Origin of the sequence: Stenotrophomonas sp. 22385 (assembly GCF_052045085.1) — a bacterium.
Classification (GTDB): domain Bacteria; phylum Pseudomonadota; class Gammaproteobacteria; order Xanthomonadales; family Xanthomonadaceae; genus Stenotrophomonas.
Map to the genome: position 1 here is coordinate 1 of NZ_JBQEOG010000010.1, position 57,671 is coordinate 57,671.

General features: G+C 66.9%; 51 protein-coding genes and 1 tRNA gene (1 of these 52 running past the window's edge). 10 read left to right on the top strand and 42 right to left on the bottom strand.

The window, feature by feature from the left end:
• Window positions 1-176: 176 nt before the first annotated feature.
• Entirely contained in the window at window positions 177-557 is a 381-nt protein-coding gene (locus ACTJI4_RS16515; RefSeq protein ID WP_392920187.1) for a DUF4870 domain-containing protein, read from the bottom strand.
• A 75-nt stretch (window positions 558-632) separates the two neighbouring features.
• Window positions 633-2,000 (bottom strand): metalloprotease PmbA, encoded by a 1,368-nt coding sequence (gene pmbA, locus ACTJI4_RS16520; protein ID WP_392920190.1) that lies wholly within the window; start codon window positions 1,998-2,000, stop codon window positions 633-635.
• Between the two features lie 68 nt (window positions 2,001-2,068).
• Here pmbA and yjgA point away from each other — a divergent pair, with 68 nt between their 5' ends.
• Window positions 2,069-2,662, top strand: a complete 594-nt coding sequence (gene yjgA, locus ACTJI4_RS16525; protein WP_392920193.1) for a ribosome biogenesis factor YjgA — start codon at window positions 2,069-2,071, stop codon at window positions 2,660-2,662.
• Window positions 2,663-2,693: 31 nt separating this feature from the next.
• Here the strand turns inward: yjgA and tldD are convergent, their stop codons facing one another.
• The 4 genes from tldD to ACTJI4_RS16545 form a co-directional block, all read right to left on the bottom strand.
• Window positions 2,694-4,139, bottom strand: a complete 1,446-nt coding sequence (tldD, locus tag ACTJI4_RS16530; protein WP_392920963.1) for a metalloprotease TldD — start codon at window positions 4,137-4,139, stop codon at window positions 2,694-2,696.
• Window positions 4,140-4,209: 70 nt separating this feature from the next.
• The gene (locus ACTJI4_RS16535; RefSeq protein ID WP_440869974.1) at window positions 4,210-8,049 is read right to left on the bottom strand and encodes a YhdP family protein; all 3,840 of its coding nucleotides are present in this window, start codon (window positions 8,047-8,049) and stop codon (window positions 4,210-4,212) included.
• 45 nt (window positions 8,050-8,094) lie between these two features.
• Complete coding sequence (gene rng, locus ACTJI4_RS16540; RefSeq protein ID WP_068853541.1) at window positions 8,095-9,582, bottom strand: ribonuclease G; 1,488 nt, start codon at window positions 9,580-9,582, stop codon at window positions 8,095-8,097.
• A complete protein-coding gene (locus ACTJI4_RS16545; RefSeq protein WP_440869975.1) occupies window positions 9,575-10,156 on the bottom strand; it encodes a Maf-like protein in 582 nt (193 codons plus the stop codon). The genes rng and ACTJI4_RS16545 overlap by 8 nt, the downstream gene beginning before the upstream one ends.
• A gap of 130 nt (window positions 10,157-10,286) precedes the next feature.
• On the opposite strand from ACTJI4_RS16545, the gene ACTJI4_RS16550 reads away from it, so the two are divergent.
• The 3 genes from ACTJI4_RS16550 (at window position 10,287) to ACTJI4_RS16560 (ending at window position 14,849) form a co-directional block, all read left to right on the top strand.
• On the top strand, window positions 10,287-11,021 hold the full coding sequence (locus ACTJI4_RS16550; RefSeq protein WP_440869976.1) for an SIMPL domain-containing protein: 735 nt from the start codon (window positions 10,287-10,289) through the stop codon (window positions 11,019-11,021).
• 176 nt (window positions 11,022-11,197) lie between these two features.
• Window positions 11,198-11,854, top strand: coding sequence for an energy transducer TonB (locus tag ACTJI4_RS16555; protein ID WP_440869977.1), 657 nt, complete (start codon window positions 11,198-11,200; stop codon window positions 11,852-11,854).
• A 181-nt stretch (window positions 11,855-12,035) separates the two neighbouring features.
• Window positions 12,036-14,849: a TonB-dependent receptor gene (locus tag ACTJI4_RS16560; protein ID WP_392920210.1), complete on the top strand. Its 2,814-nt coding sequence runs from the start codon at window positions 12,036-12,038 to the stop codon at window positions 14,847-14,849.
• A gap of 126 nt (window positions 14,850-14,975) precedes the next feature.
• Here the strand turns inward: ACTJI4_RS16560 and ACTJI4_RS16565 are convergent.
• The 8 genes from ACTJI4_RS16565 to ACTJI4_RS16600 all read right to left on the bottom strand — a co-directional run bounded on the left by ACTJI4_RS16565 (window position 14,976) and on the right by ACTJI4_RS16600 (window position 22,095).
• Window positions 14,976-15,052 (bottom strand) — tRNA-Asn (locus tag ACTJI4_RS16565).
• Between the two features lie 57 nt (window positions 15,053-15,109).
• Window positions 15,110-15,580 carry a 23S rRNA (pseudouridine(1915)-N(3))-methyltransferase RlmH gene (gene rlmH / locus ACTJI4_RS16570; RefSeq protein ID WP_068853546.1) on the bottom strand — a complete coding sequence of 157 codons (471 nt, stop codon included), beginning with the start codon at window positions 15,578-15,580 and terminating at the stop codon, window positions 15,110-15,112.
• A 65-nt stretch (window positions 15,581-15,645) separates the two neighbouring features.
• Entirely contained in the window at window positions 15,646-16,080 is a 435-nt protein-coding gene (rsfS, locus tag ACTJI4_RS16575) for a ribosome silencing factor (RefSeq protein WP_440869978.1), read from the bottom strand.
• A 58-nt stretch (window positions 16,081-16,138) separates the two neighbouring features.
• Window positions 16,139-16,804, bottom strand: coding sequence for a nicotinate-nucleotide adenylyltransferase (gene nadD, locus ACTJI4_RS16580; protein ID WP_392920966.1), 666 nt, complete (start codon window positions 16,802-16,804; stop codon window positions 16,139-16,141).
• 5 nt (window positions 16,805-16,809) lie between these two features.
• Entirely contained in the window at window positions 16,810-17,847 is a 1,038-nt protein-coding gene (gene holA / locus ACTJI4_RS16585) for a DNA polymerase III subunit delta (protein ID WP_392920217.1), read from the bottom strand.
• A gap of 27 nt (window positions 17,848-17,874) precedes the next feature.
• Entirely contained in the window at window positions 17,875-18,495 is a 621-nt protein-coding gene (locus tag ACTJI4_RS16590; RefSeq protein ID WP_392920220.1) for an LPS-assembly lipoprotein LptE, read from the bottom strand.
• A 143-nt stretch (window positions 18,496-18,638) separates the two neighbouring features.
• Window positions 18,639-21,293, bottom strand: coding sequence for a leucine--tRNA ligase (gene leuS / locus ACTJI4_RS16595; RefSeq protein ID WP_440869979.1), 2,655 nt, complete (start codon window positions 21,291-21,293; stop codon window positions 18,639-18,641).
• A 190-nt stretch (window positions 21,294-21,483) separates the two neighbouring features.
• Complete coding sequence (locus ACTJI4_RS16600) at window positions 21,484-22,095, bottom strand: DUF998 domain-containing protein (protein WP_392920226.1); 612 nt, start codon at window positions 22,093-22,095, stop codon at window positions 21,484-21,486.
• Between the two features lie 88 nt (window positions 22,096-22,183).
• On the opposite strand from ACTJI4_RS16600, the gene trxA reads away from it, so the two are divergent.
• The 3 genes from trxA to ACTJI4_RS16615 all read left to right on the top strand — a co-directional run bounded on the left by trxA (window position 22,184) and on the right by ACTJI4_RS16615 (window position 26,479).
• Window positions 22,184-23,041, top strand: coding sequence for a thioredoxin (trxA, locus tag ACTJI4_RS16605; protein ID WP_440869980.1), 858 nt, complete (start codon window positions 22,184-22,186; stop codon window positions 23,039-23,041).
• A gap of 136 nt (window positions 23,042-23,177) precedes the next feature.
• Window positions 23,178-24,842 (top strand): FecR domain-containing protein, encoded by a 1,665-nt coding sequence (locus tag ACTJI4_RS16610; protein WP_440869981.1) that lies wholly within the window; start codon window positions 23,178-23,180, stop codon window positions 24,840-24,842.
• Window positions 24,839-26,479 (top strand): CHASE2 domain-containing protein, encoded by a 1,641-nt coding sequence (locus tag ACTJI4_RS16615; RefSeq protein WP_392920235.1) that lies wholly within the window; start codon window positions 24,839-24,841, stop codon window positions 26,477-26,479. Before ACTJI4_RS16610 ends, ACTJI4_RS16615 begins: the two co-directional genes overlap by 4 nt.
• 55 nt (window positions 26,480-26,534) lie before the next feature.
• Here the strand turns inward: ACTJI4_RS16615 and ACTJI4_RS16620 are convergent, their stop codons facing one another.
• Entirely contained in the window at window positions 26,535-27,551 is a 1,017-nt protein-coding gene (locus ACTJI4_RS16620; protein WP_440869982.1) for an ankyrin repeat domain-containing protein, read from the bottom strand.
• Window positions 27,552-28,061: 510 nt separating this feature from the next.
• On the opposite strand from ACTJI4_RS16620, the gene ACTJI4_RS16625 reads away from it, so the two are divergent.
• From ACTJI4_RS16625 to ACTJI4_RS16635, 3 genes are all read left to right on the top strand, one after another.
• The gene (locus ACTJI4_RS16625) at window positions 28,062-28,517 is read left to right on the top strand and encodes a DUF4442 domain-containing protein (RefSeq protein WP_440869983.1); all 456 of its coding nucleotides are present in this window, start codon (window positions 28,062-28,064) and stop codon (window positions 28,515-28,517) included.
• Window positions 28,518-28,674: 157 nt separating this feature from the next.
• A complete protein-coding gene (locus ACTJI4_RS16630) occupies window positions 28,675-29,352 on the top strand; it encodes a DUF502 domain-containing protein (protein WP_068853557.1) in 678 nt (225 codons plus the stop codon).
• 141 nt (window positions 29,353-29,493) lie between these two features.
• Window positions 29,494-31,407: a DUF885 domain-containing protein gene (locus ACTJI4_RS16635; RefSeq protein ID WP_440869984.1), complete on the top strand. Its 1,914-nt coding sequence runs from the start codon at window positions 29,494-29,496 to the stop codon at window positions 31,405-31,407.
• A gap of 43 nt (window positions 31,408-31,450) precedes the next feature.
• Here the strand turns inward: ACTJI4_RS16635 and ACTJI4_RS16640 are convergent, their stop codons facing one another.
• From ACTJI4_RS16640 to sctC, 27 genes are all read right to left on the bottom strand, one after another.
• The gene (locus ACTJI4_RS16640) at window positions 31,451-31,735 is read right to left on the bottom strand and encodes a hypothetical protein (RefSeq protein WP_392920248.1); all 285 of its coding nucleotides are present in this window, start codon (window positions 31,733-31,735) and stop codon (window positions 31,451-31,453) included.
• A complete protein-coding gene (locus ACTJI4_RS16645; RefSeq protein WP_392920251.1) occupies window positions 31,735-32,421 on the bottom strand; it encodes a hypothetical protein in 687 nt (228 codons plus the stop codon). The genes ACTJI4_RS16640 and ACTJI4_RS16645 overlap by 1 nt, the downstream gene beginning before the upstream one ends.
• Window positions 32,405-32,944 (bottom strand): hypothetical protein, encoded by a 540-nt coding sequence (locus ACTJI4_RS16650; RefSeq protein WP_440869985.1) that lies wholly within the window; start codon window positions 32,942-32,944, stop codon window positions 32,405-32,407. Before ACTJI4_RS16650 ends, ACTJI4_RS16645 begins: the two co-directional genes overlap by 17 nt.
• Window positions 32,945-32,948: 4 nt before the next feature.
• The gene (gene sctJ, locus ACTJI4_RS16655) at window positions 32,949-33,782 is read right to left on the bottom strand and encodes a type III secretion system inner membrane ring lipoprotein SctJ (RefSeq protein ID WP_440869986.1); all 834 of its coding nucleotides are present in this window, start codon (window positions 33,780-33,782) and stop codon (window positions 32,949-32,951) included.
• Window positions 33,779-34,066 carry a type III secretion system inner rod subunit SctI gene (gene sctI, locus ACTJI4_RS16660; RefSeq protein WP_440869987.1) on the bottom strand — a complete coding sequence of 96 codons (288 nt, stop codon included), beginning with the start codon at window positions 34,064-34,066 and terminating at the stop codon, window positions 33,779-33,781. Before sctI ends, sctJ begins: the two co-directional genes overlap by 4 nt.
• A gap of 70 nt (window positions 34,067-34,136) precedes the next feature.
• Window positions 34,137-34,463 (bottom strand): EscF/YscF/HrpA family type III secretion system needle major subunit, encoded by a 327-nt coding sequence (locus tag ACTJI4_RS16665; RefSeq protein WP_392920263.1) that lies wholly within the window; start codon window positions 34,461-34,463, stop codon window positions 34,137-34,139.
• A 22-nt stretch (window positions 34,464-34,485) separates the two neighbouring features.
• Window positions 34,486-35,646: a PrgH/EprH family type III secretion apparatus protein gene (locus ACTJI4_RS16670; RefSeq protein ID WP_440869988.1), complete on the bottom strand. Its 1,161-nt coding sequence runs from the start codon at window positions 35,644-35,646 to the stop codon at window positions 34,486-34,488.
• A 217-nt stretch (window positions 35,647-35,863) separates the two neighbouring features.
• Window positions 35,864-36,463: a lytic transglycosylase domain-containing protein gene (locus tag ACTJI4_RS16675; RefSeq protein ID WP_440869989.1), complete on the bottom strand. Its 600-nt coding sequence runs from the start codon at window positions 36,461-36,463 to the stop codon at window positions 35,864-35,866.
• Complete coding sequence (locus ACTJI4_RS16680; protein WP_392920273.1) at window positions 36,460-36,708, bottom strand: acyl carrier protein; 249 nt, start codon at window positions 36,706-36,708, stop codon at window positions 36,460-36,462. The genes ACTJI4_RS16675 and ACTJI4_RS16680 overlap by 4 nt, the downstream gene beginning before the upstream one ends.
• Entirely contained in the window at window positions 36,705-39,851 is a 3,147-nt protein-coding gene (locus ACTJI4_RS16685; RefSeq protein WP_440869990.1) for a hypothetical protein, read from the bottom strand. The genes ACTJI4_RS16680 and ACTJI4_RS16685 overlap by 4 nt, the downstream gene beginning before the upstream one ends.
• A gap of 159 nt (window positions 39,852-40,010) precedes the next feature.
• Complete coding sequence (locus ACTJI4_RS16690) at window positions 40,011-41,042, bottom strand: IpaD/SipD/SspD family type III secretion system needle tip protein (protein ID WP_440869991.1); 1,032 nt, start codon at window positions 41,040-41,042, stop codon at window positions 40,011-40,013.
• Window positions 41,043-41,152: 110 nt separating this feature from the next.
• Window positions 41,153-42,262 (bottom strand): IpaD/SipD/SspD family type III secretion system needle tip protein, encoded by a 1,110-nt coding sequence (locus tag ACTJI4_RS16695; RefSeq protein ID WP_440869992.1) that lies wholly within the window; start codon window positions 42,260-42,262, stop codon window positions 41,153-41,155.
• Between the two features lie 7 nt (window positions 42,263-42,269).
• Window positions 42,270-43,553, bottom strand: coding sequence for a hypothetical protein (locus ACTJI4_RS16700; RefSeq protein ID WP_440869993.1), 1,284 nt, complete (start codon window positions 43,551-43,553; stop codon window positions 42,270-42,272).
• A 38-nt stretch (window positions 43,554-43,591) separates the two neighbouring features.
• Window positions 43,592-45,388, bottom strand: coding sequence for a type III secretion system translocon subunit SctE (sctE, locus tag ACTJI4_RS16705; protein WP_440869994.1), 1,797 nt, complete (start codon window positions 45,386-45,388; stop codon window positions 43,592-43,594).
• Window positions 45,385-45,918 (bottom strand): SycD/LcrH family type III secretion system chaperone, encoded by a 534-nt coding sequence (locus ACTJI4_RS16710; RefSeq protein WP_392920293.1) that lies wholly within the window; start codon window positions 45,916-45,918, stop codon window positions 45,385-45,387. Before ACTJI4_RS16710 ends, sctE begins: the two co-directional genes overlap by 4 nt.
• A gap of 84 nt (window positions 45,919-46,002) precedes the next feature.
• On the bottom strand, window positions 46,003-47,115 hold the full coding sequence (locus ACTJI4_RS16715) for an EscU/YscU/HrcU family type III secretion system export apparatus switch protein (protein ID WP_440869995.1): 1,113 nt from the start codon (window positions 47,113-47,115) through the stop codon (window positions 46,003-46,005).
• Entirely contained in the window at window positions 47,112-47,903 is a 792-nt protein-coding gene (gene sctT / locus ACTJI4_RS16720; RefSeq protein WP_392920300.1) for a type III secretion system export apparatus subunit SctT, read from the bottom strand. The genes ACTJI4_RS16715 and sctT overlap by 4 nt, the downstream gene beginning before the upstream one ends.
• A gap of 4 nt (window positions 47,904-47,907) precedes the next feature.
• A complete protein-coding gene (gene sctS / locus ACTJI4_RS16725) occupies window positions 47,908-48,147 on the bottom strand; it encodes a type III secretion system export apparatus subunit SctS (RefSeq protein ID WP_440869996.1) in 240 nt (79 codons plus the stop codon).
• Window positions 48,148-48,167: 20 nt separating this feature from the next.
• A complete protein-coding gene (locus ACTJI4_RS16730; RefSeq protein WP_392920308.1) occupies window positions 48,168-48,833 on the bottom strand; it encodes an EscR/YscR/HrcR family type III secretion system export apparatus protein in 666 nt (221 codons plus the stop codon).
• The gene (sctQ, locus tag ACTJI4_RS16735) at window positions 48,830-49,792 is read right to left on the bottom strand and encodes a type III secretion system cytoplasmic ring protein SctQ (protein ID WP_440869997.1); all 963 of its coding nucleotides are present in this window, start codon (window positions 49,790-49,792) and stop codon (window positions 48,830-48,832) included. The genes ACTJI4_RS16730 and sctQ overlap by 4 nt, the downstream gene beginning before the upstream one ends.
• Complete coding sequence (locus tag ACTJI4_RS16740; RefSeq protein ID WP_440869998.1) at window positions 49,789-51,036, bottom strand: SpaN/EivJ family type III secretion system needle length determinant; 1,248 nt, start codon at window positions 51,034-51,036, stop codon at window positions 49,789-49,791. The genes sctQ and ACTJI4_RS16740 overlap by 4 nt, the downstream gene beginning before the upstream one ends.
• On the bottom strand, window positions 51,027-51,473 hold the full coding sequence (locus ACTJI4_RS16745) for a hypothetical protein (protein WP_440869999.1): 447 nt from the start codon (window positions 51,471-51,473) through the stop codon (window positions 51,027-51,029). Before ACTJI4_RS16745 ends, ACTJI4_RS16740 begins: the two co-directional genes overlap by 10 nt.
• A complete protein-coding gene (locus ACTJI4_RS16750; RefSeq protein ID WP_440870000.1) occupies window positions 51,457-52,749 on the bottom strand; it encodes a FliI/YscN family ATPase in 1,293 nt (430 codons plus the stop codon). The genes ACTJI4_RS16745 and ACTJI4_RS16750 overlap by 17 nt, the downstream gene beginning before the upstream one ends.
• 2 nt (window positions 52,750-52,751) lie before the next feature.
• A complete protein-coding gene (locus ACTJI4_RS16755) occupies window positions 52,752-53,147 on the bottom strand; it encodes a hypothetical protein (protein WP_392920327.1) in 396 nt (131 codons plus the stop codon).
• Window positions 53,144-55,210 (bottom strand): EscV/YscV/HrcV family type III secretion system export apparatus protein, encoded by a 2,067-nt coding sequence (locus tag ACTJI4_RS16760; protein ID WP_440870001.1) that lies wholly within the window; start codon window positions 55,208-55,210, stop codon window positions 53,144-53,146. Before ACTJI4_RS16760 ends, ACTJI4_RS16755 begins: the two co-directional genes overlap by 4 nt.
• Window positions 55,207-56,334, bottom strand: a complete 1,128-nt coding sequence (gene sctW / locus ACTJI4_RS16765) for a type III secretion system gatekeeper subunit SctW (protein ID WP_440870002.1) — start codon at window positions 56,332-56,334, stop codon at window positions 55,207-55,209. Before sctW ends, ACTJI4_RS16760 begins: the two co-directional genes overlap by 4 nt.
• A protein-coding gene (gene sctC, locus ACTJI4_RS16770) for a type III secretion system outer membrane ring subunit SctC (RefSeq protein ID WP_440870003.1) crosses the window boundary here: on the bottom strand, window positions 56,315-57,671 show its 3' portion. The gene runs 332 nt beyond the window's last position; the window shows 1,357 of its 1,689 coding nt (coding positions 333-1,689); its start codon lies off the right edge, out of view; the stop codon is at window positions 56,315-56,317. The genes sctW and sctC overlap by 20 nt, the downstream gene beginning before the upstream one ends.

Genomic DNA, 57,671 nt, shown 5'->3' on the forward strand with positions numbered 1-57,671 from the left:
CGCCATGGATGGCGCGAACGAGCCCCCATGGATGGGTTCACGGCGTGTCCCGCAAACCCACACCCGCCTGCCCAGCACATGTACGTTCGCAGGCGACGGCTTTTGCCTTTGCTTTTGCTCCAAACAAAAAACGCCCGGCAATGCCGGGCGTTTCTGCATTCCCACGAACGCAGGAATTACTTGATCAGGCGCAGGGCGAACGGATAACGGTAGGCCTCACCGTTGTTTGCCTTCACCGCCGCAATGATGCAGAACACGATGTTGAGGATGCCCACCAGCGGCGCCAGCAGACCGCCGATGATCACGATCATCAGGATGAAGCAGATGATCATCGCCAGGGTGATGGTGATCTGGAAGTTCAGCGCTTCCTTGGCCTGGTCGGTGACGAAACCCTTGCCGGCGTCGTCCTTGCTGATCAGCCAGATGATCAACGGGCCGATGAACCAGGTGAAGATGCCCAGCAGGTGCGCGGCAAGCGCCATGGTGCGCTGGTCGCTGGGAACCGGGCCGGCGCTGGTCGGCGGCGGCGGGGCGGTGACGTTCTCGAATTCGCTCACGTGAAACTCCTTGTCCAGTGTATGGGTGGTGCATGGCAGGCTCCCCGCCTGCCCAGGCAGCTGGAATAGGATACGTCAATCGTTACCGGCAACGGTCATCCGCCCGACCAGGATCGAACCCACCTGCACGTGCGAACGACGGTCGATGTCGCTGCCGACCGCTTCGATCGCCGCGAACATCTCCTTGAGGTTGCCCGCGATGGTGATTCCGTCAACCGGGTACTGGATTTCACCGTTCTCCACCCGGAAGCCACCGGCGCCGCGCGAATAATCGCCGGTGACCCCGTTGACGCCCTGCCCCATCAGCTCGGTCACCAGCAGGCCCTCGCCCATCTGCCGGGCCATCGAGGCCAGGTCGCCCGCATTGGGCTGTACCCGCAGGTTGTGCACGCCGCCGGCATTACCCGTGGTCACCAGGCCCAGCTTGCGTGCCGAATAGCTGCCCAGCACGTAGCGCTGCAGCACGCCGCCTTCGATCAGCGACGAATCACGGGTGGCCACGCCATCGCCATCGAACGCGGTCGAGCGCAGGCCGCGGCGCAGCAGCGGACGCTCCTCGATCGCAAACCAGTCCGGGAACAGCTGCGTGCCCACGCTGTCGAGCAGGAAGCTCGCACGGCGGTACAGCGCGCCGCCCGAGACCGCCCCCAACAAGTGGCCGATCAGCGAACGCGCCACTTCCGGCGAATACAGCACCGGCATCTGCGCGGTGGCCATCGAACGCGGATTGAGGCGTGCCAGGGTGCGCTCGGCGGCGCGGCGACCGATCGACGCCGCGTCTTCCAGGTCTTCGCGGGCCAGCGCACTGCTGTACCAGCCGTCGCGCTGCATGCCATCGCCCTGACCGGCAATCAATGCGCAGCCCACCGAATGGTGGCTGCTGCGGTCACGGCCGATGAAACCGTGCGAGTTCGCATAGACCGACAGGCTGGTGGCGGTCGCCGCCGAGGCGCCATCGGAGTTGCTGATGCGCGGGTCGGCCTCGCGCCCGGCTGCTTCGCACGCCAGCGCCAGATCCACCGCCTGGTCGGCCTGCAGCGCCCACGGGTGCCAGCTGTCCAGGTCCGGGAACTCGCGTGCCATCAGTTCCGGGTCGGCCAGGCCGGCCGCCTCGTCGTCCTCGGTATGGCGGGCGATCGCGCAGGCCTGCGCCACCGTCGATTCCAGGCTGGCCGGCTGCAGGTCGGCGGTGCTGGCGCTGCCCTTGCGCTGGCCGAAGTAGACCGTGACCGCGATTCCACGGTCGCGGGTGGATTCCACCGTTTCCACCTCGCCCAGGCGCACGTTCACATCCAGCCCCCGCTCCTCGCTGCAGCTGACTTCGGCCTGGGTGGCGCCCAGCGCCCGGGCCCGGGCCAGCAGCTGCTGGGAGATGTCGGCCAGCTGTTCCAGGCGCTGCAGGCTGTCGTCGGCGGCGTGGGCTTCAGGGGAGATCACGTTCAATGCTTTATCCTGTACGGGTGAGTGCCTGGCGCAACGCCGGGCACAGTTCTGGATGTGGAAAGAAGACGATGCGCGGACGCGACGAAGAAACCGGTGAATTCCTTGATATCAGCCGCAGCCAGAACCGGCGCGAAGCGCTGGACATCCTGGCCCTCGGCGAGAAACTGGTGTCGCTGACCCCGGCCCAGCTGGCCCGCGTGCCGGTGCCGGAAGACCTGCTGCCGCACATCGCCGAGGCCAAGCGGATCACTGCCCATATCGCCCACAAGCGCCAGCTGGCCTTCCTGGCCAAGCACATGCGCCGCGAGGAAGACGCCACCCTGGACGCGATCCGCGATGCGCTGGATGCCAACAGCGAGACCTCGCGCCGCGAAGTGGCCGCGCTGCACCGCGCCGAGGACTGGCGCGAGCGCCTGCTCAAGGACGGCGACACCGCGCTGAGCGCCCTGCTCGCCGAATATCCGCAGGCCGACCGCCAGCAGCTGCGCACGCTGGTGCGCAATGCCCAGGCCGAGCGCGCGAAGAACAAGCCGCCGCGCGCCTTCCGCGAAATCTACCAGGTGCTGCGCAACCTGCTGCTGCCGGCCGCGCTGGGCCTGGAAGCCACGGCGGCCGACACCGACGAAGACGACATCGGCGACGCCGACAGCGCCGAGGACTGAACCAGGCGGGCAGAACGGGCGCATCCGGCGATCAGGCCTGGGTGCCGCCCACGGTGATGCCGTCAATCAGCAGCGACGGCTGGCCCACGCCCACCGGCACGCTCTGGCCATCCTTGCCGCACACGCCCACGCCCTCGTCCAGGGCCAGGTCGTTGCCGATCATGCGCACCTTCTGCATGGTTTCCGGTCCGTTGCCGATCAGGGTCGCGCCCTTCACCGGCGCGGTGACCTTGCCGTCTTCGATCAGGTAGGCTTCGGTGGCCGAGAACACGTACTTGCCGCTGGTGATGTCGACCTGGCCGCCACCGAAGTTCACCGCGTACAGGCCACGCTTGACCGAACGGATCATTTCTTCCGGGTCATGCTGGCCGGCACGCATGTAGGTGTTGGTCATGCGCGGCATGGTCATGTGCGCGAACGATTCCCGGCGGCCGTTGCCGGTCGGTGCCACGCCCATCAGGCGCGCATTGAGCGAATCCTGCATGTAGCCGACCAGGATGCCGTCCTCGATCAGCGTGGTGCACTGGGTCGGGTGGCCTTCGTCATCGATGTTGAGCGAGCCGCGGCGACCGTCCAGCGTGCCATCGTCGACGATGGTCACACCGGGAGCGGCCACGCGCTCGCCGATGCGACCGGCGTACACGCTGGTGCCCTTGCGGTTGAAATCACCTTCCAGACCGTGGCCGACCGCCTCGTGCAGCAGCACGCCGGGCCAGCCCGGACCGAGCACTACGGTCATCACGCCGGCCGGAGCCGGGATCGCTTCCAGGTTGACCAGGGCCTGACGCAACGCTTCACGGGCGAAGGCTTCCGGACGTCCTTCGGCGAACAGTTCCGCATAGCTGTAGCGACCGCCGCCACCGGAATAGCCGGATTCACGACGGCCGCCCTGCTCCACGATCACCTGCACGTTCAGCCGCACCAGCGGGCGGATGTCGCCGGCCAGTACGCCGTCGCTGCGCGCGATCAGGACAGTATCCACACCGCCGGACAGGCTCACCATCACCTGCTGCACGCGCGGGTCGGCGGCGCGCAGGAAGCGGTCCAGGCGCTTGAGCACCTCCACCTTGGCCTCGTTGCCCATGCCATCGATCGGGTCCAGCGCGGGGTACAGCGCGCGTGCATTACCGCGAACCAGAGAGCGCGCCGGCTGCGCCCCGCCCTCGCGGGAAATCGCGCGCGCCGAGCGCGCCGCGCCCAGCAGCGCATCGCCATGGATGTCGTCGGAATAGGCGAAGCCGGTCTTCTCGCCGGCAATGGCGCGTACGCCCACGCCCTGCTCGATGGAGTGGGCGCCGTCTTTCACGATGCCGTCTTCCACGCTCCAGCTTTCGCGGCGGGCGTGCTGGAAGTACAGGTCGCCAAAATCGATACCCGGCCCCAACAGGGTGCCGAAGGTGCGTTCCAGGCCGCCGGCGTCCAGCCCGGCGGGCAGCAGCAGGCGGTCTTGGGCAAGGGTGAGTGCGTTGTCGGTCATGGTCTTGATCTGTGGGCGCGGGCCAATATCGCAAGCCATGCGCGGGACATTGTGGGTGTAAAAGCCGGGATCAACGTGGCGGTGCGTCGTCGCGGTCAATCACTTCGACCTTGGGTTCGGCCCAGGGACCGGTCACGTGGTAGGTCTTGGCACCAATCTCGCCCAGCGGCTTGGACAGCACCGCATTGGCGGCCGCGCCCACCGCCGCGCCCACCGGCCCGCCAGCGACGGCGCCGACCACGGTGAGCAGGTTGCCGGCGCGCGGATTGACGTCGATGGTCTGGTCGAACTGCTGGCGGCGCAGGTCGGTGCGGCCGCGGATGCTGATGTTGGCGGCCGGGCCTTCGATCAGCACCTTGTCGGTGGTGGCCATGCCGTCGGCGAACGCCAGCGTGCCCTCGACCTGGTTGAAGGCAAAGCCCTTGGAGAAGAAATCGCGGAAATCGAACATCAACCGGCGCGGCAGCTGGGTCACGCTGAGCAGGCCCAGCACGCGGCCGGCGCCCGGCTCGAGTTCCAGCAGCTGGCCGTTGCGTGCATGCACCTGCATCTGGCCCTGCAGCGCGCCGAGCTGGAAGTCCGAGGGCCCGCCCTGCCAGCCGGCATCCAGGCTGATCTGGCCCTGCCCGCCGCGCAGCTGGCCGCCGTAGTCCAGGTTCTGCATCAGCCCGCCCAGGTCCTCGCTGTCGACCTGGACCTGGAACCGGGTGCGCGCGGCCTCGCCCATGCCCAGCCAGCGGCCCTGGATGTCGATCTGCTGCTTTGGCGCACGGAACTGCAGCTGGTCCACGCTCAGCCCGTTGCCGAACGGACGCGTGCGCAGCATGGCCTGGCCGAGCCGGGCCTTGCCGAACTGCAGGTCGTTGATGTCCAGTGACAACGGCGGGATCTTCGCCGGGTTGGTGTCGTTGGCACTGGCCTGCACCCGCGCCGGCAGCGTGGCGTCGGCCGGCAGGATGATCGGTGCGCCGTCGGCGGGCGCCTTCACCGGGGTCGGCAACGACTGCCAGTGCACCCGCTCCAGCTTGCCGACGATGGCCGCACCATCGGCGGTGGGCACGCTCAGGTTGCCCGACAGCGAGGGGCCGTCCAGGCGCACATCCACCCCGCTCGGGTTCGGGCGCAGCTGCAGGCGGGTCTGCGGGAACACCCCGCCGGCCAGCAACAGCTGCCCGACCTGCACGTCCACCTGGCGCAGCGGCATCGGGTCGGCATCCGGTGCGCCGCCGGGCGAACGCGCCAGCGCGATCCAGTCCAATGCGTCCAGCGAGCCGCTGCGGCCATTGACCACCAGCCCGCTGGCGGGCGGGTCGCGGTCAACGCTGGCGCTGCCCAGCGTGACCTGCACGCCGGTCTTGTTGTCGTGGGTGCGTGCGGCCAGGGCCAGGCGTTCGCCGAAGGCGACGTCCACGCGCCCGGCGCCCATTGGCAGCTGCGCCTTCACGGCGGTGGCCAGCGGCACCTCGGCCGGCTTGTCCAGCGGCGCCGGCAGGTCCAGCCGGGTACCGACCAGGTCCGAGTGCAGCGTGAGCAGGGTCGGCGCTTCGGTCCTGCCGCCGGGCACCACCTTCGGCAGGGTCACCCCGATGGTCCAGCGCGAGGTGCCTTCAATGTAGGGTTTGAGCCAGGCCAGTTCCGGCGCCCGGTCAAGCAGCTGCCCGGCACCCAGCGTAGCGCCCAGCTCGGCTTCGAAGGCATGCTGAGGATCGCGCGCGTAACCGCCGGCGCGCAGGCTGAGCTGGCCGTCCTGGCCCAGGTGGCGCACCGCCAATGCCTCGGCACCAAACCCGTCCTGGCTGTATTTTGCCTGGCCGCGCATCGCCTCGAAGGTCAGGTCGAAGCGCTTGTCCGACAGCGTGGCGCCGTCCAGATCGACCGTGCCCTGCAGGTGCCCGCCGCCCTCCCCGCGGTGCAGGGGCTGCAGCAGGTCGAAGGTGACCGACGCCGGGCCCTTGGCCGTGAGGTTGTCCAGCGAATCGGCGTAGGTCCTGTGCAGCGGGCTCTGCTTGAGCATGGCCAGCAGCGCGCCGGCGTCGCTGCGGCTGGCCGCCTTGACGTACAGCTGGGTAGCACCGAAATCGGCGATGCCCGCGTCGAAGTGGTCCACCGCCACCCCGGCCAGGTCGCCCCGACCGTGCAGCTCGAAGCCCGGGCCGATAAAGGCGATATCGCCCTCGACCTTGTCCATGGTCGGCCAATCACGCTGGAAGCGGATGTTGCCGTTGTCGATGCGGCCGGTGGCCTCGAAGCGACCGTTGTTTTTGCTGAACGGCCAGTCTTCGAGATCGCCGGTGACCAGCCCGACGCCACCGCGCACGTAACCGCCCACCAGCGCCGCGTCCAGCCAGTCGGTAGCGGCTTTGCTCATTCTGGAATGGATCCAGAAGCGCTTGGCTGCGGTCATCGGCACATCATCGAGCTTGGCCGCCAGCTGCATCCACGGACGGGTGCCGTTGCCCTGGAACCACATCGTGCCGCGCACGTCGGCCGCGTAATCGGTGCCCTGCACACGCAGCGCCGGGGTGCCGATGCGCCAGCCGCCGCCTTCATCCCGCCAGCCCACCATGCTGCCGGCCAGGCGCACGTCGTGGCGCACGCCGAAGCCGGTAGGCCAATCAAAATGCATGACCCGGGTCGGCTGCAGGTCGAGCCGGAAGCCGTTGGCATCACCATCGAAATGGCCGCCCACGCCACTCAGGCCCGGGGCACGCCCGGCGGCGGCGAACTGGATCTCCTCCAGCTCACCTTCAAAACTCAGCGGGCCATCGCGCTCGCCGGCGAACCGCACGCGGCTCATGCGCACCTGCGGCGCGGCGTCGTGCAGCCAGTTGCGCAGCCCGGCATCGATCCGGTCGGTCAGCGCCAGCCCGCGCAGCAGCGCGGTGGCATCGATGTTGTCGCCGGCCAGGGCCATGTGCTGGCCGCCGGCAATCAACAGCCCATCGAGCTTCTCGGTGCGCCCTTCCATGCCGATCCGCAGGCGCGGTGCATCGGCACGCCAGCCGCCCTGCACCCAGCGCCAGCGCGCGCGCAGCTGCAGGGAATCCAGCTGCAGCTGCGGGCGCCCACCATCGGCCAGCCGCGCCCCGCGCAGCTGCACGCCGGCCAGGTCGGCATCGGCGGTCACCATCACCGGGCGGCGGTCACGCAGGTCCACCCAGGCATTCAACGTGCCGGTGCCCTGCTGCAGGGCTACGCCGCCGAACTGCAGCAGCGACGCCCACGCACGGAAGTCGGCCGGGTCGGCCGCCAGCCAGGCCTGCCCGTTGCCGTCGGCGCGATCGAAATCCACCACGGCCGTCAGCGGCGCGGCATCCAGATCGGCCCAGGCACGCGCGCCCACGGCCAGCCGCTGCCCATTCACCCGCAGCCGCAGGTCGATGCGCGGCAGCTCGGTCTGTACGTTCAGCGACGGCGCATCCACCCGCAGCCGGCCGCCGACGACCTGCAGTTCACCCAGCCGGCGCAAGGTATCCAGCGGATCGCCGCCGGCCTTCGATTGCGGTAGCCCCTGTACCGACCAGCGGCCATCCGGCGCACGCTGCAGCACCAGCGACAGGCCGCGCAGGCGCAGCTCGGTCAGCGAACGGCCCGGCAGCAGCCCCGAATACATGGAGACCTGCACTTCAGCCTCGCCAATGCGCAGCCCCTCGCCCTCGCCGATGCGCAGCCCCTTCAGCGCCAGCAGCGGACCACGCCGGGTCCAGCGCGTCTGCAACTGGTCGAAACGCACCGGCTGCCCGGCACGCGCACTCAACCACCCGGCCACCTTGTCCGGGTGCCGTTCGGCCAGGGGCAGCAGCTGGCTGACGCTGCCCACCAGCACCGCCACACAGACCAATACGATCGCCATGGCATAGACAGCATGGCGGCGAATCCTTCGCAGTCGCAGGCGCAGCGGCGCGCTCATCGGTACCCGCAGGCGCCGGCGCACCACTGCGCGGGCCGGCTCAGGTCACAGCAGCACGACATCGAACTGCTCCTGCAGGTACTGCTCATCAGCCTGGAACCGGATCGACTTGCCGAGGAATTCCTCCAGTTCGGCCACCGCCGAGGATTCCTCATCGGTGATGCGCGCCACGACCTTGGACGAGGCGATCACCAGCAGGCGTGCGGCATCGAACTGGCGCACCGCCCGGGTGATCTCACGGAAGATTTCGTAGGTGACCGTTTCGGCGGTCTTGATCGAACCGCGCCCGCTGCATTCCGGGCACGGCTCGGACAGCTGGCGCTCCAGGCTTTCCACGGTGCGCTTGCGGGTCATTTCAACCAGACCCAGCGGCGAGAACTCGTAGACCGTGGTCTTGGCATGGTCGCGTGCCAGTGCCTTTTCCAGCGTACGCAGCACCTGCCGGCGGTGTTCGGCGTCATCCATGTCGATGAAGTCGATGATGATGATCCCGCCCAGATTGCGCAGGCGCAGCTGGCGCGCCACCGATTGCGCGGCCTCCAGGTTGGTGCGGAACACCGTTTCCTCCAGGTTGCGCTGACCCAGGAAGGAGCCGGTGTTGACGTCAATGGTGGTCATCGCCTCGGTCTGGTCGATGACCAGATAACCGCCGGACTTGAGCGGCACCTGCTTGTCCAGCGCGCGGCCGATCTCGTCTTCCACTCCGAACATGTCGAAGATGGGCCGGTCGCCGCTGTACAGCTCCAGCTTCTCGGCCAGCACCGGCATGTACTTGGCCACGAAGGCCTGCAGCTGGGTGAAGGTCTCCTTGGAGTCCACCTTCACCTTGTCCACGTCCTTGCGGATCAGGTCACGCACCGACCGCAGCGGCAGGCTCAGGTCTTCATAGATCACGCTGCACGGGGCGGCCTCGCGGCCACGGCGCTCGACCACGTTCCAGACCCGTGACAGATAGGCGATATCTTCGGCAATGGCCTCGGCCGGCTGGCCTTCGGCGTTGGTACGCACGATGTAACCATAGCCGCCGTGCTGGGCGGAGAGCTCGGTAACCAGCGTCTTGAGCCGGGCGCGCTCGGCCTCGTCCTCGATCCGCGCCGACACCCCGACCACCTTGGACTGCGGCAGCAGCACCATGTACCGCGAGGGAATGCTGATCTGGGTGGTCAACCGCGCACCCTTGGTGCCGATCGGATCCTTGACCACCTGCACCACGATGTCCTGGCCGTCACGCAGCAGCTCCACGATCGGCACCGACGACGGCGGCGGCAGCGTGGTGCCCTCCGTATCGGGGCTGGCCACCGGAGCCGGGCGTACCACGTCGTTGGCGTGCAGGAACGCGGCGCGCTCCAGCCCGACCTCGACGAACGCCGCCTGCATGCCGGGCATCACGCGCTGCACCTTGCCCTTGTAGATGTTGCCGACCACCCCGCGGCGCCAGCCGCGCTCGATGTGCAGCTCCTGCAGCATGCCGTTTTCGATGACGGCCACGCGGGTCTCGCGTGGCGTTACGTTGACCAGGATTTCTTCAGACACGGGCGACTCCCTTCGATTCAAACGCCTGCAGCAACTGCTCGGTCTGTTGCAGGGGCAAGCCCATGACACCCGAATAGCTTCCCGCCAGGTGGCGGATGTAACGCTCTGCCCCACCCTGGATGGCGTAGGCCCCGGCTTTGCCCATCGGCTCGCCGCTGGCGACATAGGCGGCAATGACCGCCTCGTCCAGCACGATGAAGCTCACCTCCGACACCACCATCACCACCTGCTCGGCGCCGTCGGCGACCAGCGCCACGGCGGTCATCACCTGGTGGGTGCGGCCGGACAACCGGCCGAGCATGGTGGCGGCGTCAGCGGCGTCGACCGGCTTGCCGAACACCTCTCCGTCCAGCACCACCTCGGTATCCGCGCCCAGCACCACCGCATCCGGGTCGTCGGCCACCAACGCCAGCCCGGCACGGGCCTTGTCGATGGCCACGCGCTGTACGTAGTCCTGGGCGGTTTCCCCGGCGGCCCGTACTTCGGGCACGTCCAGGTCCAGCGCGCGGAACGGTCGGTCCAGGCGCTCCAGCAGTTGGGTTCGTCGGGGCGAACGAGAGGCAAGATAAAGCATCGCGGAAGCATAACCCGCGGGCCCTGTCTGAATCGCGAGCAACGCCTCCGATTCGTCATCAACCCCGATAAACCTCACCAGACGTTCATCGCTCCGACACCAACCTCAACGCCTTCACATGGAGATGCATATGCGCCGCCCGACCCTGTCCCCGCTGCTGCTTGCCCTGTCCCTTGCCCTGGGAACCTCGATGACCGCCCACGCACAGACCCCGCCTGCCATCGCCGTCCCCGCCGACAGCACCCTGCTCAACATCTCGGCCAATGCCGAAGCCCGCCGCGTGCCCGACGTGGCCACGCTGTCGGCCGGCGTGGTCACCCAGGCCACCGACGGCAACACGGCCATGCGCCAGAACGCCGAACAGATGGTCAAGGTGCTGGCCGCGATCAAGGCCGCCGGCATTGGCGAGCGCGACGTGCAGACCAGCGGGGTCAACCTCAGCCCGCAGTACCGGTATGCCGAAAATGAGGCACCGAAGATCACCGGCTACCAGGCCAGCAACACTGTCAGCCTCAAGGTCCGCGACATCGCCAAGCTGGGCAAGGTGCTCGATGCGTTGGCAGCGCAGGGCGCCAACCAGATCAACGGCCCGCAGTTCGAGATCGACCAGCCCGAACCGGTCTACGATGAAGCCCGCCTGGCCGCGCTGAAGAAGGCCCAGTCCCGCGCCGAGACCTACGCCAAGTCGCTGGGCCTGCGCGTGCGCCGCATCGTCAGCATCTCCGAAAGCGGCGGCGGCAACTTCCGCCCGGTGATGATGCGCGCGGCGGCAGCGCCGATGGCCGCCGACGTTTCCACCCCGGTCTCGCCGGGCGAGTCGACCGTGTCGGTCAACCTGGACGTGGTGTTCGACCTGGGCCGGTAAATCGCCTCCCCGGGTAGCAGCGGACCGTTGGTCCGCTGTTTTCCTGACCGCAAGCCAAACACCCACGGCACCCCTGACTTCCGGCCGGCGCCGGCCTCCGGTATTGCTGTCATTGCCGGGGCCCCGGCCCCGCACGTTGATGTTCCCGCACGCACATCTGGCAAGGAGAGTGGCGCATGGTCCGTACGCATCCCCCGGTGGTCCCGCTGCAAATCGACGTCCCGCGCGTGCTTGGCTGGAGCACCGCGCTGGCCCTGCACCTGCTCGCCCTGATGCTGCTGCTGATCCCCGCCGCCTATGTGGCCGCCCCGCTGCCACGCGAGCGGACCGTGGTGACGCTGATCGCCCCGCCGGTGCCGCAACCCGAGCCGCCGCCGCTGATCCAGCCAAAGGAACCGGTGCCGGTACGCGCGCCGACCAGCGCCCCGCGCGTGGCCCCGTTGCCGCCGCCTACCGCCACCGCCGACGACGTGCTGGCGGTGCCGCCACTGCCGGCCAGCGACACGCAGCTGCCGACCCTGGCGCCGGTCGAGCCGACCCCGGCTGCCTCCGGCGACGGTGTGCATCTGCAGTACCGCAGCGCGCCGCCGCCGGACTACCCCATTGCCGCCATCCGGGCCGGGGAGCAGGGCACGGTGACGCTCCGGGTGCAGGTAGACGCCGAAGGCAGGCCGGCCAGCGTCTCCATCGAGCGCAGCAGCGGCTCGCGGGCGCTGGACACTGCTGCGCGGCAGCAGGTGCTGCGCCACTGGCGCTTTGTGCCGGCCCGGGTCAACGGCCAGCCCGTTCCTGCGGTAGGCCTGATACCGGTGAGCTTCTCGCTTCCGCAATGACGTGACCGCTGCGGGGTCCCGGAGACGGGGCCCCGCACTTTTTGACGGACGTCACCTATCGTGCGAATTAAGCAATTTTTCACGGTTACGTCACCTGTTGGAAACCTAGATTGGCGCCGACGCGTCAATTCGTTGACGGCGCCCAGCCCAGACCCCAGGTTTTCCAGTCAGGAGAGAAGCTGTGAAACACCCGATCCAACAACGTTACCGCGGCAGCCGTCGCACCCCGCTTGCCCGCTCCATTTCTTCGGCCCTTGCCAGCAGCATGCTGCTGCTGGCGGGCGCCCTCGCCTCGTCCTCGGCCATGGCACAGGACCAAGCGGCGACCAACCTGGACCGCATCACGGTCACCGGGTCCAACATCCCACGCACCAACACCGAAACCCCCTCGCCCGTGCAGGTCGTGACGCGCCAGGAAATCGACCGAAGCGGCAAGACGACCGTGGCCGAGTACCTGCAGACGCTCACCTCCGATGGCGCAGGCTCCATTCCCAAGACCTTCGGCAACGGCTTTGCCGGCGGCGGCGCGGGCATCTCGCTGCGCGGCCTGGGCGCCGGGTCCACGCTGGTGCTGTTGAACGGCCGCCGCATGGCCACCTATGGCCTGGCCGATGACGGCCAGAAGGTCTTTACCGACCTCAGCACCATTCCGCTGGACGCGGTCGAGCGCGTGGAAGTGCTCAAGGACGGCGCCTCGGCCATTTACGGTTCCGATGCCATCGCCGGCGTGGTCAACATCATCCTGCGCAGCGACTTCGAAGGGGCGATCCTGCGCGGCTCCTACGGCCTGTCTGGCGACAGCGACGGCGACGCGAAGAAGGCCACCCTGACCGCCGGTACCGGCGACATCGCCGAAGACGGCTGGAATGCGTTCTTCAGCCTGGACGTGGGCAAGACCGACGCGATCGCGATCAGCGACCGCAAGAACCGCGACTGGATCGGCACCGGCGACCTGCGCCAGTGGGGCATCGACCCGGCCGACGCACAGTTCCTGGGCGGCGCCTACCTCAACGGTCGCACCGGCGGCGGCTCCGGCCCGAACGGTTCGCTGTTCACCAACACGACCCCTGCACTGCTGGTGCCATTGCCCGGCTGCCAGGGCCTGACCACCATTCCTGGCCAGACCGATGCATCGATCGCCCAGGACGGCTGCCTGTGGGATCCGGCCCAGCAGTTCCGTTCGCTGAGCCCGAAGGAGGAGTACGTCAACGTGTTCGGTCGCGCCAGCTTCGCCTATGGTGACGGCGGCGAGATCTACACCGAGATCGGCTACTCGAAGAAGGAAACGGTGTTCAGCAACACCCCGTCCGGCGTGTCCGGCAGCTGGGGCTACCCCGGCGGCCCGGTCAATGCCAGCAGCGGTCCGGGTGCCGTGGTACTCAACGCCGCCCATCCGGACAACATCCTCGGCGAGACCGCGCGCCTGCGCTACTCGGCCTGGGACGTCGGTCCGCGCGTGACCACCAACACCAATGAGTTCACCCGCTTCCTGGTCGGCACCAAGGGCAACTGGGGCGACTGGAGCTACGACACCGCCTACCTGCATTCGGGCACCAACCTGGTCAACAAGCGCACCGGCTTCCTGCGCTACAGCGCCGTGCAGTGCGCGCTGGGCGATCCGAACTGTGCCGGTGGCGTGTGGCGCATCGGTGACAACGCCGGGCAGAACTCGCAGGCCCTGTACGACTACATCTCGCCGGAAATCCAGGCCAACGCCAAGTCCAGCCTGGACATGTTCGACTTCACCGTGTCGCGCAGCCTGATGGACCTCAAGGGCGGCCCGCTCGGCCTGGCCATGGGCACCGAGTGGCGCAAGACCAGCAACAGCCTGACCCCGCAGACCTACACCGACATCGGCGACATCATCGGCCTGGGTTACTCGGCCTATGACGGTACCCAGAACGTGTACGCCGGTTACGTCGAACTCTCGGCCCCGGTGCTGGAACAGCTGGAACTGTCCGGCGCGCTGCGTTACGACAAGTACGAAAGTGGTGAGGGCAAGGCCACGCCGAAGCTGGGCGTCAAGTGGACCCCGGCCGACTGGATCGCCCTGCGTGGCTCCTATGCGGAAGGCTTCCGTGCCCCGAACCCGGCCGAAAACGGTGACGGTGGCCTGGCCGCGTTCTCCACCGCCCGCGACCCGGTGCGCTGCGCGGTCAGCCCGCCGGACGATGCGACCACCAACTGCGGCGCGCGCTCGGTGGCGATCATCACCAGCCCGAACCCGGCCCTGAAACCGGAAGAGTCCAAGAGCTACTCGTTCGGTATCGTGCTGCAGCCCACCTCGACCACCTCGTTGACCGTGGACGCCTGGGAAATCAAGCGCACCAATGAAATCGCGCAGGGCAGCACGGCCGATGCGATCGCGGCCGGTGACGTGCTGCGCGACACCGACCTGATCAACGGCATCCCGGGTACCGGCACCATCCTGGCGGTCAACACCGCGTACGTGAATGCCAACTCGTCGCGGGTCCGCGGTATCGATACCGATATCCGCCAGACCTTCGACCTCGGCCCGGGCCAGCTGGAAATGGACCTGCAGTGGAGCCACGTGCTCAAGTTCGAGCGCACCGAAGGCGACAACACGGTCGACTACGTGGGCACACACGGCAACTGCGACGTGACCAACTGCATCGGCACGCCGGAAGACCGCATCAACTTCGGCACCACCTGGAAGCAGGACGTGTGGAGCGTCAGCGGCGTGGTCAACTACATCAGCAGCCTGGAGAACAAGGACCGCCGCGGTGGCGACTACCTGGCGTTCTATGCCGATGGCACGCCGGTGGAGAAGATCTCTTCGTTCACCACCTTCGACCTGTCCGGCCGCTGGAACATCAGCGACGCGTTCGAGCTGAACGCTTCGGTGCAGAACGTGTTCGACCGCACCGCCCCGCTCGACCCGACCACCTACGGTGGCGTGAACTACAACCCGCTGCACTTCAGCGGTGCGATCGGGCGTTACTTCACGGTGGGGGCAAAGTACACCTTCAACTGATCCACGCCGTTGTGAAACGAAAAGCCCGGGCACCGCCCGGGCTTTTCTCTGCGGTAGAGCCATGCCCTGCGTGGCTGCGCGACACGCAAAAAAAAGCCTCGCATCGCTGCGAGGCTTCTCAAAACTTGGCGCCCGAAGTTGGACTCGAACCAACGACCCCCTGATTAACAGTCAAGTGCTCTAACCGGCTGAGCTATTCGGGCGGGGTGCGCATTGTAACCAGTTTTTCGCGGCTTGTAACCCGTCTGCGCGGAATTTCTTCACGCGCGGTGATACGGGTGGTTGGCCAGCATTGCCGCTGCGCGGTACAGCTGCTCGGCCACCACCAGCCGCACCAGCATGTGCGGCAGGGTGAGCGGGCCGATCGACCACTTCTCATCGGCCAGCGCCGATACTTCGGGCGAATGCCCTTCCGGGCCGCCAATCAGGAACGCCAGGTCCCTGCCCTGGCCGCGCCAATGCTCCAGGCGCTGCGCCAGCTGCTCGGAGCTGAGTTGCTTTCCCGGTACATCCAGCGCCACCACATACGCGTTCTTGGGCAGCGCGGCGATCACCCGCTTGCCTTCGTCCTCGGTTGCGCGACGCGCATCGCGCCCCTTGCCACGCAGGCCCGGCTCGATTTCCACCAGCTCGAACGGCAACCAGTGCGAGAGCCGCTTCTGGTATTCGGCAAAGCCCTGGGCCACCCAGCTGGGCGCGCGTTCACCGGTAGCGATCAGCCTGGCTTTCATCGTCATGCTCCTTCAAATGACAACGGCGCCATCGGGCGCCGTTGTCGTTACCCCACGCGCCGGTTTCAGCGCGCGGCGTAGTCGTCTTCGTTGTCGCCATCATCCAGCAGGCTCGGCGGCTGGTCGCCGACGGTCCACAGGCGCTCGAGCGCGTAGAACTCGCGCACGCGCGGCAGCATCACGTGCACGATGACGTCGCCCAGGTCGACCAGCACCCATTCCGCTTCGCGCTCGCCTTCCACCCCCAGCGGCATCACCCCCAGGTTCTTGGCGAACTTCACCACTTCGTCGGCGATCGACTTCACGTGGCGGCTGGAAGTGCCCGACGCGATCACCATGTAATCGGCGACGCTGGACTTGCCGATCACGTCGATTTCGACGAGATCCCTGGCCTTCAGTTCTTCGGTGGCCCTGCGCACGCAATCAAGCAGCTGCTCATTGGACGGGGCCGGGTTCGGCAGTTGGACCTTGATGGTCTGGGGCTGGGCTTGGTTGTTCAAAGCAGGGCAACTCGATAAATGTGGCACCGATTATACGGGGCGGACGGGCTGAACGTATTCACGCCGTACGGAGGCCGTACAGGCCGTGCTCGGCGACGTAATCGGCCACCGGACCGGGCAGCAATTGCCGCCAGTCCCCCTTCGCCGCGATCCGCTCACGCACGGCCGTGGCCGATTCGCTGCGCAGCGGGGCGTGCAGGCGCAGCACGCGCCCCGCGGGGGCGCTGAACAGCGCCTTGTCGCTTTCAGCCCACCGAGACTCCAGCGCCCGCTGCAGCGGGGCCGGCAGCGTCTGCTCCAGCGAGCTTCCCGGGCGGTCGGCGACGATGAAGTGCGCCAGCCTGAACAGGTCCTCCCACTGGTGCCAGCCGGGCAGGCCCAGCAGGCTGTCGGCCCCCACCAGCCAGGCGATCGGCTGGCGCGGACCCAGTTCGGCACGCAGCTCGCGCAATGTGTCAACGGTGTAGGAAGGGGTTCCAGGCTGTCGCCGGGCACGCTCCAGCTCGCGCAGGTCCAGCAACAGGCCCGGCTCATCGCCGATCGCCAGCGCCAGCATCTCCGCGCGTTGGGCAGCGTTGGCGCCCGGCACGGGCCGGTGTGGCGGATCGGCTGCCGGCAGCAGCCGCACGGCCACCTGCAGCTGGTCGCGCGCCGCGCGCGCGATCGCCAGGTGGCCCAGGTGCACCGGGTCGAAGGTCCCACCGTAATGGATGCGCAGGCCCATCGGGCTCACGCGCGGGCCAGCAGGCGTACCGCGCGTGCTTCTGCCACTGCCACCAGCAGGCGTTCCAGGCCCAGCCAGGGATCGCCATCGGCGCGGCCCTTGGCCATGCGGTCCACCAGCCCGGCTTCGGCCACGAAGCGCTCCCAGCGCTTGGCGTCAGGGTGGCGCTGCAGGGCCCGCTTGAAGGGCGCCTGGCGCGATTCCCAGATGCCACGGCTCTTCATCTCTGCCGCCAGGTTGCCACCGCGCGCCTGCACCCTGGCCAGCGCGGCGGTGGACAGCATCTCGCGGATCACCATCGGCATCAGCGCAGCCACGGCCTCGCCTTCGCCGCGCAGCCCGGCCAGCATGCGCAGCACCGCCGCCGGTTGTCCGGAGAAAGTGGCTTCCAGCAGTCGGAATACATCGTAACGGGCGGCGTCGGCCACCAGCGATTCCATCGTGTCTGCATCCAGGGTCTGGCCGCTGGCCAGCAGCGCCAGCTTGTCGATTTCCTGGGCGGCAGCCAGCAGATTGCCTTCTACGCGCTCGGCCAGCCGCTGCACGGCGGCCGGATCCGCGCGCAGGCCCTGCTGGCGCAGGCGACGCTCGATCCAGTCCGGCAGTTCATGCGGCTTGATTGCCCAGGCCACCGACAGCACGCCGACACGGTTCACCGCCTCGGCCCACTTGCCCTGGTGCGCCTTGCTCCATTCGTTGCAGGTGATCAGCAGGATCACGTCCGGCGCCGGGTTGGCGCAGAACTGGCTGATCACCTCGCCGCCCTCCTTGCCCGGCTTGCCGGTCGGCAGGCGCAGCTCCACCAGCCGGCGCGCACTGAACAGACTGGGCGCGTTGAAGGTGGCATCGAGCTGGTTCCAGTCGAAATCACGCCCGTCAGCGTCGAACACTTCACGTTCGCTGATGCCCTCGGCGCGCGCGCGCGCGCGCACCGCATCGGCCGCTTCCAGTACGCGCAGCGTTTCCGGGCCGGCGATCAGGTACACCGGCGCCAAGGCCTGGCTGGCCGGCTGGCTGGCAAGTTGTTCGGGGCGCAGTTCCATCGTGCGGCCGGTCCGCCAGCGGACCGGTCAGCCGGCCTGCGGCGGCTTGACGGCCGGTACGTCGGCCGGCGGCGTGGTCGGCGGTACGCCGGCAGGCGTTGCTGCCGGATCGACGGCGGGCCTGGCGGGCGCGTTGAGTTGACCCCGCTCCAGCTGGGCGCGCACTACGCTGTCGATGCGGCGCATGATCGACGCGGACATCTCACGGCGCAGCTCGTCAGCCAGGATCTCGCGCTCGGTGGTGGTGCCGGTGGAGTCGGTCGGCGGCGACACGTAGTCGCGCGACAGCTCGATCACCTGCTGCGGCACCAGGTCGCTGCCGTCTTCGCGGCGGAAGACGAAGATCACCGCGTAGCGCAGGCTGAACTCCTGCGCGCGGCCCTGCGCATCGATGGCGATGGGCAGGTCGCCCCAACGCTCGGACACGACCTGCAGCTGCGCAGCCGGCTCCTTGCTGTCGGCATCGGCAAGCGTCGCGCCCGATGCCTGCAGGCCACGCCGGAGCAGCTTGGCCAGTTCGCTGTAGGGTGCGGTGGATACCACCTTCACGGCCGCCGTATCAGCCGGCAGCATCAGCTTGTTGCGCAGGTGGAAGCCACACCCGGCGAGGGTCGCGGTCAGAACAAGGGCAAGCAGGAATCGGGTCATGGGCACAGTCTGGATGAGCCGGGCTCGCCCGGCAACAGGAAAAAGGGTTACCCGTACGATGCCCGACCCCACGTGAACACCGCTTGAGAAACAGCGCCATCGCCCTGCGCAGCCACGCAGGGCGTGGCGCTACGCGATCCCGGTCACGCGGCCACGATGTTCACGATCTTGCCCGGCACGATGATGATCTTGCGCACGGTCAACCCGTCCAGGAACTTCGCCGCGTTCGGCTCGGCCAGGCCCAGTGCCTCGATCTGGTCGCGCGGGGCATCGGCGGCCACCTCGATGGTCCCGCGAAGCTTGCCATTGACCTGCACCGCCAGGGTCACCGCATCACGCACCAGCGCGCTGGCGTCGGCCTGCGGGAACGGCTGGTCTTCCAGCAGCGTTTCACCATGGCCCAGCACCTGCCACAACGCATGGCTGGAATGCGGGGTGATCGGGTTGAGCAGCAGGACGGTGGCCTGCAGCGCTTCCTGGCGGACCGCGCGGCCCTGGTCGGAGCCGTCATCGAACCTGGCCAGCGCGTTCATCAGTTCCATCACTGCGGCGATGGCGGTGTTGAAGCTGTGCCGGCGGCCGTAGTCATCGCTGACCTTCTGGATCGTCTCGTGGGTCTTGCGACGAAGCGCCTTCTGCTCGGCAGTCAGCGCCTGCTGCAGTGCTGCCGTGAGGGACAGCTCATCCATCACCCCGCTGGCGGCGTGCTTTTCCACCTGGGTCCACAGACGGCGCAGGAAGCGCGCCATGCCATCCACGCCGGCTTCGTTCCACTCCAACGACTGCTCCGGCGGTGCGGCAAACATGGAGAACAGGCGGACCGTGTCGGCTCCGTATTTGCTCACCATGGCCTGCGGGTCCACGCCGTTGTTCTTGGACTTGGACATCTTTTCGGTGCCGCCGATCTCCACCGGCTGGCCGTCGGCGATCATTACCGCACCGGTGATGCGGCCGCGCTCGTCACGTTTCACGTCCACGTCGGCCGGGTTGATCCAGTCCTTGGAACCGTCCGGGTTCTGGCGGAAGTAGGTGTCAGCGATGACCATGCCCTGGCACAGCAGGTTCTGCGCCGGTTCGTTGCTGTCCACCATGCGTGCATCACGCAGCAGCTTGTGGAAGAAACGGAAGTACATCAGATGCAGGATCGCGTGTTCGATACCGCCGATGTACTGGTCCACCGGCAGCCAGTAGTTGCCGCGCTTGTCCACCGCGTCACGGGCACCGGGGGAGGTGTAGCGCGCGTAGTACCAGCTCGATTCCATGAAGGTATCGAACGTGTCGGTTTCGCGCTCGGCCGCGCCGCCGCAATCGGGGCAGGTCGTCTTGCGCCACTCCGGGTCGGCCTTGATCGGCGAACCGGTGCCGACGAAGTTGACGTCTTCCGGCAGTACCACCGGCAACTGCTCTTCCGGCACCGGCAGTGCGCCGCACTTGGGGCAGTAGATCACCGGAATCGGGCAACCCCAGTAGCGCTGGCGGCTCACGCCCCAGTCGCGCAGGCGGTAGTTCACCCGGCGCTGGCCCTGGGCCTTGCGCTCGAAACGTTCGGCCAGCGCCTCGAAGGCGCCCTGGAAGTCCAGCCCGTCGAATTCGTCGGAGTTGACCAGTTCCGTCTCGCGGGTCTTGTCGCCGTACCAGTCCTGCCAGCGGGTCGCGTCGTAGGCGGCGTCGTCCTTGCGCGGCGACTTCAACGCGATGACCTGGCGGATCGGCAGGCCGTACTTGTTGGCAAATTCATTATCGCGCTGGTCGTGGCCCGGCACGGCCATCACCGCACCGGTGCCGTAGCCCATCAGCACGAAGTTGGCCACCCACACCGGTACCTGGGCACCGGTCACCGGGTGAATCGCGCGCAGGCCGGTATCCATGCCGCGCTTTTCCTGGGTTTCCAGTTCGGCTTCGGACACGCCACCCTGCTTCATCTCGGCCAGCAGCGCGGCCAGGGCCGGGTTGCTCTTGGCCGCGTGCAGGGCCAGCGGGTGTTCGCCGGCAATGGACACGAACGTCACGCCCATTACCGTGTCCGGGCGGGTGGTGAACACGCGCAGCGGATCCAGCGCGCTGCCGTCGGCATCGCGCACGTCGAACTGGATCTCCAGTCCTTCGGAGCGGCCGATCCAGTTGCGCTGCATGGTCTTGACCGAATCAGGCCAGCCCGGCAGTTCGTCCAGGCCGTCGAGCAGTTCCTGGGCGTAATCGGTGATGCGCAGGAACCACTGCGGGATCTCGCGCTTTTCCACCGGCGCGCCCGAGCGCCAACCCTTGCCGTCGATGACCTGTTCGTTGGCCAGCACGGTCTGGTCGACCGGATCCCAGTTCACCACCGCGTTGCGGCGGTAGGCCAGGCCCTTGCGCATCAGGCGGGTGAACATGCGCTGTTCGTGCACGTAGTACTCGGGCGTGCAGGTGGCGAACTCGCGCGACCAGTCGATCGCATAGCCCATGGCCTTGAACTGGCCACGCATGTGCTCAATGTTGGCGTAGGTCCACTTGGCCGGCGCGGTGCGGTTCTTGATCGCCGCGTTTTCCGCCGGCAGGCCGAACGCATCCCAGCCCATCGGCTGCAGCACGTTGTGGCCGGTCATCCGCTTGTAGCGGCTGATCACATCGCCGATCGTGTAGTTGCGCACGTGGCCCATGTGCAGCGCGCCCGACGGGTACGGCAGCATCGAAAGGCAGTAGTACTTCGGCTTGTCCGAGGCCTCGTTCACCTCGAAGGCGCGCGTGGCGTCCCAGAACTTCTGGGCGGCGGATTCAACCTGCTGCGGATCGTATACGTTGGGTTCGACGCTGGTCATGGAAAACACAGTTGCGGCGGCAAAGCGGCACAGCGTACCGCAGTGCGGCAAACGGCTCCAATCATCGCCTTCGCCAATAGCGGACCGAAATGGCATCCTGTTGATAAATCACGGAATTACCCGTGCCCATTTTATCCACGACCGCCCTCCCCCGCGCACCCGCGCGTGGATTGCGGTCGAACCCGTCAATTCACCCGGGGCGGACCTTGGCTGCCAGCGGCAGCGCGGCCGCCAGCCACACCACCCACGCCACGAATGCCAGGCGCTGGGCCACCGGGGCCGGCATGACGGCCTGCAGCACGAACGCCCCCACCAGCACCGCCAGGCCCGCTGCTACGTGCAGCGCCGCCAGCCTTCCCCAGCCCGGCAAACGCCGCGCGGCGAGCCCGGACATCAGCGCGCCAGGCACGAACGCCAACACCCAGATCATCCACGCACTGGCGTGGTACTGGCTGGCCAGGCTCTCGATGTCGGTCGCATCCAGCGGCAGCACGCCCATCGCGGCGAAGGCCAGTCCGGACAGCACCAGCATCTGCCCGCCCACCCGCATCGTCCACGGCGCGGTGACCGGCACGCGTGCCAGCAGGCGCAGCGCCACCACCACCGCCAGCAGACCCGGCAGCACGAAGCCGAACAGGTCGAACGCCACCGCACGCGGCACCCCGGTCGCCCCCAGCAGCGCCACCGGATGGCCGAGCGGCAGGTAACCGGGCAATACGGCGCCGAAACCCAGCACCGAAGCCAGGAAAAGCACAGCGCCGGCGGCGCCGAACAGGGGGTCGAAACGTTGCACGGTCTTCATCGGGCCCTCTCCACCCACCATTGGGGTTGCTTCTCAATATGGCCGGCACCATACACTGGGTACATCTTTAATCGTTGATTCCCAGACCATGAGCGAACTGCCCCACGTCTTTGACGCCACCACCGAAACCTTCGAAGCCCAGGTGCTGCAGAAGTCGCTGCAGACGCCGGTGCTGGTCGATTTCTGGGCCACCTGGTGCGAGCCCTGCAAGACCCTGGGCCCGATGCTGGAAAAACTGGCCGGCGAATACAACGGCGCCTTCGAACTGGCCAGGGTGGACGTGGACAAGGAGCAGCAGATTGCAGCCGCCTTCCAGATCCGCTCGGTGCCGACCGTATTCCTGGTCAAGGGCGGCCAGTTGGTGGATGGTTTCCCCGGCGTGATTCCGGAAAGCCAGCTGCGTGAGTTCCTGACCCAGCACGGCATCAGCCCGGCCGAGACGGCCGAGGCCGCGGCCGATGAGCCCGCACCGCTGGACCCGCAGGCGCGCGTTGACGTGCTGCGCGCGGGAATCGCCGCCGAGCCGGACAAGGAAGAGCTCAAGCTCGACCTGGCCCTGGCCCTGCTGCAGACCGGCGCCACCGCCGAAGCCAGTGCGCTGATCGAGGCGCTGCCGGCCAATCTGGCCACCGACGACCGCGCCGTGCGCGCCCGCGCCCGCCTGGATTTCGCCAAGGCACTGCAGGACGCCCCCGCGCCAGAGCAGCTGGAGGCGCGCATCGCTGCCGATGGCAGTGACCTGCAGGCCCGCCACCTGCGTGGCGTGCAGCAGTTGCTCGGCGGCGAAGACGAAGCCGCGCTGGAGCAGTTCCTGGCCATGTTGCAGAAAGATCGTTCCTATAGTGACGGCCTGCCACGCAAACTGCTGATTGACGCCTTCAAGGTGATCGACGACGCCGCCTTGGTCGGCCGTTACCGCCGTTCGATGGCCGCACTGCTGTTCTGAGTCGGTACGGCGTTCAGCATTCCTGTACCGGAGCCGGGCAATAATGTGATCGCGGTCTCTTTTAGCCGCGATCCATTCGGGGGGATGCGGTCTGGCCATGGGGGCCGCACGGCTGGGCCCCGCCTTCAGGGCACAGATGACCGTGAGTTCGACCCGCTTTCCACGCGCCCGCGCCTGCTCTGTCAGCCTGCTGGTGCTGCTGGCACTGCTGCTTTCCGCGTTCCCGCTGCTGGCCCAGGACTGGACCTACCGGGTCCGTCCCGGCGATACCCTGTGGGATCTTGGGGCGCGTTACCTGAAGCCGGGCGTGCCGTGGGAGCGACTGCAGGCGCATAACCGCGTGAGCGACCCCTACCGGCTGACGCCTGGCAGCCAGCTCAGGTTCCCCATTGCCTGGCTGCTGGTGCAGCCGGCGCCTGCCCGCGTGCTGGCCGTACGCGGCCGCGTGCAGGCAAGGCCGGGCGACAGCGGGCCTCTGCGTGATGTCGTGGAAGGCGAGCAGCTTGGCATCGGCACGCACGTGGTTACCGGCAGCGACGCCAGTGTCACTCTCGTCTTCGCCGATGATTCGCGCCTGCAGTTGCGCGAGCACTCGCACCTGCGCCTGGACCAGCTCAGCCGTTATGGTCACACCGGCATGGTCGACACCCGCCTGCGCCTGGAACAGGGCCGCAGCAGCAACCGGATCACCCCCGCCAGGGGCCCGGCTTCGCGCTACATCATCGACGCCCCCACCGCGACCAGCAGCGTGCGCGGCACGCAGTTCCGGGTCAGTGCCGGCGGCGAGGGCGGCATGGCCGCCACTGAAGTACTGGAAGGACGCGTGCAGGTCGGCAACCGGCGCGGGCAGCAACTGGTTACCCCCGGTCACGCCACCCGGAACCGGACCTCGGATGCCCGCCCCGGCCCGCCGGAAGCCCTGTTGCCCGCCCCGGTTCTGGCCCGCAGCGGGCTGCGCCTGGACCCGCTGCCGGCGCAACTGGCGTGGGAAGCAGTAGCGCAGGCCACCCGGTACCGGGTAGAAGTAGTGCGCGCCGATCAGCCGGAGATCCTCTTGTTCGCCAGGGACACCGCCGACACCACCATGACCGTGCCCGACCTGCCTGCCGGCGTGCTGCGGCTGCTGGTGCGTGCGGTCAGTGCCGACGGCGTGGAAGGGATGGACGCGCAGGCCGATGTCGAGGTCCGCGACCAGCCGGCGCCGCCACTCACGGTGCGCCCGGTCAACGGAGAAGCGTTGGCCAGCGCGCGCCCACGCTTCGAGTGGAGCCAGGTCGACGGCGCCGCCAGCACGGTACTGCAGGTCGCCACCGAGCCGCAGTTCCTGCAGCCGATCCTGGAGCAGGAAGGCCGCGGCACCCGGATGCGCGCCAACGGCGACCTGCCCCCGGGCGCGTACTTCTGGCGCGTGGCCTCACGCGACGACAACGGTCACCGCGGCCGCTTCGGCCAACCGGTGGCGCTGGGCATCCGCGATGCGCCGGTCGACCCTGCGCTGCAGCCACCGCAGGCAGCCAAGGGGCAGCTGACCCTGCGCTGGCAGGCGGGCGAGCCCGGCCAGCGCTACCGCGTGCAGCTGGACAAGCGCGGCGATTTCGCCCATCCCTTCCTTGACCGGCAGGTGGACCAACCCGAGGTCACGCTCAAGCGTCCGTGGCACGGCACCCTGCACGTGCGCGTGCAGTACATCGATGACGATGGCCATGCCGGCCCATTCTCGCCCGCGCAGCAGGTCAAGCTGCCGTGCCGCACCTGTCGTGGCGCCGGTGCCGGCGCCCTGCTGCTGCTCCTGCTGCTGTGAGACCGCTTACGCTCTCCTGGCCGCGGCGCATCGTACTTGCGGTGCTGGTGGGCGTAGTGGCGGCAGCGGCCAGCCACGGGCAGTGGTTCTGGAAGCAGGATGAAGCGATCTACGACACCTACGCTGGCTCGTGGGACTACGCGCCAGATCCCCGCCTGCTGATCGTGGCCATCGATGACAGCAGCCTGCAGCAGCTCGGTCAGTGGCCGTGGCCGCGCTCGACCCATGCGCGGCTGCTGGACCGCCTGACCGCCGCTGGCAGCCAGCGCGTAGCGCTGGACCTGCTGCTGTCCGAACCGGACCGCCAAGACAGCGCGCAGGATGCCGAACTGGCTGCTGCGATCCGCCGCAACGGCCACGTAGTGCTGCCGGTGCTGGCGGCACCCTCCAGTGGGCCGCGGATGGCCGAGGAACTGCTGCCGATTCCGTTGATTGCCGCCAACGCCTCGATGCTGGGTCATACCGATGTGGAAGTGGACGCCGATGGCGTTACCCGCGGGTTGTATCTCACCGCAGGCATCGGCTCACCACACTGGCCAGCGCTGGGCCTGGCGCTGGCCAACACGCGCGGGCCGCTTCCCGGACTGATCGATACCCGCCCTCGGCATGACGCGCCCTACCAGTGGCATCGCAACCATTACGTGCGGGTGCGCTTCGCCGGCCCGCCCGAGCGCGTCCCGCAGGTGTCGTATGCGGAGGTGCTCAATGGTGACGTCAACCCCGGGCTGCTGCGCGACCGTCTGGTGCTGGTCGGCATGACCGCCAGCGGCATCGCCCCACGGCTGCTCACCCCGACCACGCGCGAGCGCTGGATGAGCGGCACCGAATACCAGGCCAACGTGGCGTCGATGCTGCTCACCGGCAATGTTGTCAACGTATTGGCGCCATCATGGCAGGCGGTGTTGAGCGGCGTGCTGGTGGCGCTGTGCGCGCTGGGGCTGACCCTGCCGCGCGCGGTGGCAAGTGCCCTGCTCGCCCTGCCGCTGGCGCTGCTGTCCAGTTTCGTCCTGCTGCGCGGCGGCCACCTGTGGTTCGCGCCAGCCGCTGCGCTGACCTGCATGCTGGCGGTCATCTGCGCGTGGGTGCTGTGGCGGATCGCGGCATGGCGCCGGCAGGCCAACAGCGATGGATTGACCGGGCTGGGCAACCGCCTGCGTTTCGAACAGACGCTGCAACAGGAACATGATGCCGGCCGCCGCAGCGGCCGCCCGCTGACCCTGGTGCTGATCGACGTGGATCACTTCAAGCAACACAACGATCTGCACGGCCACCACGCCGGCGATGCGGTATTGCGCCGGATCGCCAACGAGATCCGCGCGCATGCGCGGCGACCGCGCGACATGGCCGCACGGTTTGGTGGAGATGAGTTCGCGCTGGTGCTGCCCGATACGACATCGGAAGGCGCAGTGCAGGTGGTCGAAGACCTGATCGCCGCGGTACGCGGCATGCATCTGTCGCCCGGGCCGCCGCTGCACGCGCAGATCACCCTCAGCGTGGGCCTGTACACCCGCACCCCCGATGCCAGCAGCGAACCGCGCCATTACTTCGAAGGCGCCGACGCGGCGCTGTACCGCGCCAAGGCCGCAGGCCGCGACGGCTACGCCACCGGCGACGGCAACGACGCCTACGAATCGTAGAGCCACGCCCTGCGTGGCTGCTGTTCGTGACCGCGTAGCCACGCAGGGCGTGGCGCTACACGTGGGCTGCGAAGATGGCCTTGATTTCCGGTGTGCCGAACCGAACCGCCCAGGTGGCCGTCGTCAATCCACCGGGGCCTGCCGAGTGCGGATTGGCGCCGCGACGGAGGAGCAGTGCGGCCACACCATGATGCTCCTGCCACACCGCCGCCTGCAGCGCTGTTGGGGTCGAGCGGGGCCTTTCCACGGCCAGGTTGATGTCGGCACCGCCATCCAGCAGCGCTTCCACAATGGCCTCGCGGCCATGGAAGGCGGCGTCATACAGCGGGGTGTCGCCGGATGATTTGAGGATATTGGAATCCGCACCATGCGCGATGAGCACCTTCACCACTTCCAGGTGCCCACTCATCACCGCCGCGCTCAATGCAGTCTGACCGTCACCGTCATGTTGATTGACATTGGCACCGCAGCCAAGCAGCTGCCTGACCGCATTCACATGACCGTGCGAAGCGGCCCGATGCAACGCAGTACATCCACTCGTGGCGATGCAGTCCAGGGAGTCGCGGCCATGGGTGTCGACCATCTCCTGCAGCACCGTCACATCGCCGGCAATGGCGGCCCGCATCCATTCCCTGGAGGCAGGATGCGAACGATCCCGCTCACGCTGCTCGAACAGCTCCAGGATCCGCCCCGTCTGGTCGTAGCACGCCTCTGAGCGCGCGCGTCCGAGCGGCGTGGACCCATCATGTGCCGTCGACCTGAGGTGGATGCCGGGATGCTGCAACAGCAGCTCGACGATGGGCGCGTCCCGGTGCTTGACCGCGTTCCACAAGGGCGTGGTGCCATCCCAGGTACTGGCCACGTTCGGGTCCGCACCGGCGTTCAACAGCTGCTTCACGTTCTCGAGGTGCCGGTCTTCAACGGCCAGCCACAGCGCCGACTGGTGGTGCCGGCCAGTACTGTTTGGGTTCGCGCCGGCCTGGAGCAGCGTGCCGACTGCATCGGCATCGCCCCACTCGATCGCACGGAGTAGTTCTCGGGAGGCACCGGGACGACCGTCGCTGGTGGTCACACCGTCTGCATCCACGCCCGTCTTCAGAAGTGCGGAGACGGCAGCCCTGTCGCCTGCCCTGGTTGCAGACTGCAGGGCAGTCTGAGCCGAAGGCTAGAATACCGGCATGGTCCCATTCCCTACGTGGTCCGGGGCGGCGACATTAGTGGCGGCGGGAGTGATCTGTGCGTTTTCGGACCGAAGGACGGGCTTGATCAGCGCTCCTGCACCACTGGTTTGCGAAATCATGACGACGTTTTCCTGTTTTGGGGATGGCCGCAGACGCAATGAACGGCCTGCCGCGCATGCTCGCAGTCGTCGGGCGGAGTGGATTCCAGGAAACGCGCAGCATCAAATCAGTCGCGACATTTCTGTGTCGCCACCGCACCAACCATTACGAAGCGCCATCCAGCGGTGACTGCATTAAGCGACTTCTTCGTCCGGCGGGGAGGCACGGCGGGAGGTGGATTGCGCACCATACGGGTGCGGATGGTAAGCTTTCCGCACCTCCCCAGCCCCCTTGACCACGCTATGAAGGCCAGCCTGTTCCGCCATGGACTCAATCTGTGGCCGCCGTTTCTGTTTGCCGGCATCCATGTCACCGAGGTCACGCCCGATTACCGCTTCGTCCGGGTGGCGCTGCGGATGCGGCCGTGGAACCGGAACTACGTGGGGACACACTTTGGGGGCAGCCTGTTTGCGATGACCGATCCGTTCTGGATGCTCACCGTCATGCAGAACCTGGGGCGCGACTATTACGTGTGGGACCGGGCGGGCGAGATCGAGTTCCTCAAGCCTGGCCGTGGGACGGTTACCGCCGAGTTCCGGCTGGATGAAGCACTGCTGGATCAGTTGCGGGCGGCTACCGCCAGTGGTGAGAAATATCTGCACTGGTTCAGCAATGACATTGTTGATGCACAGGGTGAAGTCGTGGCCCGGGTGCGCAAGCAGGTGTACATCCGGTTGAAGCCGCAGGCGCGCGGTTGACGCGTGGCGCGTATTGACCAACGGTCGATACCTGCCGGCTGGAGCGGCAATCGTGATGCGGCCCGTTTCACCGCGGTCAACACAGCATCTCCCGACAGGACGCATTCTGCGGCGGCTGGCCGCGTAAACCGGGCCCGCGCCCCGCTACAATGCGCCGATGTCACCAGAAGCCCCCCACCTCGTTCCGCGCCCCTCCCTGCAGCGCCTGTTCCTGACCGGCCTGCTTACCCTGCTGCCGATCTGGTTGACCTGGGTGGTGATCAAATTCGTGTTCGTGCTGCTGTCGGGCATCAGCAGCCCGGTGGTGGTGCCGCTGTCGGCGCAGATCGCCGCCTCGTTCCCGCACTACCTGGGCTGGGTCAAGGTGGAGTGGATGCAGAACGTGTTCGGCCTACTGGCCACGCTGCTGGTGATCCTGAGCGTGGGCGTGCTGAGCCGCCGGGTGATCGGGCAGCGCCTGCTGCGCTGGTTCGGGGCGGTGATCAAGCGCATTCCGCTGGCCAGCATCATCTATGAAAGCGCCAAGAAACTGCTGGACATGCTGCAGACCGAGCCGGGCACCACCCAGCGCGTGGTGCTGATCGATTTCCCGCACCGGGACATGAAGGCCGTCGGCCTGGTCACCCGGGTGATCCGTGAACAGGGCACCGGGCGCGAGCTGGCTGCGGTGTATGTGCCGACCACGCCGAACCCGACGTCGGGGTACCTGGAAATCGTGCCGGTGGAGCTGCTGACCCCGACCGACTGGACGGTGGACCAGGCGATGAGCTTCATCATCTCCGGCGGCGCCGTGGCGCCTGAGACCGTGCCGTTTACGCGGGCTGGGGAGCGCTGAATAGGCGTTCCGGCCCTCGGGCCGGGCTGCGTGGGACACGCGTGGCGTGTCTCTACGCTGTATGGCGCGGGCGCCGAGGTGGTTGTGGCCGGCTGAATCAGGCAAGCTCCCGGGTCTGTATAGGATTTACGGAAGCATTCGATGCCCCACCCCGCCCGTGCCTTGGCGCTCGTGATTGCCTCACTGCTGGTCTTCAGCGCCGCTGCCCCGGCCGAAGCCGCCAAGAAGAAGGCCAACCGGCCCGCCGCCGCACAGACGCGCCAGGCCAAGCCGAAGGCCAAACCCCGCGCCCGCCCCGCCGCCGCCCCCGCGCGGCAGCCGCTGGTGCGCCAGCAGACCAAGGCCGCCCAGCTCGAGCGCATCTACGATGAGTACTGGGACGCCTCGATGCGGCTCAACCCGCTCCAGGCCACCTTCCAGGGCGATGCCCGCCACAACGACCAGCTGCCCAACATCCTCTCGCCGGCCTACCGCCAGCAGTCGCACGATTTCACCGAACAGTGGCTGGGCAAGGTCGAGAAGATCGGCCCCGATGGCCTGACCGGGCAGGACCTGCTGAGCTACCAGATCTTCGTGCGCGATGCGCGCATGTCGCTGGCTGCCGAAAAGTACCCCGCCTGGATGCTGCCGGTGAGCCAGTACTACAACCTGGGCAGCATCATGGCCATCCTCGGGTCGGGCTCGGGCGCGCAGCCGTTCAACACCGTGCAGGACTACGACACCTGGTCCAAGCGATCGCTCGGCATCCCGCCGCTGTTCGACCAGGCCATCGCCAACATGCGCGAGGGCATGCGCGCCGGCGTGGTGCAGCCGCGCGACCTGATGGAAAAGGTGCTGCCGCAGCTGGATGCGGTGATCAAGCCCACCGCCGAAGAAAGCATCTTCTGGGCGCCAGTGCGGAACATGCCCGACGATTTCCCCGAGGCGGACAAGGCCCGCATCACCGCCGAGTACAAGCGCATGATCGAGTACCGGCTGATGCCAGCCTATCGCGCCCTGCGCGGCTTCATCGCCACCGAATACCTGCCGGCCACGCGGAAAACCGATGGCCTGTCCGCGCTGCCCAATGGCGTGGCCTGGTATACGCAGAACATCGTGCAGAGCACGGCCAGCACGCTCACCCCGCAGCAGATCCACGCGCTGGGCGAACAGCGCGTGGCCAGCCTGCAGGAGCAGATCACGGCGGTAATGAAGCAGAACCGCATCCGCGGTTCGCAGCAGAAGCTGATGCGCAGCATGCGCACCGACAAGGACTTCCAGTACGCCACGCCCGATGCGCTGGTGATGCGCTACAAGCAGCTGCAGCAGCAGGTGGGCGCGCGCCTGCCTTCGCTGCTGGATACGCTGCCCAAGGCTCCGCTGGAGATCCGCCCGGTGGAAGCCGACCGCGCGGCCAGTGCGGCGGCCGTGAGTTACCAGCCGTCGCTGCCCGATGGCATGCGCCCGGCCGCGCTGTATGTGAACACCAATGCCCTGCCCAGCCGACGTACCTGGTCCGCGCCGGCGCAGTACCTGCACGAAGGCATTCCCGGCCACCACGTGCAGCTGGGTCTGCAGCAGGAACTGGACAAGCTGCCGCGCTTCCGTCGCCTCGGCGGCGACGTCGCGTTTGTCGAAGGCTGGGGCATGTATGCCGAATCGCTGGGCGATGAACTGGGGGTCTATCAGGACCCCTACGCGAAGATCGCCTACCTGCAGGGTGCGTTGACCCGCAGTGCGCGCATGGTGGCCGATACCGGCGTGCATGCGCAGGGCTGGAGCAAGAAGCAGGCGGTGGATTATCTGGTCAAGACCGCCGACATGCCGGTGGAAGATGCCACGGCAGAAGTGGAGCGCTTCATGGCCCTGCCCGGCCAGACCCTGGCCAATGGCCTGGGCGAATTGAAGATGATCGAGTTGCGGGACAAGGCCAAGGCGGCACAGGGGGCGGCGTTCGACCCGCGCCGGTTCCATGCCGAAGTGCTGCGCGATGGCTCGATGCCGCTGGATATCCTGGAAGCGAAGATCGATCGCTGGATTGCGGCGCCGGCGGGCCAGGCGGCGCCGGGCGGCTGAACGGAAAAAGAAGCGGGCCGCGTCAAGCGGCCCGCGTCATGCCTCAGTATTCTTCCGGCTTGGCGCCGAGTTTCTCTTCGTCGCCGAAGATCATCGTCTGCAGGAAGTCGTTGCACCACCATTTCCGCGCCATCTCGCGGGTTGTCGCGGCTGCGTCGAAAATCGGCTTCTTGTCGACGTCCGGCAGCGACGGCAGCGTTTCGGGCCCCGGCGGTTTGGTCGAGGGGTCGTCCAGCGAGGCCTGCACGCGCTGCATCAGCGTCTGCTTCTGGCCCTCGACAGAGGTCGTGTTGAAGGGCGCCATCGCTCCCAGTTTTTCCAGCATCATCAATCTACTCCAATCGGGTTCAGGGGTAAGGGCAGCTGTTTGAGCCGGGCATCGATCCCGCTCACGTATGCGCCGGCGCGCTGGCGCGCCGCTGCTTCCAGTGCATCGGCATCCACACTGGCTTCCACGGCGGAAGACATCGCGCCCACCGGGTCCAGTTCAAACAACAACGGGCCGGCCTTGAGCATCGGCAACGCAGAGCGCGCCGCCACGATCTGTACAGGCGGCGCTTCGGCCTTGGCTGCCAACTGCGCCAGTACGGCTTCACCCAGTGCCGGCATCCGCTCCGGGACGTACAGCACCAGTCCGGCCTCGGCTGCACCCAGCAACTGTTCGCAGCGGCGCACGACCAATGCCGCCTCCACGCCTTCTGCAGCCAGGCTCGCCGCGATCACATCACGCACCTGGCCGAGCACCGCTTGACGCGTGGCCTGTACGTCGCCCAGCGCGGCCGCCAGCAATGGCACCGCCTCGGCAATGGCGTCGGCGTAGCCTTGGCCGAATCCATCAACGCGCGCCTGTGCAATGGCGGCGTCCACCTGCTCCGGCAACGCCCCCAGTACGGCGGAGGCGCGACGCCGCGCGGCGGATTCGAGCTGGTCGGCCCGCGCGGCCTGGCCCAGCGCGCTGGGCGCGATCACCCCGCCCTGCGCGTGCGCCAGCACGTGCTCAGGAAAGCTTTTCAACATAGGTCACCGCCGTCCAGAAAAGGTCCATATCAATCCGTTCGCGCGGCAGCGGGCGCAGCCCATCGCCTGCCATGGGCGCAAACGGAAGCGAAAGCCGCGCGGAGAGCCAGGCGGGCAGCAATGGTGCCAACGGCTGAAGCTCCACGCCGCCCCAGATCAGCAGCACGCCGGCAAGATCCGCCGGTGCCGGGTCCTGCACACGGGCAACGGGCTGCGGCACATGGCCTGCCCGCATGAATGCCTGCACCGTGGCGGGCAACGCCGCACATCCCCGCTGGGACGGCAGCCACGCGGCCAGCCGGGCGGCCGCCATGAGCATGGCAATCTGCGGCAGGTTCGGCCACAGGCCCAGCAACCGGCGCGTCACCATATCCGCCGGGTCCACCCGCGCAGCGGGCATCGGCAGACGCCGCTGGCGGATCAGCGTGGCGTTCAGCCAGCGTTGCTGATCCACCGTTGCGCTGGCATAGGCCTCCCGCCAGGGCCGGTAGTACGCGGCCGGGGCATACGCAATGTGCATGGCCTCATGCACCGCGCCACCGCCTCCAGCCGGCGGGTCCATCGCGTCGGGCGGAAACGCGCTGGAACGCCTTGCTTACGCGGTTCCCTACCGCAGGCACCAGGCGGATCAGCACCCATCCACCCAGCAGCAACAGCAGGGCGATCACACCGCACAGCACCATCCAGGCCACCGGCACGCTGCGCTCACTGCCCGCGGTCACGGCCAGGGTCCGCGGCCCTTCTACTTCGGTAAGAATCACCGAGACGTTGTCGTACTCAACACCATCGAAGGTGTTGCGCAGGAAGCGTTTTACGGTCTGCAACAGCACTTCGGCATCGACACCGGGCTCATGTGCGACCACGGCCGCCACGTGCATACGACGACGCTCGGCACGTCGGCCTTCGGTGCCAAGGTTGGCATCGTAGTTCAGGTGCACGCGACTGGACTGCACACCATCGATCAGCTGCAGCGACTCTTCCAGCCGCTGCTCCACCGCCGATATCAGCCGCGCACGCTCACCGAGCGGCGTGCTGACAAGAGAATCGGCCGGAAATGCCGCCGATACCTGGCTGCGCGGCGCCGATGGAAGATCGTTGCGCTGCATCAGCTCAATGGCTTCGGGCAGGTCGCGTGGCCCGACCTGGACCTGATATCCCCCCTTGCCGAGATTGAGCTTTTCGGCGTCGATGTTATGGCGAAGCAGCACGGCAATCACTTCATTGGCCTGGCGTTCGTCCAGGTTCTCCAGCAGTGGCTTGCGCGCGCAGCCAACCAGAACCACCAGCGCAAGCAGGGGCAGCACCACACGCCACCGGCTGAGGCGGCGTACGGCAACCGCAAGAGGCGGCTTGTTCATGACTTGAGCAGCGTCTCCACCGCCTTGTTGGCATGGTTGGCCAAGCCCGCGGCTACGATCATGCGTTTGCTGTAGTCGGCCAGAGTGAGCTGCAACTCGAACAGGGCCGCCGGGCTGGACGCGGTAGCGGGGTTGTTGCTGGCGGCCTGGATCGCGGCCAGGTCATTGCCAGCACTGACATAACCGTTGGCCAACGCCTGGCTCATGCGGTCAGAAAGTGGAACGGCAGCGCCTTCAGCGCCGCCCACCGCGTCAATCTCGGTGGCAATCTGTGTCACTTGCACGGGGGCATCTCCTGCGGTTTCCCGCATAAAGTCCTGGCGCCGGCAGCACTGCTGCCGGCGAAGGAGTTCATCAACCCAGGTTACGGGCGTTCTGCTTCTGCATGTCCGACAGGCTCTTGGCCGAATTCGACTGCAGCGTGCGGTAGGTGGTGTACGCCGACAGGGCAGTCTGATAGTCGGCCAGGTACGCCGGATTGGTCGGATCGCCCTCATCGCCGCCTTCAACACCATCACCGGCGATCTTCTTGAACGCTTTGTCCAGCGCCTCTTTCAACGTTCTTACGCCTTGATCAAATCGATCGCTGTGGTCGCCCAGCCAGCCCCACTGCGGCCCCTGGACATCGCCATCAAAATCGTCGCCCGGAACGGGCTTTGTACCAACGGTTGGTGTAGTCATTACAGTTACTCCGGAAGAAAGGTCAACGGCTGCCTGCCGTGGAAAAATCCCAGCGACCTTCGCCTACAGAAAGCAACTGGTCCTGGGAATACTGGTAGGAACGGCCTTTCAGCAGGTCGTCCCACAAACGGATGCTGATGCGCACGCGGCGCTCGCCCCACTGCTGCACGAAGTCATCGCGGTACTGCGCCATGGCGTGCAGCGATGCGTCATCGAGGAATACATCGTTGGAGATGCTGGCGCGGCCGGCCTGGCTGCCGGTGCGGGTGGTGATGCCCCGTGCGCGCAGCTCGTCACGCGCGATCGCCACCAGCTGGCCATCGCCTACCAGGCGCACATCGATGCTGGCCGCGTAGGGCATCTGCGGCACCAGCAACGCCTGCACCTGGCGCTGGCGCTCGGCGTCATTCAGGCCCAGGGCGGTGATCACCACCTCCGGGCGCTGCGGGGTGCGCAGGCGGATCACCGCGTAGGGCACGCTGGCACTGTCGAGCACGGCACCGATGCGTGCGGCCTCCACGTGGCGCTCGCGGTACTGGTCCTGCAGGCGACCGGCGCGCTGGCTGGCACGCTGGCCCCAGGCCACGGCCTCGGCGCTGTCGCTGAAGGCGTACAGGCGTCCTTCGGCGTCATGCACCACGGTGTAGTTGTAGGGCGACTTCGCCAGTACCGCTTCCAGCGTGCGGACCTGCGTGGCCGGCCGCTGGCGGTCGTAGAGCCACCAGCCGCCGGCGCCCACCGCCATCACCAGCGCGGCAATGGCAATCCAGCGGCGGGCGCCGGCACCGCGCGTGGGGCGCATTACCGGGGTATGGGGCGTGCCTTCGTCGACCACCACCGGCAGGCGGTGGTCCAACACGGCCGCCGACCACGTCTCGGTGTCGGGGCGCACGGCGAGCGCGAGGCCTGCCACGTACACCACCGAATTCAGTGGCAGGTCCTGCGGACTCCAGAGGTCAGCTCCTTCAGTGCGCACTTCCAGCATGATGCTGTCGTCGCTCAGGTGGAAGCGGAACGAGGCCGGGGCCAGATCGCCGGGGATGTAGAACACGTTGTCCGCGTTTGCCAACGTGGCGCCGAGCTGGCCCTGCTGCAGGGTGCGGGCCGGGCCAACGTGGAAGACGGTGTCGCCGGGAGAGAGGGTGAATTCCACGCCATCGAGCTGGCCGGAAAGCAGTTTCAACTTGTGCGCGGGGAGCATTGGAGTCCGGGGAATGCGGGATCGGAAGTGCCGGTGCACAAGGCATTGCGGCGACGACGCGCAGACTGACAGCTCCCCCGAACCCCCTCCATGAAACAAATTTCAATGTCCGCGCACTGCACTTTCTTGTAGTGGTGCCTATCGCACGGTGCAGACGCAACGCGTTACACGAATCATCAAGCAGCCGTATCCCGTTCGCTCAGTTCGACCGGCCGTGGTACAGCGCGGTGACCTTGCGCACGTACTGGCGGGTTTCGTTGAAGGGAGGCACGCGGTTGCCATGGCGTTGCACGGCGCCCTCACCTGCGTTGTACGCAGCCAGCATGAGGGTAAGGTCACCGTCGAAGCGACGCTTCAGCCAGACCAGGTACGCGGTGCCTGCACGGAGATTCTGCAGGGGATCGAGCAGGTCTTTCGCGCCGAAGCGTTTGCCCGTGGCGGGAATCACCTGCATCAGGCCGAGCGCTCCCGCGTGGGATCGGGCCTGGGGGTCGTAGGCGGACTCCACCGTCACGATGGCATGCAGCAGCCGTGCGTCCACGCCGTGTTCGGCGGCCACCTGGTCAATGAGCGGGCTCCAGCGCGACGCGGCCTTTGGACGCGACGCTGGGATTGGCGCACGCGGAACGGGCGCTGGCACGTAGGTCCGGTGCGGATCAAACGCCTTTGCCCCCGCAAGGGGGGCATCGGAGACCTGTAGCTGGCCGTTGCGATCCAGGGTGGCGAATACCTGGCTGGCACCGGCCGGCAGGGCGGTGGCGGCCAGCGCCACCACCAGCCCCACACTCCAACGCCTCACGCCAGCGCGTCCGGACCGGCAATCGCGAGGTGCAGGTCGGCAAGCGTTACCACATCACGCAGGGCTTCGGCGTCCGGCAGCGTGCCGCCGGCTTCCTCGATCTGGATCAGCAGCGCGTGCATTTCCAGCGAGTCCACATCCAGATCTTCGACCAGACGCTGTTGGGAGCCAACCTCTTCCAGCGGCCGCCCGAGATGGGCGGCTGCCAGTTTGCGGATGTCCTGAAGGCTCAGCACCGCTTTCATGAGCTGGCCTGCTTCCGGGCGACGACCCTTTCCAAATGTGAGGCGAAGTTGGTGGTGGATGGTACGGCCGGAGCGTCGGCGGCCCGCGCCCTCGCCTGCAGGTTCCGAATGAGTCGGTTCAAATCGTCATCCGGCAAGGTCTTGAAGAATGCAGTCTGCCGGTCACCCACCTTAATTGCCGGATCATCCCCATCCGTGCCCCCGGTGAGGGTCGGCGATGCATGGCCGGAATCATCGCTGTCATCCACCGAGGTGAATCCTTCCCGTGGTGCGCTGACGTCGGGCAGCTCGTCATCGAGCCCAGTCAAAGCGCGCGAGGTCGAATCATCGACAGAATCCTGCTTTGCCAAATGGCTGGCATATGCCTCCTTCAAGCGAGTCGACGTGAAGCGTATCGGGGCTGCCGTCGCGGTATCCTGCGATTGGCGAAGTGTGGCACGCGAACGTCGATTGGCCTCGATGATCTTCCACCTGAGTTCATCGGCAGAGCCATCGTCTGAATCCAGGCTTTCGATCGAGGTACTGCGCGCGATCAGCGAGGAGGGCCCCATGAACGCCTGCGTCGGACCGGTTGCCGCAGGGACGCCAGGGCTGCGGGCATCCAGACGCTCCTCCTGCTGCAGCAGGCCCGGAAGCTCACCGCTTGACCGCTTGGAGGCGTCCAGAATCGGAGCGCGCAGCGGGTCCGCGAAGGAGGTAATGTCAATGTTGATGCTGGGGACCGAGTTCGAGCGGTCGAGCCCCTGCACCTTCCGGGTTTCGGCGGAGAGCGGCAGCGACAGCGCGCGCGCGATGGGTGAGCCCTGTGCGGCACCGCTGATCATCCGGCTATTCGACCGCGCCGGTGACGCCGTCGGCTCCGGATCAACGGTCGAGCCGATTGCCCTTCCCTGCCCGCTATTGAAAATAGCGCGACTGGACTCCGACCAACCCGACAGCGTTGCACGTGAGTTGCTGGAGCCAGATCCGGAGCGCACCGCTGATCGGTCGCCCGCCTCCAGTGAGATTTTCAGTGCCGCAGACGCCCGCGACCGGGTCAGGTCCCAGGACGTCGCAGCGGTCGTGCCGGGATCCCGCCGCGCGCGCTCAGCGGCCTTCAGTTTGTTCCTCTCGACGAAGCGATCGGTCCCAATCTGCAAGGCGGTCTTCTCCGGCAATGCGGGGAAACCCTCACGGGTCTCTCCCTTGGTGCGCTCCTTGCCTGCCACAAAGCTCGGAAGGATCGGCTTCGCGCCGTTCAGCTGAATCAGTTCATTGAAGCGCCCGGGTGACGAGACTACCGGCGGGAGACGCTTCGCTGTTGCCGGGACATACGGCATGCCGGCCCTGGCGCTTCGCTCCTTGACGTACTTCTCCACCGCCGACGGTTTGACCACATTCGGGTCTTTTCTACGCTCAGTGGGCGGCTCGTGCTCATCGCGCGGTTCCGTCCTTTCCTGGTAGCCGGCCGCCTGCAGAAAACCGGTGTACTCGTGGTAACCAGGGGCGCTGTCATCAGTGCCACCGGGACGGTTGGGACCCTTATTCTGCTGCACCTGGCGATTCTGCTCGTTCCGCTGGCGCTGATCGAGCTGCTGGGTTCCGCCCAGCCGGTTCCGGCTATCGTCCTGTCTCGGGTTGCGCGGACCACCATTGCCGTTGCCATCGCCATGGACACGCTGCTCTGCACGGCGCTGGTCATTCTGCTGATTCCGGTTCAGATCGCGCAGGACGCCATCCGGGGGCAGTAGCGCGGTGTTCGAGCGGTTCTGGCGCGACGTGTCCAGGTCCGGATCGGGTGCACGCGTGTTGTTGCGCGGCCCACCATCGCCATTACCAGTGGCTCTCAACGGGGTCTGCTGCGCTCGGCCACGGTCTGGCACGCGCTGGTCGTCAAGCCGGCGCAGCGTACCTTCCGGCGGCAAGGTCGGGGTGGACGCGTTGCGAAGCGGGCGCGAATCGCGATGATCGCGCGTAACATCGGGGTCGGTCTGGACAGCTGCATCCTGACGCTGGATATCATTGCCGTTGTCCACGCCCTTCGGCTTCGGCACCAGGTCGGGTACGCGCGACACGCCCGGACCGTTGGACCAGACGTTCAGGCGGTCCGTCTGATTGAGGAACTTCTCCAAGAGCTGGTCATACTGCCGTTCAAGCCGGGAACTGCGCTCTTCCAGCTTCTCGTTCCGCTTTTCCAGCTTCTCATTTCGCCGGGTAAGATGCTCGATCTGCGCGTCCCGGTTGCCAACCGTGTACGCGTCCCTGCGCATCTCCTCGATCAGCCGATCGAGATCGACGTTGTTGACGTGGTTCAACGGCGGTGCCGGCTTGTTCAGATGCCGGACCAGATCAGCGAAATCATTGTTGATCCTCACGTTGTTGTACGCGATCGGTGCACGGCGGTCATCAAGCGCCCACTGCGGGAGCTGAGGAGGTGCGTCACGCCCCGTCGCGCCCGGCTGTTCGCCCGTTCGACCGGGGTCGCCCTGAACCACGTACTCCGGGAGTTTCAATATATCCAGAATGGCAACGATCAGGTGTTCGGCGCCGCCGCTGTCGATATGCGTCTGCACGATCTTCTCCAGGTCGTCGCACATCTGCTTCTGGAGGACCTCCATCGGATCAGCCGAACGGTCGTTACTGAGGAAGCGCCCAGGATCCCGTTGCCGCTCTTCTATGCTGGCCATCAACGGGCCTGGCAGGATCGCAGACGCAACGCGCTCAAGCAGACTCGCGACGGATTCATCCTTCGCGCACTCCAGCATGCGCTGCCGCGCCACCTTCATGGCATCGGTCAGCTTATCGCTGCTGCTGTCGCCGTGGTACCCACCATCCGGAACGGTCGTGCAACGGCCTGCCTTGATGCCGATCTCGATGAGGGACTTCTCGATCTTTTTCATGCATCGCATCACCACCGGGTCGGGGGAATCCGGATCAATGCGCGTCGCCAGGCTGGCATGCATTGCCCCCAACGCGGTCAGATGCATGAGAAGAAGATTGCCGAAATGCTCGGTTGTCTCCGGCCCAAGCAGCGTCAGCGTGCGATCCATGGCCTTCTGCTCTGACCGGGACAGCTTGTCGCGGGCAGCGGCCATGATGTCGTACGACACACTGATCGCATTGCTGTGCGCGCTGCGATGGTGTACGCCGATCACCCTCGCCATCTGGGACTGTGCGGAATTCGTCCTTGGCGAGTTTCCGACTGTATCAAGGGGGACCTTCCTTACGGCGCGCCCAAGATCAAACTGATTGGACCGTTGCCGGGCGATGGGGGCTGACGCCTGCGGAATTCTGGGCATTCTCAATCTCCTGGATGTGCGCCATCAGGTGTTGCGCACGTAACTCATATTGGCCTCGGACATCTTGTCGATGGACGAGCTCAAAATCTTTACAATATTGTCGAACTTCTGGGTCATCTCGTTGAGTTTCTCGCCAAGCACCTTGCTGACGAACTTGATCTGCTCGACGTTGCTGTCCTTCTGGTTCACCCAGGCGTTGTACGCACTGCTGTCCATCACATGATCGTTCGGAAGCGGGTTTCCGGCGTTCTGCTCGGTGCCGTCCTCCATGCTCGCAATCAATCCCTTGACGGCTGAAAGGTCCATCTTCACGTAGTAGAGCCCTCCGCTGCCGGGGCCGGTGACACCCAGTCCCGGCAGGCCCAGAGAAACCCGGAAGGCTTCCGCAGCCGCGCGCGAGGGAAAGCCGGCCAGTGCATTCCGGTCCAGCGCGTAGTCCCAGGACAGCAGCGTCAGCTTCTGGTGAACCGCGGTGAAGTCGATCTTGACCGCCCCTTTGTCGCCGGACGCTGCGGGCTTGAGCATCTCCATGATGTTGGAGAAGGAGGTGTAGAACTTGAGGAACCTGGCCAGCGAGTCCTGATATTTGCTCAGCCATTCGGTCTTCAGGATCGTCAACAGGGCACCGATCTGCTCGAAGAAATCCGCATTCGACTGCCACACCAAGCCGCCGGCATCCAGCTTTTCCGCCGACCGGCTTATCGCGTCGATCACCTGCGCCTGCACGGATCCCTCGTCGGGAGACGCAGCCGACAGCACCATCGAGAGCGCACGCAGTGAATCGGCCCTCGAACAACGTGATGCGTCAAGGCTCGCCTCCATCATCAAGGCCGTGTCCTCCCCCGCCCGCCCGGCTGCATCCGAGGTGGCGACGCTGGCGAAGGTGGCTGCGTCGCGACTGGCCAGATTGAGGACGCAGGCAAGCTGCTTCAGCCTGGACATGGCGTCAGCGTCCAGTGCGAACGCGGCGATCGACACGGCCGGAACAGCCGCGGTCCGGGCCAGGACCGGCCTGGCCGCAAAGACGGCTATCGGAGCTTCCGCGATTCTTGCCATGACGATGTTCCTCACTGCAGATGAAAGAAGGCGCTGGCACCGGGCGCCGGTGCCAGCCTGCTGACGGGCAACTGTGGTGGGATTGGACAGCCGCGCCGGGTGACGTGGACTCAGGTGTTGTGTACGTAGGCGTTATTGGCCTCGGACATCTTGTCGATCGACGAACTCAGGATCTTCACGATATTGTCGAACTTCTGGGTCATCTCATTGAGCTTCTCGCCGAGCACCTTGCTGACGTGCTTGACCTGCTCCATGTTGCTGTCCTTCGAGGAGACCCATGCGTTGTAGGCAGCGCTATCCATCGTACCCTTGAGAATCGGACCCACGGGCGTGTTTACAAACACCATGCTATCGGCAATCTGTTCAACCGCCGAAACATCCATCATGACGTGGTACTTACCGTCCTCGCCCCGCATCACCTTCAGGCCTGGAAGGCCCATGGACTTGATGAAGTTCTCGGCCGCCGCCTGGGTGGAGAATGAGGCCAACGCATTTGCTACGCTGGGGTCCGTTCCGTACTTCTCTGCGAGGGCTACCAGTCTGTAATAAACGGTGCTGAAATTTGGATTGACATCGCCCTTGTCGCCCTCTGCGACGGGCTTCAGGTCTTCCATGATGTCGGAGAATTCCTGATAGAACTCCAGGAACTTTGCCAAGGCGTCCTGGTATTTGCTCAGCCACTCGGTCTTGAGCACCTCCAGCAGTGCGCTGATCTGTGCAAAGAAATCGGCATGCGAATTCCAGACCAGGCCACTGGTGTCCATATCGGCCGGATTCTTCATCGGCGACTGGAATCCGGGGATGCCAATGCTGTTCTCATCCTCCAGCACGATCTGCGGCATCAGGAAGGGGAACGCGCGCAGCAGATCCGCCTGGGTTCGCCTGGAATCCTGCAGCGCCTGTTCCAGTGCCGCCGCAAGTTCGGACTCCTTCTGCTTCCTGCGCTTCAGCTCTTCCAGAGCAACGGCGTCACTCAGCACTTCCGTGCTCGCGGGACCCAGGGTGCCAAGTCGAAGAGCCCTCAGTTCTTCGCCCAGCTCGATCTGGCGGACGGCAGCTGCGCCGGCGCCGCGCGCCAAGCGGGCGAACTGTTGCAGGCGGGACAGGATCTCAGGGTGCAGGGCGGGCGTGTCCAGGGCGGCGGGGTTTACCTCGCTCTGGATGGTCTGAAGGTGCCACAGCGCCTTGGGCGCTGCAGCGGTATCAATTCCGGTGGTCATGGCGGTATCAGTACTTTCCGATGATATGTGCGCTGGTGCTGGACACCAGGTTCAACAGGCTTTCAAACAGTTGGGCGGCGGCGTCCCGCACATCGCGGGTTTTTACCGATTGATCCTGCTGTTCGTCGGCGATCCGGCGGAAGACATCGGCCACCTGCAGCGCCAACTGACGCTCGGCTTCGGTCATTTCGGCCTCGATGTTGACACCGGCGGAGACGGTTCCGCCGATGGAGGGGGCGAGCATGTTCAGCATCATTGCGTTGCTGGCGGGAATCTGGGCGCGTGCGCTCACCTCTGGGCTATCAGAGCGGAGATCATCCACCCCGGGCTCGCCCGCCTGTGCCCGGGCGACATGCTTCATCGAAGTGTCAGCGCCTGCGTCTGCCTCAACCGCAGCGCTCGGGTGATCACCACGCTGGCCGATCTGCGCGGGCTTCCCGTCCAGCTCACGGGCAGGACGCATCTCGGACGCCGGGGTAGTGTTGCCCTTTGCGCCGCCGCTGGATGTTTTCACAGCCGAATCCAGCTTGTTTCCGCCCATGACATTCTTTTCAGCCGACTTCACCTGCATGGACGTCGACTTGAAGGTCTGCTTGAGGGCGGCGCCGCCGATCGCACCGGTCATCACCGCTGCACCGATGGCACCACCCAGGCCTTCGCGCGCCTTCTCGATGCCCTTGTTGCCCGCCAGGATGGTGATCTCGCGCTGCATCACCACCATCTCCGTGCTGTTGTCGCGATCCATCTTTTCGAACTTGAGCAGCAGATGCCGCAGCATCGCAAGCAGATGGCTGAACGGACTGGACGTGATCCACGCGCCCGCGTTCGCTGACCGTTCACCGATGTCGGCGTCCAGGCCTGTCGCCGGGGCCGGAGCCGAGGCGGCCGTCGCACTCTCACGGACGTTCCGGTCGGTGGCCTGCGTCACCGCACCTTCGCTGGCACGGGCAGCTGCGCCCTCTTCGCTCCTGATCGGCTCCTGGCTCGCCGTCAGGGCTGCCAGCATCCGCGGCAGCTTGCTCACAATGCCGGCAAGACGTTCACCTGCTTCACGCACCGGAATGGTAGACGGACGCAGCTCCGCCACCGGTGCCGGACCGGTGCGCCCTTCACCGGCCCCGGTGCCGGCCAGCATCCGGGCGGCAACAGCGTCGGTAAGCGTGCGGATGGTGTCGGCGTTCATTGCCGTGGGGGTGCCGCGCGCGACAGCTTCACTGCCTGCGGTCTGCTTGCCCAGCGAAGGCTGGATCGGCGCCAGGGTCAATGGCGTGGGGAGGATGGATGTGGTCATCAAATGTGCCCTATGTGTATGGTGGAAGGGTGGCCGGGTCAGGCAGTCGCGCTGCCGATGCGTGCGGTGACGAAACGGGCAGTGTCGTGCTCCGATTCCTGGACGTTTGTCATCTGCTGGAACAGGTCGGCCACCAGGTTGTTGGTCTGCATGAAGTACTCCAGGATCTTCTGGATGAGGTCACGGAAGATCGCGCTGTCGGCCAACCCGACTTCCAGCTGTGCCAGCAGCTTTGCGGCATCGATGTGCATCTCGGCGATGACGACCGCACCAATGCCTTGGCTGGTCTGATTGGCGAACTGCAGCGTGTGAGACGCTTTCATGGCATACCCCGCGCGCGTGGCCAGGGTATCGGCGTTGCTTCCAGTGACCTTGGCAGCGGTCTTGCTGATTGCCTTGGCTACGTCGTCCACGGTCTGGCTCACCGAACGTGCGGCAGCCTTGATCATCTGCGGCAATGCCTTGCTGATCGCCTCGGACACCGCACGGGTGACGGCCTTGGCCAACTGCTGCACGGCAGCAGTGCCAGCGACTTTCTTGGTCAGCACCACGGCGGCGATGATCATGGCGGCCACCGCGATCACGCCCAGCACGTCCTTGATCTTGTCCACGAACGCGGAGGAGACTCCCAGTGAGGTGAGGATGTCGCCGATGACGTTGCCGACCTGCTTCACCAGCTCCATGACCAGCTTCATGATGGGTTCCATGATCTTGCCCATGATGTCCAGGCCCAGCTCTTCGCCGATAGCCAGCGCCAGCCCCACGCCGGCCAGCACCATGCTGGCACCGCCGGTGAACGGCGCCGCGACCACCGCCACCACCGCGACCACCCAGCCGACGATCTTGCCAATGCAGCCCATCTTTTTCTGGGCCGCTTCGGCTTTGGCCAGTTCTTCCTGGTACTCCCGTGAGCGGCGCATGTTTTCTGCCTCGCGCAGCTTCAGCACCTCCTGCACCAGCTTGGTGTCTGCTTCCAGCTTGGCGTCGTTGGCCTTGCCAATGATTTCCTGCAGCACGGCCAGCAGTTCGCTGAGCATGGCGGCATTGGTCCGGGCCCTTTCGTCGCCGCGGGCGCTGACGCTGCCGTTGGGATCAAGCTTGTCCGCTTCGCTCTTGAACTGCTCCAGATCGGCCAGCGCCTTGTCCAGCACTGCACCCGCTTCGACCAGTGCCTTGGTGGCAGCGTCCACCTGGCCCTGCTGCTCGGCGACCTTGCCCTTGGCTGCCTCCAGCTGGGCGCGGATGGCCTCCTGTTCCTCCGGCGGGGCGTCGGCCAGTGCCTGCTCCAGCCGGGCCACTTCAGCCTCGGCCTGCTTCAATGCTTCCAGCGCGGCGGCGAGCTCGCCTTCGGCGGTGCCCACGTCAGCCATCGCCGATTCGACCAGCGCCTGGGCAAGGCGGATGGCTTCGGACAGCTCGGCGGCCGACGCAGCGCGCTGGGCCAGACGCTGTTTGACCAGTTCCAACTGCGAGGCCAGGCTGCGGCCGTTTTCGGTGGTGATCACTTCGCTCAGCTGCATCAGCAACTTGGCCAACGCCGCCTCCGGCGTCAACGGGACCTGCGGCACGCCACTTGCTGCAGCGCGCATCACCCGCGCCATGTCGGCCAAGCGCAGCGTGGGCTTGTTCGGATCCTGCGCTTCTGTCCCGTCTGCCGCAACCAACCGCTCCTCCGCGGCTTTGGCCAACAGATCCTGCGCCTGTCGGCTGATGGCTTCAATCTGGACGATTGATGCCGCACCAAAGCCGGCGGCGACGGCCGCGGCATGGGCGCGCGCGGCAGGCGTGGAGGTAATGGCCAACGGCGTCAGGCCGGGGGAAGCGGAGATGTTCATGCGGAATCGGTTTCCTCGGTAGTATCGGGCGGCGTTTCGCCATTGCTGGCCAGCGCCTGCAGGTAGACCTTGGCCCGTGCAAGCAGGGCGGGATCGGTGGAACGCAACTGCACCGTTTCAAAGCAGCCCTTGGCCATGGCGAGCTTGCCCATGGCCAGGTGACACTGGCCGACATGCAGCATCGGCCGTTCGTCGCTCTTGAGCAGCGCGTAGGCCAGTGCGTACATGTCGATGGCCTTGGCATACTCCTTCTTCATCTGCAGCACTGCGGCCAGGCCGAGTGCGTAATCGCCGTTGTAGAAGTCGTACAGGTACAGGAAGCGGAAGAACGTCTCGGCCTCGTCCAGACGGCCGTCGGTGTAGAAGCGGTGCGCGTAGGCGTACACGCTTTCCAGCAGGTCATCGCTGACCCCCTTCAGATCCTTGATTGCGGCGCCGGTCTGGGCGCCTTCGAACAACAGCTGGGCCAGTTCATCGAGCTGGGCCTGTTCGATTTCGGATCCAGCGGGGGCGTCGGGGGCATGGTTCATGGTGGTGTACCGGGTTGGTGCCAACGGCGCTGCAGGACAAGCACAGTGTGGCGGGGTTGCAAAGGGGGGACTTTCGGGTTTCCCTCATCCGGCAGGCGGATGAGGAGGGATGTCGTCAAGACGGGATGTCGGCTTCGAGCCGGTATTGGTTTCAGGAGCGGAATCTAACGGCGGTTCGGCGTGATTGCGCTCGATATCCTTCAGCCATGCCAGGATCCGCGCGATGGGCGCGGTCAGCTCCGCTGGCACGAACTGGTAACGGCGTACCTTGAAGTACACCGCACGCGCGACCGGAATGTCGCGGACCACCGGAATACCCCATTTTTCGGCCAGCGCAATGACCTTGCGGGCGCGGTTGCCACGCTCGCGCACGGAGACGAACTGCACGCCGGGGTAATCCGGGTGGGTGAAGATGCCGACGGCAATGTGGGTGGGGTTGGCCAGGATCATCGAAGAACCCGCCACGTCCGCCTGCACCTGGCCCGAGAGTTCCTCGCCGATCTGGCGGCGACGCTGCTTGATTTCCGGGTTGCCGTTATGGTCCTTGTGCTCCTGCTTGACCTCGTGCTTCTCCATGCGCATTTCGCGGATGTAGAGCCGGTATTCGACAAACGCGGCGGCCAGCGCGATCGGCGACAGCACCGCCAGCAGCAGCGCGGTGCTGCGCCAGCCGACGCTGTGCCAGAGCGGGCCGGCGGCCTTGTCCGGCATCTGCACCTGTGCGAACAGGGTGGGCGCGAACAGTTTCCAGGCCAACACCGCGAAGATGATGCCCGCCACCAGGTAGAGCACGGCGGTCACCAGCCCCTTGATGGTCTTGAGCGAGAAAAGGTTCTTGAATCCGGAGATCGGGTTGACCCGGGCCAGATCGATGCGCACCGCTTCGGCGGCGATCACGCCCCGACTCTGCACCAGCGAGATGAGCACGGCAGCGACAATGGCGGCAGCACCCACCGGCACCGCGATCCACAGGAATGCCACGGTGGCCTGCCACGCGGCGTCGGCCGGGGTGAGGCTGAAACCACGCTCGGCCATGCCGCGGTAGAAGCCATGCAGCGCCCGGCTGGAGATCATCGTGGTCATGGCCACCAGCCCGGCCACCAGCACCGTCAACCCGGCAAGGTCGCGGCTGACGAAGCTCTTGCCCTTCTTCGATTCCTTGAGCAGGCGATGCGGGGTGGGCTTTTCGGTTTTCACCTGGGCACCGCCAGCAGCAACTGCAGGGCATCGGTGCTGTCGCGGATCAACGGCACCTGCTGGGCCACGGTCGGCATCAGGTAGAACAGCAGCGCGATGAAGGCGATGTAGGACTTCACCGCCAACGAGATGGAGAACGGATTCATCTGCTGGGCAAAGCGCGACAACACGCCGAGCAGCACTTCCACCAGGAACAGCAGCAGCAGCACCGGCAGCGCCATGCGCACCGCGCCAGCCAGCAGGGTGCCGGCAAAGTCCTGCACACGGGCCAGGTCCAGCGCCAGCACGCCTCCCATCGGAATGAGCGTGTAACTGTCCTGGATCACTTCCAGCAGCACGATCATGCCGTCCGTCGCCAGGAACACCACCACGCTCATCAACTGCAGCAGGTTGGAGGTTTCGGTGGCCTCCATGCCGCTGACCGGGTCGAGCATGGCGCCGATGCCGGCACCGCGCTGGTTGTCGATGATGGCGCCCATGCCGTGGAAGATGTGGAACGGCAGTGCCACCACCAGTCCGATCGCGGTGCCGATCAGCACCTCACGCAGGACCACGCCAGCGGTGGAAAGGATGTCGGGCGGCACGATGGCACCGGTCGTGGCTGGCCACAACCCGATGAGGATCATGACCGCCACCACTGAACGGGTCATCTTCGCCGGCATGATTCCCGGCGACAGATACGGAATCCAGACCAGGCAGGCGCCGATGCGGGCCATGCCGAGCAGAGCCGGCAACCCATGGTCGCGGGCCAGCGCGACCAGTTCGGTGTCTAGCGCGGAAAGCTGCACTGCCCTACCCGTTCAGTGCGGTGTGCAGCGCCAGCCGGGCGAAATCCAGCATGCGCGCCGACATCCAGGTCATCAGCACCAGCAGGCAGGCGATGACCGAAAGCAGCTTGGCACCATAGGGCAGGGTCTGTTCCTGCAGCTGGGTGACGGTCTGGAACAGGCCGATGGCCAGGCCGACAATGGTTGCCACAGCCACGGGCGCGGCAGACAGCAGCAGGATGAGCAGCAGGCTTTTGTTACCCATGAACATGATCGCGTCCATGGCTACATCGGCACGTCGAGATACTGGCGCACCAGACCCTGCGAGAGCAGGCTCCAGCCATCCATCGCCACGAACAGGATCAGCTTGATCGGCGCGGAAATGGTCACCGGGCTCATCATCATCATGCCCAGTGACAGCAGCACGCTGGACACCACCAGGTCGATCACCACGAACGGCAGATAGAGGTAGAAGCCGATGCGGAAGGCATCCTTCAGCTCGCTCAGGGCATAGGTGGGCATCAACGCAAACAGTGAGCGCTCATGCGGTTCGAGGTCCGGCACCGGCACGCCGTCTCCGGCATGGCGGGCCCGTTCGAAGAACTTCAGCAGCTCCGGGTCCGAATACGTGGCCAGGTAGACCTTGTAGCCGTCCAGGCTGCTGTCGAGGAAGGTGACCACGGCGGCAACCGAGTTCAGCGGGGCCTCCAGCGCGAGGTAGGCGTCGTACATGTTCTGCACGATCGGCTGCATCACGTAGAACGCCAGCATCAGCGCCAGCGCGTTGAGCACCATGTTGGACGGTACCTGCTGCAGGCCGAGGCCGTTGCGCAGCAGCACGAACACCACCGAGAACTTCAGGTAACAGGTGCCGGCCGCGATCAGGAACGGTAGCAGCGCGGCCATCGACATGACCGCGATCAGCGAGATGTCGTTGTTGACGAAGTTCATGGCAGCACGGGCGCCTGCGCCAGCTGCACGCCAAGCTGTTCACCCACCTGCACCAGTTCGCCCCGGGCGATGACCTGGCCGTTGACCCGCAGCTGCAGCTGCTTCCAGGCATCGGCCGGGAGGTTGAACACGGTACCGGGCTGCAGGCCATCCAGTTCACCGATGGCGTGTTGCAGCTGGCACAGCACCACATCCACGTTGACCGGCAGGCGCTTGATGTCGATGCCCGGACTGCTGGCGGGGTTGGCGGTTTCCGCTGCGGGCGGGGCGGAGGGTGTGATGTCGGCGCAGCCGTCATCGTCGTCGAGGAAGTCGAAAGGTGTATTCACGGAGATGGTCTCTAGAGTGAAGTCGAAGGAGTACAGGCGGCGTGCGCCGCTGCGCGCCACCGGCTGCAGCAGGTCAAGCAGCAGCACCGCCCCGGGGGCCAGGCGGCGCAGGCGGTGCAGCGGCAGGCACAAGCGTGCGATGCCCACTTCCACCGGCACGCGCAGGCGGAGGGTGGTGGGTGCCAGAGAGGCACCGGCGGCGCTTTCGGCGTGTTCGATCCAGGCCATGCCCTGGGCAGTGGGCAGGCAGGGCTGCGGGCCCTTGCCGAACCCAAGCGCATTCACCGGCACCACCTCGCGCAGGCTGGCCTGGGCGGCGTGGAACGGGGCGGCGGCGATGTCCAGCAACGGCCTGTCGGGCAGCCAACATGCAAGCGCGGCGTGGTCGACCAGTTCGGACCAGGCGAGGCTGGCCAAGGCCGGCAGCATCGCCGGGCACCACTGGTCGGCCGCCACCGCCAGACGCAGCGCGCCGCCCTGCCCGCTGACATCAAAGCGCAGCATGGCGCCACGCGCCGGCAGTGGCTCCCAGGCGGGCGTGATGCCCGCGCGTGCGCAGACCGCGAGGGTAGCGGCCTGCGCTGCTGCGGCCGCGGTCACGCTGGGGAAGGGCCAACGCTGCGCGTTCATGCGTGGCCCTGGCGGCCGCGACGACGGCGCTCATCGGTGGCGTGGTCGCTGCTGTCCACGGCGATCTGCAGCTCGGTGCCCTGCGGCGCCGATGCTGACGACAGCGCCTGGCCAACGCGGGCCGACGAGGCCTGCATGTGCAGCCGACCGCCCTCCAGGACCGCACGTACCCGATGGCCCGGGCCCCAGCTGCTGAAGGCTACATTGAGATGGCTGGCAGCGTCGGCGCGCGGTGCGTTGGCGATCTGCAGGTTGGCCTGGCGTACCGTACGCGCGTGGTGGCGCGTACCGAGGTTGGCCTCCTCACGACGCAACTCGGCCCGGGTCTGGCCGTCGTCGCCTGCGTCGGCAGGTGGCGGGGACGGCGTCGATGGACTGCTGGCAACGTTCGCCGGCGGCGTCGTGTCCGGCGCCGTCGGCTGGTCGGCGGTTGATGACGGGGCAGCCGATGCGACCGGAGACGACGCCGGCGTTGCGGGTGCCGACGCTGCGGGGTTGCCGGATGCGCCGGTGGCTTTCCGCGGCGCGTGCTGCTGCAGCGGGGCGGGTGTCGTTGGCGCTGCCGCAGGCGTGGCCGTCGTGCGGGTGATGGCCGGCTCACCTGCTGCAACCGGCACCGGCAGCACGGATCCAGGGCCGGCGCCGCCCGCGACGGCATGGGATGGGCCCGCCGCGGTGGAGGAAGCGGGCTGCGGAACTGCGCCCGGCGCTGCACCGGTGCCGATGCCGGGCTCGGTCCGAACCGGAGCCGAGGCGCCGGCGTCGCCGCCGGGCAGCAGCTGGGACGATGCGGCGGCGGCCATGCGCGGTACGGCCGGCGACAGCTCCGGACGTTGCACGGTGTCTTTTGCAGGCAACGGCACGGCGACCGGCGCGCTCAGGAGCGGCACGCGTTCGCGTGGCTTGTCCGGCGTTGGGCCGCGGTCCTCATCGCGGGGCTGCAGCTGTTCGCGCGACATGACCACATCGATGTGGTCCGGCGGCAGCGGCGGCTCCAGCTCCGCGCCGTTCCAGCCATCGTCGGCCTCCGCTACGGCCTGCGGGGGCGGATCCTGCGGCGATGCCGCGTCGGATGCCTTGCCGGGCGCGGCGTCGGGTGCCTCGCCGGATGCGCCGGCCGCGTCGTCCATCGCGTGCGGTTGCCGCGGGAGACGCGCCACGCGGTCGCTCAGGCTCACCGGCGCGGGCAGTTCCAATGCCGACGCAAGCACCGCCGACGGGTGTTCGTGGATGATCAACGACATGTGTATTCCTCTTGGATCTGACGCTCCTGGCGGCGCTGGCGCGCCTGCCGGTGCTTCTGGTCGATGTGGGCGCCGACGGCCTGCAGCCGGCGTGCGCGTGAGTGATGGCCGGCTGCGTCGTGGCGCAGCTGCTGCTCCTGCTCGCGCGCGTCGCCGGCCTGCTCGCGCAGATGGCCGGCGCGCAGCTCGCACTCCAGGACATGGGCGCGGGCGATGGCAACACCGCGGAGGCGCTCGAACAGGCGCTGGCGGTCCAGTCCGTGCTCTTCGCCGAGTTGCGCCTGCCGCAGGCGCTCGTCAGCAGCGTTGCGCAGTCCCGCGGCCTCCTGCTCGCGGCGGGCGGCATGCTCTGCCTGCTCGCGTGCTTCGCGTCGCAGCCGATGCGCGCGATGGTCGAGCAGCGTGGCCAGGCGCGCCGGATCAGCGGGCGAGCGCATCGAGTGCCTCCAGCGCGGCATCCAGCGTCACCGGCTCATGCATGCCCTGTTGCAGGAAGGCCAGCAGGCGCGGTTCACGGGCCACGGCATCATCCTGCTCGGGTTGCGCACCCGGACGGTATTCGCCAATGTCGCGCAGCAGCTGCAGGTCATCCAGCCGCCCCATGACCGCGCGCACCACACTGGCGGCAGCAGCCTGGTTTCTGCTGGCCAGCTGCGGGAACAGGCGGCTGGCGCTGCGCAGCACATCGATGGCCGGGAAATGGCCACGCTGGGCCAGGCGCGGGCTGAGGTACACATGCCCGTCGAGCAGCGATTTGACTTCCTCGCCTACCGGGTCGGGGTCGGCATCGTCTTCCAGCAGCACCGTGTAGAACGCGGTGATGCTGCCGGATTCGGCATTGCCGGGGCGTTCCACCAGCCGCGGCAGCGCTTCGAATACCGAGGCGGGAAAACCACGGCGCGCCGGCGGCTCGCCGGCCGACAATGCCACGTCGCGCAGCGCGCGGGCGTAGCGCGTGGCCGAGTCCATCACCAGCAGCACGCGGCTGCCCTGGTCGCGGAAGTACTCGGCGATGCGGGTGGCGACCATGGCCGCGTTGACCCGGGTGGCCGGTGAGGAATCCGAGGTGGCCTGGACGATGATCGTACGCGCGGCGGCCGGACCCTGGCGGATCGCATCTACGAACGATGCCACCTCGCGGCCACGTTCACCCACCAGCGCCACTACCCGCACATCACAGTCCGCATTGGCCAGCAGCATTTCCACCAGGGTGGTCTTGCCACAGCCGGCGGCGGCGAAGATGCCCATGCGCTGGCCTTCGCCGACGGTGAGCAGCGCATCAAGCGCGCGGATGCCGGTGGCAAAGGGGACCTGGATCGGGCGCCGCTGGCGGTAGTCCAGCGCGGCAGCCTGCACCGGGCTTGACACGCCCGCGTCATCCACCGTTTCACCCGTCTGCAGGCGCTCCACGACCACGCCGAAGCCGTCCAGCACGCAGCCGAGCAGATGCGTGCCCAGCGCCACCTGCAGGGGCCGCCCGGTGGCGGCCACGACAACGTCGGCCGCCAGGCGTACCGGGGCGCCGATCAAGGCCAGGGTGGCCACCCCATGGTCAACCCGGGTGACCACGCCATGGGTCAACACGCGATCATCGCGCGCCGAACGGCGTACGTGGCAATGCTCGCCCACGGCGACATCGGCCAGCGGCACGCGCAGCTCACCGGCGCGCATCGCCACCGGCGTTGCACATGGGCGCCAGCAGGGCGTGGCCATTGTCACCGCAGCAGGCCCTGCAGTTCGAGCACGCGGGCGTGGAAGCCTTCGATGGCCGCAGCCAGCAGGCTGGATTCACGCTGGCAGTCCGGCTGCAGCGCGCCGCCCACCAGGCACCCCTCTTCGAGCTGGCGCAGGGCGAGGCAGCCGTTGGCGAAGTGCGCGGCCGGCGCCGACAGCGCGGTAAGCAGTTCGTCGGCACGGTTGCTGAAGCGCTCGGCCGGCGAGGTCTCCAGGCGCCCCCACAGGTACACCAGGTCATCAACCGGATCGAGCAGCAGCTCGCCCACATCGGCAAAGCCCATCACAACGGACGAATGCGTGTCGAACTGGAATCGCGAGGGGTCGCAGCCCAGCTCCTGGAGGGCGGCGTTGAGGGTATCTAGCAGGGAGGTCATATGCTTCTCATCACATCAAGGGTGACCGTGTCGGAGATCTCGGCAAACGAGAGCACCGGGGTCGAGGGGAGGCGGTTTTCAATGAAGCGCTTCACGAAGCGGCGGATGTCCGGCGCCACCATCAGCACCGTGTCGGGACGATGCGCGGTCACCTCGCCAACGTGCAGCGCGATGCGGTCCAGCAGCTCGCCGGCTGCGGCCGGTTCGAGGTTGAGGTAGGCCGCACCCTGGCTCTGGCGGATACCGGCACGGATCTGGTCTTCGACCGGGCTGGAAACCAGGACGGCCGGGATGCGCCCTTCCCGGGCGAAGCGCGCGGAGATGTAGCGCGAAAGCGCACCCCGCACATGTTCGACGAGCAGGATCACGTCCTTTTCGCGCTGGCCCCACTGCGCCAGGGTCTCCAGCACGACTTTCATGTTGCGGATGGACACGTCTTCGCGCAGCAGGCGCTGGAGTACTTCAGCAACGCGCTGGATCGGCATGTGCCGGTAGGTTTCCTTGACCAGTTCCGGGAAGCGCTTTTCCAGGGCGTCCAGCACGTGCTTGGCTTCCTGGATGCCGAACAGCTCGCCCACGTTGCGCAGCACCGCGCCGTGCACCATGCGGCGCAGTTCCTCGTAATCGCTGGAGACCTCGCAGCCCAGCGCCCGGACGTCTTCGTCGGCGCCGGCCGGTACCCAGCGCGCAGTGCCGCCTTCGTGCGGCACCACCAGGCCCATGCCCAGCGCCTCCAGCTCTTCCTGCCGGCCCCAGACGCGGACGTGCCCGCTCACCACGCTCGAGGAGGCAGCCGGAATCTCGTTGATCAGCACCTTTACCTCATGCTCGCTGGCGGGCACGTGGCTGCGCAGGACCAACGGTGCGAGCTGCATGCCGGTTTTGACGAAGGCGTCGTGGCGAAGCTGTTCCTCCCACTCCCCGGCCACGCCCGCCTCGTGCAGGGCCGGTGGCATCAACAGGATCAGCGGCAGGGTTTCGCTGGTCAGGCGCGCGGTGGCGGTGTCGCCCTTGCCGGCCGGTGCCGGTGCGCCGCCCTGCCCCGATGCCTGCGCCGCGCTGCCTTCTGCGGTGCTGCGGTGGCGCAGGCGCCACACCAGCACCGCGGCCAGGCCCACGGCGAGACCGGCGAACACCGGCAGCGGGAACCCCGGCAGCAGGCCCAGCAGCAGCACCAGCACCGCGCCGGTGCCCAGCACCACGTTGCTGTTGAACAGTTCGCCAAGGATGTTGGCGCCCAGGTTGTTGCTCTCGCCGCTGACGCGGGTGACGATGAAACCGGCGCTGATGCAGATCAGCAGCGCCGGGATCTGCGCGACCAGGCCGTCGCCGATGGTCAACAGCGTGAAGGTGTTGAGCGCCTGCGAGAATGCCATGCCATGCTGCAGCATGCCCACGGCGATGCCGCCGAACAGGTTGACGAACACGATCACGATGCCGGCGATGGCGTCACCCTTGACGAACTTCATGGCGCCGTCGTACGAGCCATACAGCTGGCTTTCGCGCTCGACATCGCGGCGACGTCGCTGTGCCTCTTCCGAGGTGATCGCTTCAGCGCGCAGGTCCGCATCGATGCTCATCTGCTTGCCGGGCATGCCGTCAAGCGAGAAACGCGCGACCACTTCACCGATTCGCTCGGAACCCTTGGTGATGACGATGAACTGGACCAGGGTGATGATGGCGAAGATCACCGCGCCCACCACCAGGTTGTCGCCCACCACGAAGTCGCCGAAGGCGCTGATGATGTGGCCGGCATCGGCATCCAGCAGGATCAGCCGGCTGGTGCTGACCGACAGCGCCAGCCGCATCAGGGTGGTGAACAGCAGCACCGAGGGGAAGGTGGAGAAGTTGAGGATGCGCTCGACGTAGAACGAGCTGAGGAAGATGACGATCGCCACGGCCATGTTCAGGCCGATCAGCAGATCGACCAGGAAGGTGGGCAGCGGGATGATCAGCATGGCCACGATCACGGCCATCAGCACCACCAGCGCCATTTCCGGGCGCAGGATGCCGCGGGCGCGCGCGCCCAACCCGCTCACGGCGGTAGTGGCACGGCTGCTCATACGCTTACCCCGCCGGCGTGGCCGGCATGCCAATGCTCACGTTTCATGCTTTCCACCACCATGACCTCCAGTGACTTCGCTGCGCGCTCGCGCGCCACGTCATCGCTCCATACCGCGTCGGGCAACCCGCCCAGCGCGCGGCGCAGCGCCTGCACCAGGCGCGCGCGCTCCACCGCCGACAACGCCACGCGCGCATCTGCCAACGGCCCGGCGAACAGGGCCGCCCAGTCCTGCAGGCCGCGCACCACATCCAGCAGCCCGCCGACCACGGCCTCGGCGGTGGTGGACAGCCGCGCCAGCAGCCGGTCGCGGTTTGCCTCCTGCACCAGCAGCTGGTCGGTGGACCGCAGTACGGCCAGGTTGCGCACCTGGCGCAACAGCCGGCCGAACTCCAGGTGGGAGGCACTGGGGTCGAGCGAATACATGTCCGCGCCGATCGCCTGTTCCATGAAATCCACCACCTGCGCGCGCCGCTCGAAGCCGTACGTCGCGATCCAGCCGGCGTATTCGCCGACACAGTCCTGGTGGTTGCCGATGAAGTCGCGGTAGCTCTGGCGCAGTGCGCGCGCCGAAAACTGGCTGCCGCGCGCGGCCAACCGCGCCTTGATCGCCACGTTCAGGCCGCCGCGCGCGGCTGCGGCATTGCCCTGCGCGGCCTCGTCGGCGAGCAGCTGCTCCAGCGACTGCTGCAACAGCTCGCGCAGCTCCTGCAGTTCGTCATCGGCAATCAGCGAGCGCAGCACTGCCAGCATGTCACTGGGGTCAGGAAACAGCTGCCTGAGCAGCGAAAGCAGCTGTACCGGGCTGCGCATGCCGTCCAGCAGTGCGCGCAGGTCCGTGACCTTGCTGTACACCTCATCATCCAGTACGTGGTCGATCCACGCCTGCGATTCGCCGGCGCCGGTGCTGCGCTGCCCATCTCGGCGGCGCTGCAACGAGGCCACCAACGCAGCCAGGTCGTCCTGCATGGACATGGCGGTGGCCAACGAGCCCGGCCTGGACGGTCTGCCCAACCCGGACAGCAGGTCTTTCGCGGTATCGTCACGGTCGCCCTGCGTACTGGCCTGGCGCGGCGTGACCGGCAGCGGCGTGGTGACGTGTCGGTTAATGGCCGGCAGTGCCATGTGCGCCCTCCGCAGCGTTGAGGTGCGGGTGCACGGCGCGGATGGTGTCGCGCACGCTGTCGCCCACCTCGGGGCCGTAGATCTCCGGCATGCGCCGCCCATCGACCGGATCGCTGCCGGTGAGCAGGCGCGGCTGGATCAGGAATACGCGTACCAGGCTTTCGGCCGAGCGGCTGTCCTGGCCGAACAGCTTGCCCACCGCGGGTATGCGGCGCAGGCCGGGAATGCCGCTGTAGCCGGTGTCGGACTGGCTGCGGGTGTAGCCGCCCACCAGCAGGCTGAGCTCCTGCGGCACCCTGGCCACGGTGTCGATCACGGTACGGTTGACCACCGGCAACGCATCGACCGAGCGGGTGGCATCGACCGCACCGTCTTCGACCTTCAACTGCATTTCCACTTCGTTGCCACTGGAAATACGCGGGCGCACGCTGATCAGGGTGCCGTAGGTCACCTGTTCCAGCGACACCGCGCGGTCACCCACCAGCTGGGTGTAGAACGTCTGGTTGCTGTCGAAATACGCCGGGATGTTCTCCTGGGTCAGCAGCACCGGGCGCGAGATGATATGCGCGTCGCCCTTGCTTGCCATGGCCTGCACCGAGGCCAGGAAGCGGCTGCCGTCGAGCGTGCTGACCGAGGGCGCCTGGTTGATGCCGATCGCCAGCCGGTTGCCGATGTTGATGCCACCGCTCCAGTTCACGCCCAGGCGATCGAGCTCGGTCTTCTTGATGTCGATGATCCACAGCGACATTTCGATCTGCTTGCGCGGCACGTCCAGCTCGCCGACCAGGCGCTTGACCTGTTCGATCTGCGCCAGCGTCCCCCGAACGACCAGGCTGTTGGTTTCCGCATACGCCATCACCACGGCCGGGCTCGGGCCGACCGGCACCGAGCTCGCCACCTGCGCCGTCGGCTGCGCCGCGGGGTTTACCGGCAGGGTCTCTTCGGTAATGGTGGCCGGATCAGCCGGCAGCGATGGCTGCTTCACCACGGCGCCGAAATCGCCCAGCTGGAGGACGCTGGCCAACACGTCGGCCAGGCCGGGCAGCGGGACTTCGGTGTTGCGCAGGCCGTAGCGACGCCCGTTGACGAAGCTGTGCTCGAGCTTGATCACCTCCACGTGGTGTGGACTGGCATCGGCGCCCTCGTAGAGGTCGTCCAGGTAGCGCGCCGCGTTCATCACGATGTCCACGTACACCGGCGGACCGGCCACGTAGAACGTGCCGTCGGCGCCTCCGCCGCGCACCGGATAGCGCGTATCGGACAGCCGTGCCTTGCGCAGGAAGTCCGACAGCGTGGCGATCGAGGTATGCCGCAGCCGGCCCACCGCATTCTTCTGC

Coding starts and splice junctions, on each gene's coding strand:
- tldD (WP_392920963.1), bottom strand. CDS start 4,139: ATGACCGACAACGCACTCACCCTTGCCCAAGACCGCCTGCTGCTGCCC.
- ACTJI4_RS16665 (WP_392920263.1), bottom strand. CDS start 34,463: ATGACTACACCAACCGTTGGTACAAAGCCCGTTCCGGGCGACGATTTT.
- ACTJI4_RS16640 (WP_392920248.1), bottom strand. CDS start 31,735: ATGATGCTGGAAAAACTGGGAGCGATGGCGCCCTTCAACACGACCTCT.
- ACTJI4_RS16690 (WP_440869991.1), bottom strand. CDS start 41,042: ATGGCAAGAATCGCGGAAGCTCCGATAGCCGTCTTTGCGGCCAGGCCG.
- ACTJI4_RS16680 (WP_392920273.1), bottom strand. CDS start 36,708: ATGAAAGCGGTGCTGAGCCTTCAGGACATCCGCAAACTGGCAGCCGCC.
- ACTJI4_RS16685 (WP_440869990.1), bottom strand. CDS start 39,851: ATGGCGAGGGTGATCGGCGTACACCATCGCAGCGCGCACAGCAATGCG.
- sctJ (WP_440869986.1), bottom strand. CDS start 33,782: ATGAACAAGCCGCCTCTTGCGGTTGCCGTACGCCGCCTCAGCCGGTGG.
- ACTJI4_RS16610 (WP_440869981.1), top strand. CDS start 23,178: ATGACCGTGAGTTCGACCCGCTTTCCACGCGCCCGCGCCTGCTCTGTC.
- ACTJI4_RS16750 (WP_440870000.1), bottom strand. CDS start 52,749: ATGGCCACGCCCTGCTGGCGCCCATGTGCAACGCCGGTGGCGATGCGC.
- ACTJI4_RS16625 (WP_440869983.1), top strand. CDS start 28,062: ATGAAGGCCAGCCTGTTCCGCCATGGACTCAATCTGTGGCCGCCGTTT.
- rlmH (WP_068853546.1), bottom strand. CDS start 15,580: ATGAAAGCCAGGCTGATCGCTACCGGTGAACGCGCGCCCAGCTGGGTG.
- ACTJI4_RS16555 (WP_440869977.1), top strand. CDS start 11,198: ATGGTCCGTACGCATCCCCCGGTGGTCCCGCTGCAAATCGACGTCCCG.
- ACTJI4_RS16695 (WP_440869992.1), bottom strand. CDS start 42,262: ATGACCACCGGAATTGATACCGCTGCAGCGCCCAAGGCGCTGTGGCAC.
- holA (WP_392920217.1), bottom strand. CDS start 17,847: ATGGAACTGCGCCCCGAACAACTTGCCAGCCAGCCGGCCAGCCAGGCC.
- ACTJI4_RS16535 (WP_440869974.1), bottom strand. CDS start 8,049: ATGAGCGCGCCGCTGCGCCTGCGACTGCGAAGGATTCGCCGCCATGCT.
- ACTJI4_RS16545 (WP_440869975.1), bottom strand. CDS start 10,156: ATGCTTTATCTTGCCTCTCGTTCGCCCCGACGAACCCAACTGCTGGAG.
- yjgA (WP_392920193.1), top strand. CDS start 2,069: ATGCGCGGACGCGACGAAGAAACCGGTGAATTCCTTGATATCAGCCGC.
- ACTJI4_RS16745 (WP_440869999.1), bottom strand. CDS start 51,473: ATGCGCTCGCCCGCTGATCCGGCGCGCCTGGCCACGCTGCTCGACCAT.
- sctE (WP_440869994.1), bottom strand. CDS start 45,388: ATGAACATCTCCGCTTCCCCCGGCCTGACGCCGTTGGCCATTACCTCC.
- ACTJI4_RS16635 (WP_440869984.1), top strand. CDS start 29,494: ATGCCCCACCCCGCCCGTGCCTTGGCGCTCGTGATTGCCTCACTGCTG.
- sctS (WP_440869996.1), bottom strand. CDS start 48,147: ATGGGTAACAAAAGCCTGCTGCTCATCCTGCTGCTGTCTGCCGCGCCC.
- ACTJI4_RS16755 (WP_392920327.1), bottom strand. CDS start 53,147: ATGACCTCCCTGCTAGATACCCTCAACGCCGCCCTCCAGGAGCTGGGC.
- ACTJI4_RS16700 (WP_440869993.1), bottom strand. CDS start 43,553: ATGACCACATCCATCCTCCCCACGCCATTGACCCTGGCGCCGATCCAG.
- ACTJI4_RS16650 (WP_440869985.1), bottom strand. CDS start 32,944: ATGCACATTGCGTATGCCCCGGCCGCGTACTACCGGCCCTGGCGGGAG.
- ACTJI4_RS16590 (WP_392920220.1), bottom strand. CDS start 18,495: ATGACCCGATTCCTGCTTGCCCTTGTTCTGACCGCGACCCTCGCCGGG.
- trxA (WP_440869980.1), top strand. CDS start 22,184: ATGAGCGAACTGCCCCACGTCTTTGACGCCACCACCGAAACCTTCGAA.
- ACTJI4_RS16710 (WP_392920293.1), bottom strand. CDS start 45,918: ATGAACCATGCCCCCGACGCCCCCGCTGGATCCGAAATCGAACAGGCC.
- sctQ (WP_440869997.1), bottom strand. CDS start 49,792: ATGAACGCGCAGCGTTGGCCCTTCCCCAGCGTGACCGCGGCCGCAGCA.
- ACTJI4_RS16600 (WP_392920226.1), bottom strand. CDS start 22,095: ATGAAGACCGTGCAACGTTTCGACCCCCTGTTCGGCGCCGCCGGCGCT.
- nadD (WP_392920966.1), bottom strand. CDS start 16,804: ATGGGCCTGCGCATCCATTACGGTGGGACCTTCGACCCGGTGCACCTG.
- ACTJI4_RS16760 (WP_440870001.1), bottom strand. CDS start 55,210: ATGAGCAGCCGTGCCACTACCGCCGTGAGCGGGTTGGGCGCGCGCGCC.
- leuS (WP_440869979.1), bottom strand. CDS start 21,293: ATGACCAGCGTCGAACCCAACGTATACGATCCGCAGCAGGTTGAATCC.
- sctW (WP_440870002.1), bottom strand. CDS start 56,334: ATGGCACTGCCGGCCATTAACCGACACGTCACCACGCCGCTGCCGGTC.
- ACTJI4_RS16550 (WP_440869976.1), top strand. CDS start 10,287: ATGCGCCGCCCGACCCTGTCCCCGCTGCTGCTTGCCCTGTCCCTTGCC.
- ACTJI4_RS16630 (WP_068853557.1), top strand. CDS start 28,675: ATGTCACCAGAAGCCCCCCACCTCGTTCCGCGCCCCTCCCTGCAGCGC.
- ACTJI4_RS16730 (WP_392920308.1), bottom strand. CDS start 48,833: ATGAACTTCGTCAACAACGACATCTCGCTGATCGCGGTCATGTCGATG.
- ACTJI4_RS16740 (WP_440869998.1), bottom strand. CDS start 51,036: ATGTCGTTGATCATCCACGAACACCCGTCGGCGGTGCTTGCGTCGGCA.